Source organism: Rothia sp. P5766, from assembly GCF_048513555.1.
Lineage (GTDB): Bacteria > Actinomycetota > Actinomycetes > Actinomycetales > Micrococcaceae > Rothia.
Genome location: NZ_JBLXXS010000012.1, coordinates 1 through 57,671 on the forward strand (window position 1 = coordinate 1; position 57,671 = coordinate 57,671).

57 protein-coding genes and 1 pseudogene (1 of these 58 running past the window's edge) are annotated in these 57,671 nt (G+C 53.8%); 6 read left to right on the forward strand and 52 right to left on the reverse strand.

Annotated features, from left to right (window positions below):
• Positions 1 to 458: 458 nt before the first annotated feature.
• The 13 genes from tyrS to ACN08V_RS07480 all read right to left on the reverse strand — a co-directional run bounded on the left by tyrS (position 459) and on the right by ACN08V_RS07480 (position 13,440).
• Complete coding sequence (gene tyrS, locus ACN08V_RS07420) at positions 459 to 1,763, reverse strand: tyrosine--tRNA ligase (protein ID WP_419105091.1); 1,305 nt, start codon at positions 1,761 to 1,763, stop codon at positions 459 to 461.
• Between the two features lie 128 nt (positions 1,764 to 1,891).
• Positions 1,892 to 4,213, reverse strand: a complete 2,322-nt coding sequence (locus ACN08V_RS07425) for a HelD family protein (RefSeq protein WP_419105092.1) — start codon at positions 4,211 to 4,213, stop codon at positions 1,892 to 1,894.
• Between the two features lie 150 nt (positions 4,214 to 4,363).
• A complete protein-coding gene (locus tag ACN08V_RS07430) occupies positions 4,364 to 4,915 on the reverse strand; it encodes an adenine phosphoribosyltransferase (RefSeq protein WP_419105093.1) in 552 nt (183 codons plus the stop codon).
• A gap of 219 nt (positions 4,916 to 5,134) precedes the next feature.
• Positions 5,135 to 6,460 carry a DUF2254 domain-containing protein gene (locus ACN08V_RS07435; RefSeq protein WP_419105094.1) on the reverse strand — a complete coding sequence of 442 codons (1,326 nt, stop codon included), beginning with the start codon at positions 6,458 to 6,460 and terminating at the stop codon, positions 5,135 to 5,137.
• A gap of 71 nt (positions 6,461 to 6,531) precedes the next feature.
• The gene (gene argH / locus ACN08V_RS07440; protein ID WP_419105095.1) at positions 6,532 to 7,974 is read right to left on the reverse strand and encodes an argininosuccinate lyase; all 1,443 of its coding nucleotides are present in this window, start codon (positions 7,972 to 7,974) and stop codon (positions 6,532 to 6,534) included.
• A gap of 180 nt (positions 7,975 to 8,154) precedes the next feature.
• A complete protein-coding gene (locus ACN08V_RS07445) occupies positions 8,155 to 9,357 on the reverse strand; it encodes an argininosuccinate synthase (RefSeq protein ID WP_419105096.1) in 1,203 nt (400 codons plus the stop codon).
• A 167-nt stretch (positions 9,358 to 9,524) separates the two neighbouring features.
• Positions 9,525 to 9,944 carry a hypothetical protein gene (locus ACN08V_RS07450; protein ID WP_419105097.1) on the reverse strand — a complete coding sequence of 140 codons (420 nt, stop codon included), beginning with the start codon at positions 9,942 to 9,944 and terminating at the stop codon, positions 9,525 to 9,527.
• Between the two features lie 3 nt (positions 9,945 to 9,947).
• Positions 9,948 to 10,337, reverse strand: coding sequence for a hypothetical protein (locus ACN08V_RS07455; protein WP_419105098.1), 390 nt, complete (start codon positions 10,335 to 10,337; stop codon positions 9,948 to 9,950).
• 157 nt (positions 10,338 to 10,494) lie between these two features.
• Positions 10,495 to 10,869, reverse strand: coding sequence for a hypothetical protein (locus ACN08V_RS07460; protein ID WP_419105099.1), 375 nt, complete (start codon positions 10,867 to 10,869; stop codon positions 10,495 to 10,497).
• Between the two features lie 49 nt (positions 10,870 to 10,918).
• Positions 10,919 to 11,311, reverse strand: a complete 393-nt coding sequence (locus ACN08V_RS07465) for a hypothetical protein (RefSeq protein WP_419105100.1) — start codon at positions 11,309 to 11,311, stop codon at positions 10,919 to 10,921.
• The gene (locus ACN08V_RS07470; protein WP_419105101.1) at positions 11,295 to 11,591 is read right to left on the reverse strand and encodes a hypothetical protein; all 297 of its coding nucleotides are present in this window, start codon (positions 11,589 to 11,591) and stop codon (positions 11,295 to 11,297) included. The genes ACN08V_RS07465 and ACN08V_RS07470 overlap by 17 nt, the downstream gene beginning before the upstream one ends.
• 60 nt (positions 11,592 to 11,651) lie before the next feature.
• Positions 11,652 to 12,077 (reverse strand): hypothetical protein, encoded by a 426-nt coding sequence (locus tag ACN08V_RS07475; RefSeq protein WP_419105102.1) that lies wholly within the window; start codon positions 12,075 to 12,077, stop codon positions 11,652 to 11,654.
• The gene (locus ACN08V_RS07480) at positions 12,070 to 13,440 is read right to left on the reverse strand and encodes an RHS repeat-associated core domain-containing protein (protein ID WP_419105103.1); all 1,371 of its coding nucleotides are present in this window, start codon (positions 13,438 to 13,440) and stop codon (positions 12,070 to 12,072) included. Before ACN08V_RS07480 ends, ACN08V_RS07475 begins: the two co-directional genes overlap by 8 nt.
• Positions 13,441 to 13,752: 312 nt before the next feature.
• On the opposite strand from ACN08V_RS07480, the gene ACN08V_RS07485 reads away from it, so the two are divergent.
• Positions 13,753 to 14,004 carry a hypothetical protein gene (locus ACN08V_RS07485; protein ID WP_419105104.1) on the forward strand — a complete coding sequence of 84 codons (252 nt, stop codon included), beginning with the start codon at positions 13,753 to 13,755 and terminating at the stop codon, positions 14,002 to 14,004.
• 98 nt (positions 14,005 to 14,102) lie between these two features.
• On the opposite strand, the gene ACN08V_RS07490 is transcribed toward ACN08V_RS07485, so the two are convergent.
• From ACN08V_RS07490 to ACN08V_RS07525, 8 genes are all read right to left on the reverse strand, one after another.
• Complete coding sequence (locus ACN08V_RS07490; protein ID WP_419105105.1) at positions 14,103 to 14,477, reverse strand: hypothetical protein; 375 nt, start codon at positions 14,475 to 14,477, stop codon at positions 14,103 to 14,105.
• A gap of 238 nt (positions 14,478 to 14,715) precedes the next feature.
• On the reverse strand, positions 14,716 to 15,144 hold the full coding sequence (locus ACN08V_RS07495; protein ID WP_419105106.1) for a hypothetical protein: 429 nt from the start codon (positions 15,142 to 15,144) through the stop codon (positions 14,716 to 14,718).
• A 1-nt stretch (position 15,145) separates the two neighbouring features.
• A complete protein-coding gene (locus tag ACN08V_RS07500) occupies positions 15,146 to 15,499 on the reverse strand; it encodes a hypothetical protein (protein ID WP_419105107.1) in 354 nt (117 codons plus the stop codon).
• A 1,127-nt stretch (positions 15,500 to 16,626) separates the two neighbouring features.
• Positions 16,627 to 17,013, reverse strand: a complete 387-nt coding sequence (locus tag ACN08V_RS07505; RefSeq protein ID WP_419105108.1) for a hypothetical protein — start codon at positions 17,011 to 17,013, stop codon at positions 16,627 to 16,629.
• Positions 17,014 to 17,087: 74 nt separating this feature from the next.
• The gene (locus ACN08V_RS07510; protein ID WP_419105109.1) at positions 17,088 to 17,510 is read right to left on the reverse strand and encodes a hypothetical protein; all 423 of its coding nucleotides are present in this window, start codon (positions 17,508 to 17,510) and stop codon (positions 17,088 to 17,090) included.
• Between the two features lie 286 nt (positions 17,511 to 17,796).
• Complete coding sequence (locus ACN08V_RS07515) at positions 17,797 to 18,225, reverse strand: hypothetical protein (RefSeq protein ID WP_419105110.1); 429 nt, start codon at positions 18,223 to 18,225, stop codon at positions 17,797 to 17,799.
• A 163-nt stretch (positions 18,226 to 18,388) separates the two neighbouring features.
• Positions 18,389 to 18,817 (reverse strand): hypothetical protein, encoded by a 429-nt coding sequence (locus ACN08V_RS07520; protein WP_419105111.1) that lies wholly within the window; start codon positions 18,815 to 18,817, stop codon positions 18,389 to 18,391.
• Between the two features lie 277 nt (positions 18,818 to 19,094).
• On the reverse strand, positions 19,095 to 20,651 hold the full coding sequence (locus ACN08V_RS07525) for an AMP-binding protein (RefSeq protein WP_419100133.1): 1,557 nt from the start codon (positions 20,649 to 20,651) through the stop codon (positions 19,095 to 19,097).
• A 164-nt stretch (positions 20,652 to 20,815) separates the two neighbouring features.
• On the opposite strand from ACN08V_RS07525, the gene ACN08V_RS07530 reads away from it, so the two are divergent.
• Positions 20,816 to 21,214, forward strand: coding sequence for an ankyrin repeat domain-containing protein (locus ACN08V_RS07530; RefSeq protein WP_419105112.1), 399 nt, complete (start codon positions 20,816 to 20,818; stop codon positions 21,212 to 21,214).
• A gap of 97 nt (positions 21,215 to 21,311) precedes the next feature.
• On the opposite strand, the gene ACN08V_RS07535 is transcribed toward ACN08V_RS07530, so the two are convergent.
• The 6 genes from ACN08V_RS07535 to argC all read right to left on the reverse strand — a co-directional run bounded on the left by ACN08V_RS07535 (position 21,312) and on the right by argC (position 27,491).
• Positions 21,312 to 21,791, reverse strand: coding sequence for an arginine repressor (locus ACN08V_RS07535; protein ID WP_419105113.1), 480 nt, complete (start codon positions 21,789 to 21,791; stop codon positions 21,312 to 21,314).
• Positions 21,792 to 21,793: 2 nt separating this feature from the next.
• Positions 21,794 to 22,780 (reverse strand): ornithine carbamoyltransferase, encoded by a 987-nt coding sequence (gene argF, locus ACN08V_RS07540; RefSeq protein ID WP_419105114.1) that lies wholly within the window; start codon positions 22,778 to 22,780, stop codon positions 21,794 to 21,796.
• A 90-nt stretch (positions 22,781 to 22,870) separates the two neighbouring features.
• Positions 22,871 to 24,088, reverse strand: a complete 1,218-nt coding sequence (locus ACN08V_RS07545) for an acetylornithine transaminase (RefSeq protein WP_419105115.1) — start codon at positions 24,086 to 24,088, stop codon at positions 22,871 to 22,873.
• 52 nt (positions 24,089 to 24,140) lie between these two features.
• A complete protein-coding gene (gene argB, locus ACN08V_RS07550; RefSeq protein WP_419105116.1) occupies positions 24,141 to 25,151 on the reverse strand; it encodes an acetylglutamate kinase in 1,011 nt (336 codons plus the stop codon).
• A gap of 79 nt (positions 25,152 to 25,230) precedes the next feature.
• Entirely contained in the window at positions 25,231 to 26,448 is a 1,218-nt protein-coding gene (argJ, locus tag ACN08V_RS07555) for a bifunctional glutamate N-acetyltransferase/amino-acid acetyltransferase ArgJ (RefSeq protein WP_419105117.1), read from the reverse strand.
• Entirely contained in the window at positions 26,445 to 27,491 is a 1,047-nt protein-coding gene (gene argC / locus ACN08V_RS07560) for an N-acetyl-gamma-glutamyl-phosphate reductase (protein ID WP_419105118.1), read from the reverse strand. The genes argJ and argC overlap by 4 nt, the downstream gene beginning before the upstream one ends.
• A 117-nt stretch (positions 27,492 to 27,608) precedes the next feature.
• On the opposite strand from argC, the gene ACN08V_RS07565 reads away from it, so the two are divergent.
• Positions 27,609 to 28,586 (forward strand): quinone oxidoreductase family protein, encoded by a 978-nt coding sequence (locus tag ACN08V_RS07565; protein ID WP_419105119.1) that lies wholly within the window; start codon positions 27,609 to 27,611, stop codon positions 28,584 to 28,586.
• An 84-nt stretch (positions 28,587 to 28,670) separates the two neighbouring features.
• On the opposite strand, the gene ACN08V_RS07570 is transcribed toward ACN08V_RS07565, so the two are convergent.
• The 11 genes from ACN08V_RS07570 to ACN08V_RS07620 all read right to left on the reverse strand — a co-directional run bounded on the left by ACN08V_RS07570 (position 28,671) and on the right by ACN08V_RS07620 (position 43,771).
• The gene (locus ACN08V_RS07570; protein WP_419105120.1) at positions 28,671 to 29,327 is read right to left on the reverse strand and encodes a hypothetical protein; all 657 of its coding nucleotides are present in this window, start codon (positions 29,325 to 29,327) and stop codon (positions 28,671 to 28,673) included.
• A gap of 194 nt (positions 29,328 to 29,521) precedes the next feature.
• Positions 29,522 to 32,074 (reverse strand): phenylalanine--tRNA ligase subunit beta, encoded by a 2,553-nt coding sequence (gene pheT, locus ACN08V_RS07575; protein ID WP_419105121.1) that lies wholly within the window; start codon positions 32,072 to 32,074, stop codon positions 29,522 to 29,524.
• Positions 32,075 to 32,077: 3 nt separating this feature from the next.
• Positions 32,078 to 33,136 (reverse strand): phenylalanine--tRNA ligase subunit alpha, encoded by a 1,059-nt coding sequence (gene pheS / locus ACN08V_RS07580; protein ID WP_419100242.1) that lies wholly within the window; start codon positions 33,134 to 33,136, stop codon positions 32,078 to 32,080.
• A 302-nt stretch (positions 33,137 to 33,438) separates the two neighbouring features.
• The gene (locus ACN08V_RS07585) at positions 33,439 to 36,093 is read right to left on the reverse strand and encodes a rhamnan synthesis F family protein (protein WP_419105122.1); all 2,655 of its coding nucleotides are present in this window, start codon (positions 36,091 to 36,093) and stop codon (positions 33,439 to 33,441) included.
• Between the two features lie 140 nt (positions 36,094 to 36,233).
• On the reverse strand, positions 36,234 to 38,045 hold the full coding sequence (locus ACN08V_RS07590; RefSeq protein WP_419105123.1) for an ABC transporter ATP-binding protein: 1,812 nt from the start codon (positions 38,043 to 38,045) through the stop codon (positions 36,234 to 36,236).
• A 14-nt stretch (positions 38,046 to 38,059) separates the two neighbouring features.
• A complete protein-coding gene (locus ACN08V_RS07595) occupies positions 38,060 to 39,148 on the reverse strand; it encodes a DegT/DnrJ/EryC1/StrS family aminotransferase (RefSeq protein WP_419105124.1) in 1,089 nt (362 codons plus the stop codon).
• Position 39,149: 1 nt separating this feature from the next.
• A complete protein-coding gene (locus tag ACN08V_RS07600; RefSeq protein ID WP_419100147.1) occupies positions 39,150 to 39,872 on the reverse strand; it encodes a hypothetical protein in 723 nt (240 codons plus the stop codon).
• A 165-nt stretch (positions 39,873 to 40,037) separates the two neighbouring features.
• Complete coding sequence (locus tag ACN08V_RS07605; protein ID WP_419105125.1) at positions 40,038 to 40,508, reverse strand: (deoxy)nucleoside triphosphate pyrophosphohydrolase; 471 nt, start codon at positions 40,506 to 40,508, stop codon at positions 40,038 to 40,040.
• Between the two features lie 15 nt (positions 40,509 to 40,523).
• Positions 40,524 to 41,453, reverse strand: a complete 930-nt coding sequence (locus ACN08V_RS07610) for a TrmH family RNA methyltransferase (protein ID WP_419105126.1) — start codon at positions 41,451 to 41,453, stop codon at positions 40,524 to 40,526.
• Between the two features lie 134 nt (positions 41,454 to 41,587).
• Complete coding sequence (locus ACN08V_RS07615) at positions 41,588 to 42,679, reverse strand: restriction endonuclease, SacI family (RefSeq protein WP_419105127.1); 1,092 nt, start codon at positions 42,677 to 42,679, stop codon at positions 41,588 to 41,590.
• The gene (locus ACN08V_RS07620; RefSeq protein ID WP_419105128.1) at positions 42,680 to 43,771 is read right to left on the reverse strand and encodes a DNA cytosine methyltransferase; all 1,092 of its coding nucleotides are present in this window, start codon (positions 43,769 to 43,771) and stop codon (positions 42,680 to 42,682) included. It lies immediately after the preceding gene.
• Positions 43,772 to 44,131: 360 nt separating this feature from the next.
• Here ACN08V_RS07620 and ACN08V_RS07625 point away from each other — a divergent pair, with 360 nt between their 5' ends.
• Positions 44,132 to 45,160: an N-acetyltransferase family protein gene (locus tag ACN08V_RS07625; protein ID WP_419105129.1), complete on the forward strand. Its 1,029-nt coding sequence runs from the start codon at positions 44,132 to 44,134 to the stop codon at positions 45,158 to 45,160.
• Between the two features lie 83 nt (positions 45,161 to 45,243).
• Here the strand turns inward: ACN08V_RS07625 and efeB are convergent, their stop codons facing one another.
• From efeB to infC, 6 genes are all read right to left on the reverse strand, one after another.
• Complete coding sequence (gene efeB, locus ACN08V_RS07630; RefSeq protein ID WP_419105130.1) at positions 45,244 to 46,527, reverse strand: iron uptake transporter deferrochelatase/peroxidase subunit; 1,284 nt, start codon at positions 46,525 to 46,527, stop codon at positions 45,244 to 45,246.
• Between the two features lie 85 nt (positions 46,528 to 46,612).
• A complete protein-coding gene (efeO, locus tag ACN08V_RS07635) occupies positions 46,613 to 47,785 on the reverse strand; it encodes an iron uptake system protein EfeO (protein ID WP_419105131.1) in 1,173 nt (390 codons plus the stop codon).
• Positions 47,786 to 47,802: 17 nt separating this feature from the next.
• Positions 47,803 to 48,645: an iron uptake transporter permease EfeU gene (gene efeU / locus ACN08V_RS07640; protein ID WP_419105132.1), complete on the reverse strand. Its 843-nt coding sequence runs from the start codon at positions 48,643 to 48,645 to the stop codon at positions 47,803 to 47,805.
• Between the two features lie 337 nt (positions 48,646 to 48,982).
• Positions 48,983 to 49,366, reverse strand: coding sequence for a 50S ribosomal protein L20 (gene rplT / locus ACN08V_RS07645; RefSeq protein ID WP_419105133.1), 384 nt, complete (start codon positions 49,364 to 49,366; stop codon positions 48,983 to 48,985).
• Positions 49,367 to 49,486: 120 nt separating this feature from the next.
• Positions 49,487 to 49,681: a 50S ribosomal protein L35 gene (rpmI, locus tag ACN08V_RS07650; RefSeq protein WP_419100155.1), complete on the reverse strand. Its 195-nt coding sequence runs from the start codon at positions 49,679 to 49,681 to the stop codon at positions 49,487 to 49,489.
• 184 nt (positions 49,682 to 49,865) lie between these two features.
• Complete coding sequence (gene infC / locus ACN08V_RS07655) at positions 49,866 to 50,594, reverse strand: translation initiation factor IF-3 (protein WP_419100156.1); 729 nt, start codon at positions 50,592 to 50,594, stop codon at positions 49,866 to 49,868.
• 276 nt (positions 50,595 to 50,870) lie between these two features.
• On the opposite strand from infC, the gene ACN08V_RS07660 reads away from it, so the two are divergent.
• Complete coding sequence (locus ACN08V_RS07660; protein ID WP_419105134.1) at positions 50,871 to 51,293, forward strand: DUF1844 domain-containing protein; 423 nt, start codon at positions 50,871 to 50,873, stop codon at positions 51,291 to 51,293.
• A 58-nt stretch (positions 51,294 to 51,351) separates the two neighbouring features.
• On the opposite strand, the gene ACN08V_RS07665 is transcribed toward ACN08V_RS07660, so the two are convergent.
• The 7 genes from ACN08V_RS07665 to ACN08V_RS07695 form a co-directional block, all read right to left on the reverse strand.
• Positions 51,352 to 52,263, reverse strand: a complete 912-nt coding sequence (locus ACN08V_RS07665; RefSeq protein ID WP_419105135.1) for an SseB family protein — start codon at positions 52,261 to 52,263, stop codon at positions 51,352 to 51,354.
• Entirely contained in the window at positions 52,263 to 52,994 is a 732-nt protein-coding gene (priA, locus tag ACN08V_RS07670; RefSeq protein WP_419105136.1) for a bifunctional 1-(5-phosphoribosyl)-5-((5-phosphoribosylamino)methylideneamino)imidazole-4-carboxamide isomerase/phosphoribosylanthranilate isomerase PriA, read from the reverse strand. Before priA ends, ACN08V_RS07665 begins: the two co-directional genes overlap by 1 nt.
• 25 nt (positions 52,995 to 53,019) lie before the next feature.
• Complete coding sequence (locus tag ACN08V_RS07675; protein WP_419105137.1) at positions 53,020 to 53,190, reverse strand: hypothetical protein; 171 nt, start codon at positions 53,188 to 53,190, stop codon at positions 53,020 to 53,022.
• Between the two features lie 5 nt (positions 53,191 to 53,195).
• Positions 53,196 to 53,870 carry an imidazole glycerol phosphate synthase subunit HisH gene (gene hisH, locus ACN08V_RS07680; RefSeq protein ID WP_419105138.1) on the reverse strand — a complete coding sequence of 225 codons (675 nt, stop codon included), beginning with the start codon at positions 53,868 to 53,870 and terminating at the stop codon, positions 53,196 to 53,198.
• Positions 53,867 to 54,502, reverse strand: coding sequence for an imidazoleglycerol-phosphate dehydratase HisB (gene hisB / locus ACN08V_RS07685; protein WP_419100162.1), 636 nt, complete (start codon positions 54,500 to 54,502; stop codon positions 53,867 to 53,869). The genes hisH and hisB overlap by 4 nt, the downstream gene beginning before the upstream one ends.
• Positions 54,503 to 54,521: 19 nt before the next feature.
• The gene (locus tag ACN08V_RS07690; RefSeq protein WP_419105139.1) at positions 54,522 to 55,631 is read right to left on the reverse strand and encodes a histidinol-phosphate transaminase; all 1,110 of its coding nucleotides are present in this window, start codon (positions 55,629 to 55,631) and stop codon (positions 54,522 to 54,524) included.
• Between the two features lie 76 nt (positions 55,632 to 55,707).
• On the reverse strand, positions 55,708 to 56,376 hold the full coding sequence (locus ACN08V_RS07695; RefSeq protein WP_419105140.1) for a LysM peptidoglycan-binding domain-containing protein: 669 nt from the start codon (positions 56,374 to 56,376) through the stop codon (positions 55,708 to 55,710).
• 271 nt (positions 56,377 to 56,647) lie between these two features.
• Between ACN08V_RS07695 and lexA the strand changes: the two are divergent.
• A pseudogene (lexA, locus tag ACN08V_RS07700) lies at positions 56,648 to 57,307 on the forward strand (transcriptional repressor LexA); the annotation flags it as partial.
• A 96-nt stretch (positions 57,308 to 57,403) separates the two neighbouring features.
• On the opposite strand, the gene ACN08V_RS07705 reads toward lexA, so the two are convergent.
• Positions 57,404 to 57,671, reverse strand: partial view of an ATP-dependent DNA helicase gene (locus ACN08V_RS07705; protein WP_419105141.1) — the 3' portion only. It continues 1,781 nt past the right edge of the window; only the last 268 of its 2,049 coding nucleotides appear in the window; its start codon lies off the right edge, out of view — the gene reads right to left on this strand; it ends in the stop codon at positions 57,404 to 57,406.

The following is a 57,671-nucleotide window of genomic DNA, read 5'->3' on the forward strand; positions in this document are numbered from 1 at the left end:
CTTAATATCGTTTGCAAATAATCTTTGCGTGACGATAACCACAAGTTGTTTTTGATCTACCGAATTCTCATTCACTATCCCAATTGGCTACATAAGCAACCGAACTTGTGGTGCGCTATTCAATTAGACGGCCTTGAGCAAGGTTCCCCTCGCCGCGGCGACTGGTAATACTTTACGCAGGTTTTTCACACTCTGCAAGTCAAGAAGGCCTCAAAACCGCCCATCGGGCACCGAAACCCACCCAAGCTACCAGTGTTTTACCAAGTAAATACTGATTTATAAATTTTTCCAAAAATTTTTCAGCTAGCAACTTTCAGGCCACTTTTAGGTCACCTGGAACCTCCACCAAACAGGTTTGGCCTTCTACCGCTGCCCTAGAAAGACAAAAACTGCCTGCCCACCAAGACCTCAAGGGCCCCAGTCAAGTGCAGGCAGTTTCTTTCAAGACCCAGAACTTACTAGGCAATTTCAACAACAGCCATGTTCTTCTTGCCTCGGCGGATAACAGCATACTTACCGAGCAAGAGATCCTCCTGGGCCAGCCTAGCATCTTCGCCCTGAACCTTGACGTTATTGATTGCTGCACCTCCCTCTTTGAGAGTACGGCGGGCTTCACTCTTAGAACTAGATAAACCGGTCTCAGTCAGAACGGTCACCATATCGAGCTGGTCCGCGGACACAAGAGCGTGCGGAAGCTCAGCAGTAGCGGCTCTCAAAGTTGCTTCATCAAGAGCTACGAAGTCGCCCTTACCAAAGAGAGCCTCGGAAGCCGCGATAACTTTCTCCGTAGCTTCAAGACCATGAACCAACGACGTAACCTCGTAAGCCAAAGTCTTCTGAGCCAAACGCTTGAAAGGTTCCTCTTCAACAGAGCGCTGAAGTTCAGCAATTTCATCGCGAGTCTTGAAGGTGAAGACCTTGAGGCGGTCAGCCACATCGGCATCGGCAGTATTCAGCCAGAACTGGTAGAAGGCGTAGGGTGAGCACATCTCGGGATCAAGCCAGATAGCGTTGCCCTCAGACTTACCAAACTTAGTGCCGTCAGAGTTAGTAATCAGGGGGGTCCCCAGGGCGTGAACGCTCTTGCCCTCAACCTTACGTACCAGCTCAGTACCGGAGGTCAGGTTGCCCCACTGATCAGAGCCACCGCACTGCAAAGACACATTGTAGCGGCGGTTGAGCTCCAAAAAGTCATTGCCCTGCAAAATCTGGTAGGAGAACTCAGTGTAGGAGATACCCTCATCAGAGTTCAGGCGCTTGGCCACAATCTCCTTCTTAATCATGGTGCCCACACGGAAGTTCTTACCGATTTCACGAAGGAAGTCGATAGCCGAAAGCTGACTAGTCCACTCTAGGTTATTCACCATGCTGGCAGCGTTCTCACCCTCAAACGAAAGGAAACGCTCAATCTGGCTACGCAGACGCTCAACCCAACCCTCCACAACATCGCGTGAATTCAAGACACGCTCAGATGTCTGACGGGGATCACCAATGAGACCGGTAGCACCACCCACCAGGCCAAAAGGTTTGTGACCAGCAAGCTGAAGGCGACGCATCAGCAGAAGCTGAACCAGGTGCCCCAGGTGCAAAGAAGCAGCGGTGGGATCATAACCGATATAGAAGTTGACGGTCTCTTCAGTCAGCGCTTTTTCAAGGGCATCTTCATCGGTACTGACGTGCACAAAGCCACGCCACTTCAATTCCTGCCAAATATTCTCAAAGGAATCGTCATTGTGCTGAGCTGCGAGAGTCTCTTCAGACACGGTTACTCCTGGTTAGTCATCAATAAAACGGTAGAAACTACCACCTCCAACCGTACCAGCTCAGTAGCCCAAGCACAGAAGTAGCGGGCATACTCAGCTGGCACGAAACTAAGAGGTGGCGCAGAAAGCTAATCTGCCAAGGGCTCCAAACCGGCAGGAAGCTCAGCACTAGCAATAAGCTTCAGACGCTGGGTGGGGCGGGTCATCGAAACATAGAGGTCACCAACCGAACCATTAGCGGCCCTAATAATATCCATTGGCTCAACAATAATGACGCTGTCGAACTCCAAGCCCTTGGCCTCCCACGGGGTCAGAATCAGCACCTTATGTTCCAAGGCTGAGGCACTTGTTCCCAACTTGCCCCGGTGCTCCTGCGCCAAAGCCAAGGCAGTCTGCTGATATTTGCCTTCAGCGACAATTACGCCAATCAGACCGCCAGCGGCCTGCTCAAGTTCCTGGCCCACAGCATCAAGTACCGACGGCAGAAGCTGGTCCTCCCCCACAATCTCAGCGGTAGGTGCCCAGCGGCCTTGGCGCACAGCCTTCGGAGCAGAAATACACAAACCAGCTGCCTGCGCTACAGCAACAGCCGCATCGGAAATCTGCGCCGGTGTTCGGTAGTTCACCGTTAGCTCCTCCAAGGTAAACCGCTCCCCCACAAAGGGTTCAAGGGCTCCTGCCCAAGAAGTAGAAGCCGCCGCAGACGAAGCCTGCGCGATATCGCCCACAACCGTGAAGGACTTCATGGGGCAACGGCGCATCAGCAAACGCCACTGCATCGGGGAAAGCTCCTGAGCTTCATCCACCACAACATGTCCATAAGCCCAGGTCCTATCAGCCTGGGCCGCGCGGGCTGCGGTCATACGCTCACCGCGTTCCTCGTTCAGCTCCGCAATCTGCTCAGCAGTTACCACGCCATCAATTCCCATATCAGCAAGCTGCTGGTCAACGTTTTCCAGTGCCTTACGGGCATTCTCAAGGTTAGCCTGGTGGGCAGCCTCGGCTCGGGCCATCTGGGCCGCACCTGCGACCTGGGAAAAATCACCCAGCAACTCGGCGGCCTCATCCAGAAGCGGGACATCCGCCTCGGTAAAAGGCGCGGACGCAGGGCGTGCCAACACATCGCGCTCCTGCTGGCTCAAAATACCGGCAGTTGCACTTTCAAGGTAATGCGGCTTGGAATACAGAGAACGTACCAGAGTCTCTGGTGATAAAGGCATCCAGGCAAGGTTAAGGGCGCGACGGACATCCATAGAACCTCGAACATCATCCTCAAGATAGGGACGGTCCACAGCATGGCCGGCTGCACGGTCCAGAGTCTCGTTCAACTGTGCGGTCAGCTCTTTCAGCAAGACCTTGACAAAAGTTTCGCGCGCCTGGTTATGAGGCTTACCGGTTGAGCGAGCGGTAGCCCTGGCCTGCTTGACCATAGCCGGAGTCAGAACAAGATCAGTAGAATCCACCGCCAGCCTGACCGGCTGATCAGGAACTTTCTGGCGGTCAGAGACAGCTTTTTTGAGCACCTCAGCCATGCGCAAATCGCCCTTGACCCCTGCGACGCCAGGATCTTTTTCGGGGACAGCCTTAATCCCCGGGTAGAGGGTAGCCAACGAAGACATGACCACCCCGGTCTCACCGAGCGACGGAAGGACACGCTCGATATACCACATGAATGAAGCAGAAGGACCAACCACCAAAACACCCGCGTTATTCAGACGCTCCCGGAAGGTGTACAGCAGATAAGCCGCACGGTGCAAAGCCACCGCTGTCTTACCGGTACCCGGCCCGCCCTGAACTACACGCACCCCGGCCAGGTCAGCACGGATAATAGCGTCCTGCTCAGCCTGAATGGTAGCCACAATATCGCCCATACGGCCGGTGCGCTTACGATTCAAGGCCGCCAACAAAGCGCCTTCCCCGTGGAGCGATGCTTCAGCACCCTCATCGAGCATGGACGAATCCAAGACATCGTCCTCAAATCCGGTTACTTGACGGCCTTCCAGCATCAGATGGCGGCGACGACGCACCCCCTGCCGGTTAAAAGCTGTGGCCTGGTAAAACGTACCGGCCTCCGGTGCGCGCCAGTCAATGAGCAGCCGTTCGTGCGCTTCGGTGGCTAACCCAATCCGACCGATATAGCGCTGGCCACCTTCATCAAGGTCAAGACGGCCAAAAGCTAGACGATGATCAACCGCGTTGTACTGGGCCAGCCTGTCCTCGTAATGCTGGGCATAGGCATCTCGCTCAGAACGGTTCTGGTGGCTTCCAACAGCCTGATCCTTACGGGTATTTTTGAGTTTGCGCTCGTTAATCCCCCGTAGCTCGTCCAGCCGCTCATAGAGCCTGGCGACATACATGCGTTCCCCCACGAGCTCCTTCTCATAAGCCTGTTCAGCTAAAGCATCCTGGGAGCGATCAGTGGTGTTTTCAGTCAAGGCGGCACCCTCCATGGCAGGTAATTTCAGGCCCTCAATTCTACCCCCCTCGCCCAGGCCTCACCAAAGCAAGGCCATAAAGGTTGACAGTTTGCCCATGCCCAAGCCCCGCTCCCCCTGCATGATGCTGGGGGAACGGGGCTAAAGCTATGCAACCTTATTCGGTTATTCCGAGACCAGTGAAAGAGACTCAAGACGGTGCGGAGCAAGAATCTCACGCCCGCCCAGGCCATCAAGCTCAAGGAGCACACCGATACCGGCAACCTTAAGGTCGGCCATCTTCATCAGGAGAGTAGCCGCTTCAAGCGTGCCACCGGTTGCCAGCAGGTCATCCACGATGAGAACACGAGAACCGGCAGGGATGTCGTCCTTATGAATTTCGATAGCCGCCTGGCCGTACTCCAAGGAGTATTCCTTCATGTAGGTATCGCGCGGTAGCTTACCTGCCTTACGAACGGTCATCACACCGGTCCCTGCAATGTAGGCAATGGCGGAAGCCATCAAGAAGCCGCGCGCTTCAACGCCGGCGACGATATCAAACTGCCCCTCAAAACGGGCTGCTATTTCTTCCATCGAAGCGCGGAAAACCTGAGGGTTAGCAAAAAGGGTGGTCACATCGTAAAAGAGGATGCCCTCTTTGGGATAGTCCGGAATTTGCGCACAAGCAGCGGGAATCTGCTCCGCAAGGGGCAGTGAAGAATCCACCAGCTCAATCATAAAAAATCTAACACCTTATACATATCAGCAGGGGGTACCTAGGAACCAGTGGCCAAGAAGCCTATTCCACAGGCCAGCACCCGTTTCTTAGGGGTACCCGCCAAGACTACCCCAACCATGAGTTAAGCCAGAAAGGGAGCTCAAGAAGCCGAGCTAGAAAAGCTCACCTGACCAGCTAGCCACTGGCTAGACGATTCACAATAAGTATACGCACTCACATTAAAACTGTTGCTGAACTATGTACCTATCATAGGCGGATAGCACCAAATCCAGGGAATGTGGTAGAGGCTCTGTAGCCCGGAAATACTCCACTATCACCGCAGCATGCCATCGAGCCCGCGCAGTAGCCTGCTGATCAGAGCCCAAGCAAATAATTTTTCCAGCCATCTTGAGCAGGTCGATCAGGCATTGCTCATGATCTAAAGCATAGGACCGGAAACTATCAAAAACGAGGTCGATTAACTCCGCTGCCTCCACCGGCAGGTAACCGACACAAGCTCTGCCATCGCAGATCACCGTGTTATGAGCTGGCGGCTGCTGGGCGGCACGTACCAGCCCAATGGTTAATTCATGGGTAGAGTCCGTCAGCGTGAAAGGGTCGTTGGTGCCCGGTGATAGGGCGCGTACCCCCAGCTCAACAATTTGCCCCTGGACAAATCGAATATCATTGTAATCGGTTCGAGAGTCCCCCAGTGAGCAAATAGCCTGAACGTCAGACTTCATCTTTTCTAGGGTTTCTGGTTCCAGCTCTGTATCAGAAAAAATCCATGCGATCCTTTGGCCCTCCACCAAGTGATCACCGGCCCTGACCAGTAGGCTGACAAAAGCCTGACTATCCTTAGTTTTCTCGGCAAGGACGACAGGCTCGATATCAACTACATAGCCACTATCAGAAGTGCACACCGGGTAGGAATAAGGCCAATTACTTCTCTCATCCTGACGAACACAAGTAGCGCTGCCCTTTTCACCAAACTCATTATTGCGGTCAATCAGCTTCAAATACTTACTCTGAACCGTTGTAGCAATAGTGCTGACCTGGATACCAGAGGCAATGTGGTTAATAAAATAAATGAGCACCCCTACACAGGCAAGTGCCAGAACCATCGAGAAATTCACGGCAATATGAGGAACAAAAGACTGCCCACTCACCGAGTTGTCAGCCCCCTGGACACTTCTCATCACCAAGAGACAGTACAAGAATGTTGAGGTGAAGGTTCCTAGAACCACCTGGTTGCCACGGTCAGACATGAAGTTTCTGACCAGGCGGGGGCCAAAGGAACTGCTAGCTGAACTCATCACAGAAATAGTGATAGAGAAAGCCATGGTTGCAACAGAAAGAACCGTTGATGCGATCGAGGAAAGAATACCGCGAGCACCTTCAGGGCCCACCGTAAAGAAGAGGAGGGTGGCATCTGCCGGCCCGTAGCCCATGGCCTGATCCAAGGCAACCAGGATTAAGGACAGGCCAATACCGCAGACAATAAAGATAGACGGAACCATGATGAAGGAATCACGGAAGGCTCTCAGTCGATCAATTAAATGCAATTTTTCTCCCAAGCTCATGATAAAGGTTGCCGTAACTCCTCATCAGGCAGCTACGACAGTGACTCTTTAGCTTAGCTGATGAGAGTCTGACGCTGAGCAAAGATGCGCTGGGGTTCCAGTTCATGCTTAAGAGCTTCCAACTGTTGCGCCACAGCAGAAGGCGCAGTACCGCCCTGGGCGCTACGCGAATTCAGGGAACCCTCAACAGTCAGGACCTCACGAACACCGGCATGCAGATGGGGGGAAATTGCCCGGTACTCTTCATCGGTCAAATCCCACAGCTCACAGCCCTTAGTCTCGCAGACCTGCACAGCCTCACCAGCCAGCTCATGAGCCACACGGAAAGGCAGGCCCTCACGCACCAGCCACTCAGCAATATCGGTAGCCAGAGCAAACCCCTGGGGTGCAAGCTCAGCCAAACGATCAGTGTTAAAAGTAAGAGTAGCAATCATGCCAGAAACCGCAGGGAGCAGAACTTCAAGCTGGTCAATAGCGTCAAAGACTGGCTCCTTATCCTCCTGTAAATCCCTGTTATAGGCCAGCGGTAGCGCCTTAAGGGTTGCCAGCAAACCGGTCAGATCACCAATCAGGCGGCCAGCCTTACCGCGAGCCAGCTCAGCGATATCGGGGTTCTTCTTCTGCGGCATAATCGATGAGCCAGTAGAAAAAGAATCGTGCAGGGTCACAAAGGAAAATTCCTTGGTCGCCCAGAGGATAATCTCCTCAGAAATACGCGAAATATCCACCGAAATCATGGCCGCAATCCAGGCGAACTCGGCGTAAACATCGCGTGAGGCAGTACCGTCAATAGAGTTATAGACCGCAGAATTGAAACCCAAATCAGTGGCCACGGCCTCAGGGTCAAGACCCAGGGATGAACCAGCCAGCGCACCAGAACCATAAGGCGAAACAGCTGCACGCTTATCCCAGTCCAGCAGACGGTCCAGGTCACGCGAAAGAGCCCAGGCGTGAGCCAGAAGCTGATGAGACAGTAGCACCGGCTGAGCGTGCTGCAGGTGGGTGCGCCCGGGCATGGGCGCGTAGGGGTGAGCCTCAGACTGCCCGATAAGAGCATCAATCGTTGCCAGCACACCAGTGGCAATAATCGATGCGTGATCGCGCAGGTACATACGCCCCAGGGTAGCAATCTGGTCGTTACGGGAACGGCCGGCGCGGAGCTTACCGCCCAGGTCTGTACCGGCACGCTCGATGAGCCCCTTCTCCAGGGAGCCATGAACGTCCTCATCGGTTTCTGCCGGAACATAAGCGCCAGAACGCACATCAGCTTCAAGCTGGTCAAGCGCGGCAATCATGTCGGACAGCTCCTGCTCGGTCAGCAAACCAGCCTTGGCCAGAACACGAGCGTGGGCACGGGAACCCGCAATGTCGTAGGGGGCTAAACGCCAATCAAACTGGGTTGATTTGGAGAGAGCCGCGAGAGCTTCAGAAGGCCCGCCGGCAAAACGGCCGCCCCAGAGGGCTCCATCATTGGTTCCATGCTTTACATCAGTCATGAGGTTTTCCTGTTCTGGTGAAGTCAAAAAGTCTAAGTGCACAAAAGGTGCAGGAGGTCGCGCTGACTGCAAGCTGGCAGGCTCTGGCCTGAACCGGGGTGAGCGCCCCGCGCAAGAACCGCGAGAGTCAGCTTGTAGCAGCGCGTTCACTGCACCCAGAGCTGGGGGGTATTCCTCGTCTTAGAGGCCTAGACGCTGGTCACGGGCTGAAGCGACCTTAGAAGACAGGCCGAAGAGCTCGATAAAGCCGCGAGCCATGGACTGGTCGAAGCTGTCGCCCTCATCGTAGGTTGCCAGGTTGAAGTCGTAGAGGGAGGTCTCGGAGCGGCGACCGGTTACTACCGCGCGGCCTCCGTGCAGGTCCATACGGATTTCTCCGTTAACCATTTTTTGGGTGTCATTTATGAAAGCGTCAAGTGACTTCTTGAGGGGTGAGAACCACTGGCCGTCGTAGACCAGCTCGGTCCAGCGCTGGCCCACGGTCTTCTTGAAGCGGGCCTGCTCGCGCTCAATGGTAACGTTTTCCAGCTCCTTGTGAGCCGCAATCAGGGCCATGGCACCGGGAGCTTCGTAGATTTCTCGGGACTTGATGCCCACCAGACGGTCTTCCACGATGTCAATACGACCGATACCCTGGGCCCCGGCACGCCGGTTCATGATCTCGATAGCCTGCAAAGGGGTAACGGCCTGACCATCAATCGCCACGGGGATACCTTCATTGAAGGTAATGATGACGGTGTCGGGGGTGGGCGCGAAGGTGGGGTCGTCGGTGTAGTCGTAGACGTCCTTGGTAGGGCCATTCCAGATGTCTTCGAGGAAGCCGGTTTCTACCGCTCGGCCCCAGACATTCTGGTCGATGGAGAAAGGGTTCTTCTTAGTAGTGGCAATCGGCAGGTTGTTCTTCTCTGCGTAGTCGATGGCCTTTTCGCGGGTCAGAGCAAGATCACGTACGGGTGCAATGCACTTGAGGTCGGGGCCAAGGGTCTGGATACCCACCTCAAAGCGGACCTGGTCATTGCCTTTTCCGGTGCAACCGTGAGCAACGGTGCTCGCGCCGAACTGCTTTGCTGCGGCGACCAGGTGCTTGGTGATGACCGGCCGGGAGACGGCAGAAACCAGGGGGTAAGCGTCCATGTAGAAGGCGTTTGCCTTCAAGGCGGGCATGCAGTAGTTTTCAGCAAACTCGTCACGCGCATCGGCCACGTAGGCTTCGACTGCACCGCAGTCAAGGGCCCGCTGGCGGATTGTTTGGAGATCCTCGCCCCCCTGACCTACGTCTACCGCAACGGCGATAACTTCGGCACCCGTTGCCTCTCCAATCCAGCCGATGGCAACTGAGGTGTCGAGGCCGCCTGAGTAGGCCAGAACAATCCGCTCTTTCATGGTGCTCCTTGATAGTTGTTTGAGGGTGCGGGGATTCCACACATCTATAAATAATTATGCACTCTTAGACATAATTATTCAAATATGTTTGTGTGCGGAGCATGCACTGTCATTCTTCCCCAGCTACCAGTGCTTCAGAACCTAGAACCAGGAGATACCCCGCATGGCTAGAACCGATACCCATACCCCAAAGCATAATCACCCTCAGCAGGTAACTGAAAAGGAGGAAAAATTAGAGTCACAACTTCGCCTTGATACTGATTAAGCTCATCAGCCATATCCTGATAAGACTTCTTCGGAGCGATAACATAATCCACGTAGACAGTTCCGCACCCATCAGTGTTGATTTTTAGCTCTGTACTGGAGGTAGAGATACCACCGGTACCACTACGACTATTGAACACTTCAGCAGAAACCAGGGTACATTCCTTATCTACCGGATGGGAACGACTATAGACGTTATAAAGAGAAACCCCAATCATATGAACGAAACCCAAAGAAATAATTAGAAAAAATAAAAAACTGACCCATTTACGGGGTTTCTTTTGACCATTTTTGTTCAGTTCTTCTGTACAAAAAATACCCATTTTTTATTTTCCAGACTGCATGCTAACCGGGCGTAGAGTATCCGCGCTGGAAGAGCTTATACTCCCTGAGCCACCCCTAACCATACTCTTGAACCCTTCATTCAATGCATCATTGATATTTAATGTTTTCTCTTGCGGCGTGACAAGGTAATTGGCAACACCTAAAACGTAGTCACCAGCGCGATCAACACCCACACCGGTCAATTGTGCAGGTACAGATCCACCAATATGTTTCTCTCGTAAAGGCCTAATCCTCGGCGAAACACCAAACGGATCCGCACCACGAGCACCCCACACATCCATACCAACACCAGCAGCCAAAGACACCGGCACACCACCGGCACACAGCACAGTAGGAACAGCAGCGGCGGGATCCCGCAGCAGCTTATACACTACAGAACCACCCGCACCCCGAAGCTGAACACGACGGACTCAAACCGTCATAAACAAACTCAGAAATCCCAACCTCAGAATCCACAAGCCACACTAACAGCATCATAAGAATACTCACCGCACCAGCAGGAGGCGCAACTATAACCAGTTCTACCACCTACCTAACAGGCTCAAGCGACCTCACACCATAAGACCCAGCACTACCACCACCGAGCTGAATAAACTTGAACACAAATTCAAACCGCTCACCCTGGTGAGCGTTCAGAACCTCAGCTAACCGTGCCATATTTACCCCACCAGGGCACTTCAGGCGCGTGATGACTATTTTCCCGCAATCAGAAGTTTGAACTTCCACCGAAGCAGTAGGAGCACCAGCATTGAAATCTTGGATATGTCTGGCGCTAGAAACGGTACAGAGCTTTACTTCACCTTGAACGGTGGAATTAACCAAATACATTCCACCCCCCACAATAAAACCTAACACCGTAAGAACCAGAAGAATTCTGCTTATTTTGGAATCTTTTTCTTTCACTAACGTTTATCTCCAAAAAAAATATTAAAACATCCTTTTGCTATTTTAACTATTTCATAGCACCTAAAAATTTACTACCAGATTTTCCTATTCCCGTCAGTGTACCCTTTTCAAGAGAGAAAACACCATCACCATGAGATTGCTCCAAGTCCCAGTCACTTGGAGCTGTCCTTGAAGCATAATTTATTACACCAGAAGCGTAGTATTTACCTCGATCCAATACAAAATTACTCATGGGATTATTAAACTTTTGTATTACTGGACTTAAAGCGCCTGTGGCCGTGCCACCCACAAAAGAACTCACGCCACCCAAAACAGAATGATCCCCCTCAGCACTCAAATACGAATACTCATTCTGAATACCACCAGAAAGACCATCAGAAAGTACCTTACCCGCCTTCTGATTCGCAAAATCAGCAAAGTACCTATACTTTCTCACCATCACAGGTGTACTCCAAGCGATCCCCATCAGGGCTAGCAGTACCCAGCAGGCGGCCTGCCCTATCATACCGAGCAGTAGTAACCCTACCCAGAGCATCACGACTAGAAACAAGCTGACCGGCAACATCATAGGTAAAAGTACTCACCGCACCGGTAGGGTCAGTGACCGAAGCGACCTGACCATCGGGGGTGTAGGTATAACGGGTTTTACCGCCTAGACCGTTGGTAGCGCAGATAAGCTGACCGGTACCACACCCAAAACGACGGCGGGGGCGCCCCATGCGCCCAACCCCAACACACAAGAACACCGCCACCAGATATCACACAATAAGCCAGGGGGCCTACCGGCCCAAATCAAGACCCTCAACACCAACAATCATCATCGGGTTATACGGCAACTGCCAATACCCCACATCCACCGCCACCCGCTGACCAGCAAGAGCATCAATACGCTCAGCAACCTCAGCACGCCTCAACCCATACAACCGCCCATGGAACTCTACGACCCCACAATCAGCAGTCTTTACAGAGATATACGAACTTCCAGAATACGACTTAGTACGGCTATGCCCCACTCCGGCGGCCTCAATCGTGCACTGCTTCTCATAATGAAAGGCACGGTTAAAATGAGCCGAGAACAAAACCCAGGAAACCCCATAAACCATCGGGACAAGAAAAATCGACAAACCAACAAGATTACGCACACGCTCCCAAGGAGACATATACCGCCACCCATTAGGCTTCTTGCCCTCCACAGACTCACTCACCAGAACCCTCCCTCACATTCTCAACCATAACCCCCACAGATGCCTGCACACCCGAAGCACCAGAACCCAACAACCCTAGATCCCGCACAGCACCACCATCATCAAACCCACCACCAGAGCCCACATCAAAAGACACCGACTTCAAAGACCCCACCGGACGACTCGACGAAACACCACCCTTAGCCATCTCCTTCAAACCAGCAGCAATCGCATCGTCCCTATGCCAACCGGGGCCCTTATAATCCTTCCCCTGATACGACTCAAACTGAGCAGAATACGTCATCGGAGCACCCGAATACGAAGCCACACCATTCACAAAATTACCTAAGCCATCGGATGTAAGAGAACGCCACTTAGCCGCAACACCCTCAGCCGCATCCCAACCAGTTTTCCTAAGTACAGCATCCGCCCCCTTAGACACAGGCCTCGGCACCAAAGCATTCGACACAGCAGGAACACCCCACGCCTGCACCAAACCACCAGCAGTCACATGATGACCATCCATAACATACGTCAACGACGTATCCACACCAGCCTCAACATAAGCACCCACCATCTCCTTAGCCCCACCATAACCAAGCTTCTGACCAAAACCCGCAACCTTCTGCGGAACACCAGAAAGACCACGAGCAGCATTACTCCACGCCGCCTGCGCCTGGCCATAACGAGAAGCCAAACTATTACCCAAACGACTACCCCAACTAGCAGCCTCATCAGCGCGAGCACCAATCTGAGCTGCACGCCCAGCCATAGCCCTCACACCAAAACCAAACACCGAAGAACCCAACTTCGTCACAAGAGAAGCAACACCTGCACCAAAGCCACCAGCAACACCACCAATAGAAGCGCTCAAAGCAACCTTCTTCCAGTCAATAGGCTCAACACTTAACCACTGCGAACCCAACTCAACACCACCAGAAATAAGCATCCCCGTCAAAATGCCCCAGCCAACCGGCCCAGAAACAGCCAAAGCAGCCACACCAACAGCAGCCACACCCAAAGCAATCCAACCAGCATTATCCCGGGCAAAATCAGCAAGCCCCTTACCCAAACGCTCCACAGCACGCCCAGAAACATCCTCACGATACTCCTTAAACTGCGCAGCAGTCATCGGCGACAAACCCCAAGGGTCCACCAAAACAGAAGGCGCATTACCCACAAACGAATAAACATTCGCACCCCAACCAGCACCCACCGGCGACGGCACAGGATCAGGGCTCATAAACCCGCGCGAAACCGGGTCATACGCACGGGCGCCTAGAACTTCCAGCCCCGCGACCTGTAAAGAACCCGCAACAGTCACGCCACCGGCCAGGCCAGAACCAAACCCCGACACCACCGGCGAAACACCAAACGGGTCCACACCACCAGCACCCAACAAAAGTAAAATTCACACACACGACCACTGATCCACCAATAATTCAGTAGCCGCTTCTGCTTCATCCCCCTAAACTGTTACATACAAACTTCGGCCTCCGAGTTGTCCTTCGGGAAACAAGGAACCTTCTCAGAAACCCGAACAGAAGAAGTCATCCCACGGGAAAGACAAAGCAACTTAGGGTTATCATGAACTATCTTCTATAGCTAAAAAATTAAGTGAGAATACAGCAACAAGCATGCCCCTTAAATGCCTTATCTAAGCCTTAACCACAAGAAATCCGAAAGGGCCAAACCCATGAAAACAGATGACATTATATTCCTTATTGTAATGGGCTTAGTTACGATATATCTTATATGGAAAATGTTTCAGAATAAGGAAAAATATGGAACTTTCACAAACCCCTACAGGTTTAGAGAGTATTACAATCCCCATGTGGACCCAGCTAAGACTGACTACTTCAAGAGGGTAGAAGAGACTGTCCGACAAAGAGAAATAGAGCGCGAACGAAAAAAGCAAGAAAAATTGAAAAGGAAAAAATCTGAATAAATACTTATGTATTTTATAAATTCAATGAGAAAATAACTAGAAGAACATATCGTAGGCATTGACCGAAAAATCAAATTAATACCGCAGTCAGGCTTATCTTATTCAACAGGAGTAGCGGATGTTATACCAGCTGAACCATACACACCATTCCCCAGTGAAACACCCTTGACAACAAACTCAAATTTCTCACCATAATGCTCCTGAAAAAGCTCATGAAGAGCTTGCTGATTCATGTTTCCTGGAAAGTCTGGATTTATGATACTCAACTTCCCGCACTCTTCTGTATCAACCCTCAAAAATGAGGTGGGAGCACCGCCGCTAGAATCTGAAATAACTTGCGATGATTTTACAGTACACACCTTCTGGGTAGACCACCTGTTTCCAAGGAAGCTGAGTACTCCCATTGTCACTACAAAAGCTGTAAGGACACATGCGGTGAGCTTTGCGGCAAAGGAGTCTTTCTTTCTAGACATAATTTATTCTCCAACAGGAAGTTTAAAAACACATATAGATAAATATAAGCATTTCCTACCGCTTACGCCTCAGCGAATCCCCTAACCCTTTTGCAGCACCCTTTTCTATGGCTCTCACCAGTAGTACCGTCACACTGACCCTCAAAAACCCGAACAGCAGTAGACACCACATCAAAAGAACGCAATACTACACCACAGCCTACTACCCCAGAACCACCCCTCCATTTTCTACAGTTACCTACTGCAGGGCAAAACCAAGACCCTCCACGCGGTCACCCTCAGCGGGCAACTGGATAGGACCAAGCAAAAGAACCATCTTCTGTCCCTGTCGTTCATTCACCACATCTGCCATCTGTTGCCAAGAAGCGCGGTAACAAGGGTCAGAGACGCGAGAAATATAAACAGACCCACAATCCTGAGTATAAATTATTAATTTCGTACTCGAAGTTGCAAGCCCACCGGTACCGCTACGACCATGAGAAACCTCGGCAGATTCAATAATGCACTCACGACTTACCGGGTTCGCCTCATTATATATACTGATGCCTGTAAGCCCGATAGCAGTGACCAGCCCTAGAATTGCAACAAAGAAAAAGACAAAACTAAACCAGCGCCGGGGTTTCCGTCTGCCATCTTCATGCCTTTCATCTGTAAAGAAGATACCCATTTCATTTACCCTGAATCGGACGAATATGGTCAGCCCACACAGTGCTAGTGCTACCTACACTTCCATTAGCCATGTTGTTCAATCCTTCTTTATTTGCGTCCTCCCAGCTAAAGGCATCTTCTTGCGGAGTGACAATATAGTTAGCTATGCCGACTAAGTAGTCCGCAGATTTATCGATTCCGGTTCCAGCAAAAGAAGTGACTGGTGTAGTCCCGCGAACAAAGTTCTCTGGTAAAGGCCTAATCCTCGGCGAAACCACACCAACACCAAAACCCGCACCCGTAGCACGAACATAACCACCCACAGTATGCTCCTTAAAATCACCCCACGCATACGCCAAATTATTACTCGTCACATTAGAAACAACACCCTGAACCGTCTGACCCGCCATCGACCGCACAGCACCACCACCATCATCAAACCCACCAAAACAAAGACGACGGCACCCCCACGCACCCAAACCGAACACACAAGAACACCGCCACCACTACCACACCAAACAAACCAGAAACCTACCGGTACCGACCTAAATCCAGAACCACACCAACAAGCAGATCACTACTCAACAGGACCAGAAAACGAAAAAACCTCCCGCTGACCCCAACTATCCACACCAGTCTCACCAATCATAAACTCATACCTCTTACCCGACTCAAGATAGACTCAACCTCTCCCTCACTCACACCCTAGAGACCCTTACCCTGAGCCCCCCTTCAACTCCCTATACTTAGTCCACCCCACATACAGGTGAATAAACAAACCCAAGGATGCAAAACTCTGAACAGCAGACAAGGGTAGGAACTGCATACAAATAAAAGTACCCGCCGCAACCACCAGAAGCCCCAGCAGAAAATACACCACCAAAAACTTCACCGGACTACCAAGAGACCGCCCCAAAACATTAGACAAAGGAACATTAACACCGGCCATAACAAGACCCGTAAGAGCACCCAGTAACATAAAAACCCCTAAAAAAAAATAAACCCACACACTAAACCAAATGCACAGGCATAAACCAAAACTAATCAGAAGACCTAAAATTCACAGGAGAACCATCAGCCTCCTTAATATCCTGAATATTATGATAATTACCGTATAAAAGATACTTATTCACCACAAAAATATACTTCTTACCCACCACTAAACTATCCGTCGTCTCCTCCATACCCACACCATCCAACACAGGACGATAAAGCATCAAGGTCCCACACTCCTCCGTCACAACAGACGAATCAGGGCTCGGTGAACTTATCTTCCCAGAACCCCGCATACGCCAGACGGTCGAGGCAGACTTCACGGTACAGGTCATCTCCTGGGTATAGTGCGAATCCGCGTACCGTTTAACAGGGGTCATCAGCACAAGCAAAAGAACCACACCCACAAAATAAAAGCTCCATGCTTCCCTCAGATGACTAAAAAACCTTTTTCATCAGCACCCCCTACCTTCTCCGAAAAACAGGACGACGAACATCCAGAAGCCAGCTACTGCTCAGGAATAATCACATACTCCGCAGCAGTATTCCCAGGATTCCACGATAAAGGACCAATCATAAAAACCAGCTTCTGCCCCTGATACTGGTTCACCAAATCAATATTCTTCGACAGGTCATCAGTGCCACCAACCACTTTAGGGGTGATAATTAATCCGCACTCAGTAGTTTCTACAGCTATCGCATTTTTACTAGAAGCTACCTTAGTACCGGTACCCCCTCTAGAAAACCGAGCCGATTCAATAGTACATTCTCTAGGCTCAGCGTAATGAGAATTTACGTATCTAAGAGCTGGGTAAAGCATGAACATCAAAAACAAAAAAATTCCAGTACCAATATACCAAAGCATATCTTTACGTGTTAGCTTCCGCTTTTCCATCTATTTCCCTCTCCAGCCACTGCGCCACCTTACTCTCGGCTAAGTCTACCCAGCTACCCCAACAAGGCAGATGACTACTCAACAGGACCAGAAAACGAATATACCCTCCGCTGACCCCAACTATCCACACCAGTCTCACCCAGCATAAACTCATACTTCTTACCCGGCTCAACCCGGCTCAGCGTAGACTCAATCTCCCCCTCACTCACCGGCATATAAAGCCCCTCACACTCCACAGTCGAAAAAACAATATCGCCTTCAGAGGAGCTATACCTGACACCACTTGAACTCCTGGACTCATGCTCAGCAGACTTAACCGTGCACACCAGAGGCACCTGATGCGAACGATCATAGATAAAAAGCCGCCAGCCGTAATACAACGGCGTTCCAAGGATTAAAGCCCACATAAGAAGAACAAGAGACAAAACCGGGTAATTGATTTTCTGCGGTGTCTCACCGGACTCAGCCGACTCACCTTTATTGTTCTTTTGGCTCATCACTATCAAACCCCTCCTCAACAGCAAAACCAGTCGCACTCACCGCCACACCACTAGCACCAGCAACCATAGACCTCTGACCACCAGAAGCAGACGAACCCATAGCATACAACTGATCCGTTGCAGGCCCCTTCACAGGAGCAGACACCAGAGCAGAACTAGCAAAACCCTTACCAAAACAAAGACGACGGCACACCACCAGCACCCAACACACAAAAACACCGCCACCACTACCACAAGGAACAAACCAGGGGCCTACCAACCCAAAACAAGACCCCAAACACACCTACCCCCGAATCGGAAAACCCTCCAACTCCACAGCACGAGCAGTATAGTGCCCCACATACAAATAACTCACCCGAAACCGCAACCGCTCACCCCGATGACGATTCAACTCATCAGCCAAATCCTGAGCACTATCAAAACCCTCATTCTGCATTTTTGTAAAAAACACCAGCCCACACTCCTCAGTCTCAGTATTCACACCCTGCCATGAAGAAGAAGACCGCAAACCGCCCCCACCACTGACAACCTCAGCACCCACAACAGTACAATCAACCGTCCGATAAAAATGCAGGTTACCAAAGTAATAAGCAAAAACAACAACCCAAAAAGTCCACACACACCGCATAAAAATCTTACGCACCCGCGGACTAGCCACACCTGCCCCACCAGCCCCAGACTTACCACCACGGTCTTGATCAACAACAGCCACACAAACCACCTCTCCAACTACCCACAAGCCTAACCAAACCCCAGCAACACACCAAAAGCCAACAAACCAACCGGCCAGCACCACACCCAAAACGACGACAGCACCCCCATGCACCCAACACACAAGAGCACCGCCACCACTACCACACCAGACAAACCAGGACCTACCGGCCCAAATCAAGACCCTCAAAACCCACAACCGACAACTCACCAGGACCAAACATCTGCCAATACCCCACATCCACCGCCACCCGCTGACCAGCAAGAGCATCAATACGCTCAGCAACCTCAGCACGCCTCAACCCATGACGATCCCCCTTAAACCTCAAACCACCACAATCCGAAGTCTGCACATAAATATACGGATTGCCCGAATACGACTTAGACCGGCTCTCACCAGCGGCAGCCCACTCAATAGTGCACTGCTTCTCATAATGAAACACCCGATTAAAATAAGGCGAGAGCAAGAACCAGGAAACCCCATAAACCATCGGGACAAGAAAAATCGACAAACCAACAAGATTACGCACACGCTCCCAAGGAGACATATACCGCCACCCATTAGGCTTCTTGCCCTCCACAGACTCACTCACCAGAACCCTCCCTCACACTCTCAACCATAACCCCCACAGACGCATGCACACCCGAAGCACCAGAACCCAACAACCCTAGATCCCGCACAGCACCACCATCATCAAACCAACCGGCCGGCACCACACCCCAAAACGACGACAGCACCCCTTCACCCCAACCCGAACACACAAAAACACCGCCGCCGGCCCCTAGCTTCTTGAGCTACCACCAGCTAGAAAGTAAGGTTCTTTTCAATCAGCGCCCCGCGGCCTCAGGGCTACTAGTCCTGAGCAGTCATTAGCCCTCTAAAACTATAGTCCCAGCTAGTTCACGCTTAAGTATTTTTCCGGTCGGACCCAGCGGTAGCGACTGCCGGACTTCATAGCGACGAGGCCGCTTATAGGCTGCCAATTCTGCACGGGCCAGAGCATCAAGGGCCGCCACCAGTTCACCCATCTGCGCTTCATCAAGCTGCTCATGCGGCACAATCACAGCCACGACCTCCTCACCTACCCGGGGGCAGGGAACACCCACGACCGCGGCCTGCCTGACCCCAGAATGGATGTCGAGGACATCCTCGATCTCGCGCGGGTAAATGCTATTTCCATTGCGCAGAATCATGTCTTTAAGACGGTCAACAATAAAGATATTGCCCTGCTCATCAATTTTTGCAACATCCCCGGTCGCAAACCACTCCCCCTGCATCACCTGCTGTGTTGCCTGGGGGTTGTTCCAGTAGCCAGCCATAACATTTGGGCCGGCAACCCAGAGCTCACCGGGCTGGCCCGCGCCAAGTTCTTGCCCCCTGCTATCAACAACTTTGACACGCACCCCGGGAAGAGCACGACCCACCGACCCGATGAGCAAGCCAAACTCCGCACGATTAAAAGCCACCACGGGAGCAGTCTCGCTTAAGCCATAGCCCTCATAAATGGGAAAAGCTAAGATCTGCTCAATCTGCCGGTGAACAGAAGCGGGTAAAGCTGCCCCGCCAGATACGCCAAACCGGATAGTCCCCCGCAACTGGGCGGCCAGGGCAGGGTCAGTAGCCAGATAGGCGGCCCAAGCCCCATACATGGTTGGCACCGCGGCATAAACCGTGACCCCGGCGCTCGCGCACAGTTGTGCTGCTCCCCCCGGTGTGAACTGCGGAAGCAGAGCAACGCTTGCACCGGCCGCAAAGACTGCATTCATGGACACCGTTTGACCAAAAGCGTGAAAGAGCGGGAGCCCGCCAAAAATAGTGTCGTCCCCCCTAAAACCAAAAACCTCTGCGCAGGCACGGGCGTTGGACAGCATATTCGCATGGGTTAAGGTCGCGCCCTTGGGGGCACCCGTCGTCCCCGAAGTGTAGAGCAGAACAGCGGGCGCGTCCAGGTGCACGGCTCTAGGCTCCCAGGGGCCTACCCTAGGAGCCGCAAAATCAAAGCCCAGACCAAGAATCTCAATCTTTAGCTCGCTGCCCAGGTGCCGACCGGTCTGCTCAGCTTGATCAGCAACCCGCGTGCCTTCGCCGGCGATCAAGAGCTTCGCACCAGAATCTTCAAGCTGGTATACAACCTCTCGTGAAGAGAGCAGAGGATGAAGCGGAACCGCAACAGCTCCCAAGGATACAAGAGCGTAGTAAAGAATAACCATCTCGGGAACATTCGGCAGAGCCAAAGCAACCCGATCACCAGCAACTAGTCCCCGGGCTTCAAGCCAAAGCCGAGCCTGCCCAGTTCTTATGACAAGCTCCGCGTAGGTGAGCCCACCGCCTGCCCAGGTTAAAGCCACTGACTGGCTCTCAGCCCGGTCTGTGATCAGCGATGCAAGATTATGCTGTGCGGCTACGGCCTTTGCTGTGTGTGTCATAGATTCTGGTTACTTTCAGGTGAGCAGGAACTGGTAGCACACAATCTATTTTCCCACACCCGGCCATTCATTAAACTCCCTGTGCCCGGCAGGCCGCAAGAGTTGGCTGGTCCTGCACCCACCTGAGCTTGCTAACTGAAGCTCTTTTCTGAGAAAGTGAAGCTATGACAGTCCCAGATTCAAACCTGACCGATCAGGAACTAGAATTCCTCAATTCAGTTTTTGACTTGGCACGCGAGAATAAACCGGTAGCTCTCAAGTCTCTTTTTGACCAGGGGGTGCCGGTAGACCTCACCAACGCCAAAGGCGATACACTGCTCATACTCGCGGCCTACCACGAGCACACCGACATGGTCCAGTTACTCATCAACGAAGGCGCTGACCTTGACCGGCTCAATGAACGAGGTCAAACTGCTTTAGTCTGTGCAGCCTTCCGCAGCAACCTTCCCATTGCCCGTATGCTACTGGATGCAGGGGCCGACGAGACGCTTGGCTCCCAGACACCAGCTCAGGTCGCTGAGTTCTTCGACCTGGAAGAGATGAAAAAACTTTTCTCCTCATAAGATCCCACCACTTTACCAGCACCTCAGTAGACACAGGGGCGGTAGCTAGCGCACTACTAGCTACCGCCCCAACTCTTTGGCAGACACCGTCACCAGGCTAAGCCGCCCAATCCAAGAACAGCGAAGCTGCCGCTTGACCGCCCTGCGGATCCCTGGTAATCACCATGACGGTGTCATCACCAGCGATAGAGCCTAGAAGAGGTTCCAGCCCGGCTTGGTCAATAGCAGATGCCAGGAATTGGGCCGCCCCCGGCGGGGTCCTGAGAATCACAAGGTTGGCTGAAGCTTCGGCTGTAACCAGGAGTTCCTTAAAGAGGGAGACCAAGCGGGCATCGGGGCCGTCCTGAGAGCTACGGCGCACCGGGTGGTTAGGAACCGCATAAATGAGGCCAGATTTATCGTCACGCACTCGTTCAGCGCCGATCTCTACCAGATCGCGGGAAAGAGTAGCCTGGGTAACCTTGAGACCGTCGTCTACCAAAAGCTGGGCCAGCTCAGATTGCGAGCGCACGCGGTGCGTTTGAAGCACCTCGATGATTCGGGCTTGTCGGGCTGTTTTTGTGGATGGGATTGCCATGATTACTTCTCTTCGTTGAGGGTTAAAGCTACTGATGGGAGCGCTGTTCGTCTATCTTCTGCCAGGCCTGATTCGACCAGGAGGAAGGTCATGAGAGCCTTCTGAGCATGCAGGCGGTTTTCCGCTTCATCGAAGACAAGGGATTGGGGGCCATCGATAACGTCTGCGGTGACTTCATAGCCACGGTAGGCCGGGAGGCAATGCAGGAAGATTGCTCCGGGGGCGGCTTGTGCCATGGCCTTGGCATCGACGGTGTAGGGGGCAAAGATGCGGGTTCGTGCTTCTTTTTCGTCTTCTTGACCCATGGACACCCAGGTGTCGGTGATTATGACATCGGCGCCAGAAAGGGCTTGGGCCTTATCGGTAGTCACGAGAACTGACCCACCGGTTTCGGAGGCTCGTTGCTGGGCTTCCTGGGCGATTGCGGGAGCTGGCAGGTAGCCTTCGGGGCCTGCAATGCGCACGTGCATGCCGGCGGTTGCGCACCCCAGGAGGTAGGAGTTAGCCATGTTGTTGGCGGCATCGCCAAGATAGGTCACTGTTTTGCCAGCCAGCTGGCCCAGGTGCTCACGGATAGTGAGCAGGTCAGCCAGAATTTGGCAGGGGTGGTAATCATCGGAAAGAGCGTTGATAACGGGTATGCGGGAGTAGCGGGCCATTTCTTCCAGCCCGCTCTGGGAGTAGGTCCGCCACACGATGGTAGAGACCATACGGGAGATGACCTGAGCGGTGTCACAGATAGATTCCTTGTGCCCGAGCTGGGCTTCACCGGGGTTGACGATGAGCGGGTTTCCGCCCAGCTCTGCCACGCCAGCGTGGAAGGAGAAGCGGGTGCGGGTAGAAGTCTTGTCGAAGATGACGGCAACTGTCTGCGGGCCAGCTAGTGGCTTGTAGCCGTAGCGGTTAGCTTTCATGGTTGCTGCTAGGTCAAGAACGCGGGCTTGTTCTTGCGGGTTGAGGTCGGTGTCTTTGAGGAAGTGGCGGACCATTGGCTCTCCTTGGCTAGCGTGGCGGTCAACGCCACAGAGTATCAATTATATGCATATTTTTTTGATACTTATGCATTTGGGTGAATAGTGTTAGAGCTTACGTGCCTGAGCATGAATTATGGGGAACTCAGCAGTGAATTCTGCCAGTTCTTGATCGGTAATCGTCAGAGCCGGCGCGATACGCACGGTGCGGGCATCTGGGGCGTTTACAATGAAACCCGCTGAACGAGCCGCTATCACAAAGGCAGGAGCCAGAGGGTTGCCCTGCTCTGTTGCTGAGTCTGTAAGAACAATCCCAATCAGTAAGCCATCTCCGCGGCTTGTTGCTACCCCGGGGACCTGCTCAATAGCTGCGCGGAACCGGGTTCCACGCTGGCTGGCAGCCTCAAGTAAACCTTCATTTTCAATGGCCTGCAAGGTCGCAGTTGCCGCTGCGGTGGCCAAGGGATTACCGCCAAAGGTCGTTCCGTGCATACCTGCTTCTAGGGTCTGGCCAGCATCAGGCCCAACAGTGAGCACCGCTCCAATAGGGAAGCCGCCGCCCAGCCCCTTAGCCAGGGTAATAACATCGGGTAGCTCTTGCCCCGTCAGTTCACGCGAGTGGGCAAACCAGCGACCGGTGCGACCCATACCGGTCTGGACTTCATCGACCATGAGCAGGGCACCGGCTGACCGGGTGAGTTCCCTAGCACGCTGGAGATAGCCTTCGGGCAGGGGCAGGACACCGGCTTCCCCCTGAATAGGTTCAACGATCAGGGCCGCGACATGATCGGACAGGTTCTCTTCGAGAGCCTCTATAGTAGCGGGGATATGTTTGATGCCAGCTGGTAGCGGTTCGAAAGGCTCACGGTAGGCAGGCTTGTGAGTCAGCGCCAAAGCGCCCAGGGTACGCCCGTGGAAACCGTGTTCCAGAGCCAGAATGGTGCCCTTACCCCGGACGTTACCGTAGCGCCGAGCCAGCTTGTAGGCGGCCTCATTGGCTTCGGTACCCGAGTTGCAGAAGAATACCCGCCCGTCCTGCGCCCCCAGGTAACCCAAGAGACGCTGAGCCAGTCCCACCTGCTGCGGTGTGGTGAAGAAATTAGAGACGTGCGCTAGCTGAGCAGCCTGCTCGCTCACAGCCCTAACCCAGGCGGGGTGAGCATGGCCCAGAGCATTCACCGCGATACCGCCCAAAAGATCCAGGTAGGTACGGCCCTCGGCATCGGTGACCCGCGACCCGCTCCCCCGCACTAATACAAGAGCGGGCTGGCCAAAGACCCCCAGCATGTCGTGGGCGTACTCAGTGATCAGTCTTTCTTGGGTCATGGTCCTTCTTTCCAACCGTCAGGGTGTATCAGTGTGGTTCCGGAAGCAGAGGCTAGTAGGTCAGTGGCTGTACTTGAAAATCGGGAGCGGGGTGACGCCAGGCGACGTCCTCAACATCATCGGGGATGAGCTGGGTGCCGATGCCGGTGTCCGTAAAGATTTCCAGCAGGGGTGAGTGTGGCAGGCGACCATCCACAATGGTTGCTTTCGGAACCCCCTGCTCCACAGCTTGAAGGCAGGCGGCCATTTTGGGGATCATGCCCGAAACCAAGGAGGGGAGCATCTGACGGAGCTCGCTCACTTTCAAGGAGCTAATCAGGGAGGACCGGTCAGGCCAGTTAGCATAGAGCCCCTCAACATCGGTCAAAATAACCAGTTTCTCTGCCCCCAAGGCGGCGGCCACTGCGGCGGCGGCGGTATCGGCATTAACATTCAAGATTTCTCCCGTCAGTCCAGCCAAGCCGTGGCTGTGATCGGGGTACTTATCGGGGTCAGATATCTCGGGAGCTACCGAAGAAATCACCGGAATCTTACCTGCCTCAATCATGGACATCATCGCGGTGGTGTTCACCCCTACTACCTCACCCACCAAGCCCAGGTCTACTTCCTGGCCGTCCACCTGGGTGGTAATCCTGTGTGCCCGCAGGAGGCCACCGTCTTCACCACTCATGGCTACCGCAAAGGGTCCGTGACTGTTGATAAGTGATACCAGTTCACGGGCGACCTGGCCGGTGAGCACCATCCGCACCACATCCATAGCCTCGGGAGTTGTGTAGCGTAGCCCGCCGCGGAACTGGCTCTCAATCCCGAGCTTATCCAGCATGGCAGTAATCTGAGGCCCACCACCGTGAACCACCACCGGGCAGATGCCGATGGTGCGCAAGAAAACCATGTCTTCGGCAAAGGCAGCCCTGAGGTCATCAGAAATCATGGCATTGCCGCCGTATTTGAAGACCATGACCTTACCCCGGAACTGCTGGATCCAGGGCAAGGCCTCCATAAGAGTCTTCGCTTTTTCCTGGGCTGTTTCAAAACGGGCCTGGGCGTTCTTCTGCTCTGCCATGGCTTTCTTTCTGGGGAGTCGGATGCTGGTAAAAACGGATGTGCTGGTCTTGAGGCTCTCTGGATCAAAATCTCAGACGCTAGCTAGAATAGGCCGAATTTTCGTGCACATAGTCGTGAGTGAGATCGTTAGTCCAGATAGTGGCTTCGTGTTCGCCAGCGGCCAGGTCAATCTCTACGGTGACCTTGCGGTCAGCCGCCAAATCAACCAGCTTGCGGTCCTGACCAATACCACCACCGGTGCAGACCTGAACACCGTTGATCAGGACATTGACGTTCTCGGGGTCAAAGTCTGCTGAGGTTGTACCGACCTCCGATAGAATTCGGCCCCAGTTGGGGTCATTGCCGAAGATAGCGGTCTTGAAGAGGTTGGAGCGGGAAACCGCGCGGGAGACCTCCTCGGCCTCTTCTTCGGTAGCGGCGTTGAAGGTGCGGACGTGGATGTCGTGGCTAGCACCCTCCGCGTCACCAATCAGCTGCAGGGCGAGGTCCTGGCAGACCTTGGTCAGAGCCTGGGTAAAGCCGACTAAATCGGGCACAAGTCCAGAGGCACCAGACCCCATGAGCACTACGGTGTCATTGGTGGACATACACCCATCAGCATCAGCCCGGTTGAAACTCAAACGGACGGCTTGGCGCAGGGCGGTGTCAAGGTCTTCAGGTGATAAGACGGCATCGGTGGTCAGTACTACCAGCATGGTAGCTAACCCGGGGGCAAGCATGCCCGCCCCCTTGGCCATACCGCCGATCAGATAGTCACCACCCTGCTCCAGTTCAACGCAGATGGCCGCCTGCTTGGGGACGGTATCGGTGGTCATAATTGCCTCTGCGGCGGCCAAAGAATCGGATGGGCTTACCCCCAGAGCCCTAGCGGCTTGCTTACTGCCTGCCAAGAGATTATCCAGGGGGAGCCTCTGCCCGATCAGCCCGGTGGAGCATACCAACACGTCACCGGCAGAAATGTTGAGCAAATCGGCCACATGCTCAGCGCTGGTGTGAGTGTCTTGGAAGCCAGGAGCACCGGTGCAGGCGTTAGCCCCACCGGAGTTGAGTAGGACCGCATCAACCCGCCCATCGCCGACCACCTGCTGACTCCACAGCACCGGCGCAGCCGCAAACCGGTTGGTAGTAAAAACGGCAGCAGCGTTCTTCAGCGGCCCGTCATTGACCACCAAGGCAACGTCCTTTTTGCCTTCAAGAGCGCTGATACCAGCGCTCACCCCGGCAGCACGGAACCCGCGTGCCAAGGTCACGCCCTGGGTGATAACCCCTTCGATCTGGTGCTGGGTTGCGCTCACGGTGCAAGTCCTTCCTGCAACAGGCCCGCATCCTCCGGCAGACCCAAAGCAATATTCATGGATTGAATGGCACCTCCTGCAGTGCCCTTGGTCAGGTTGTCAATCACGCTGGTGACGATGACTCGACCGGCGTGGGTGTCAAAGGCTAGCTGCATTTCTGCATGGTTTGAGCCCTGAACGCTTTTGGTGGTGGGCCACTTCCCCTCGGGGAGCAAATGAACAAAACGCTCCACCTCATAGGCTTTAGCCCAGGCCTGCCGAAGCTGTTCCTCGGTAACACCGGGTTTGACCTTTGCGGTGCAGGTAGCAAGGATTCCCCGGGGCATGGGTGCCAGTGTGGGGGTGAATGAAATCTGAACCGGCTGACCGGCCACCGCAGACAGTTTTTCTTCGATCTCAGGGGTATGCCGGTGGGCACCGCCCACACCGTAGGGACTCATGGACCCCATAATCTCGGAAGAGAGCAGATGCGGTTTGAGGCTCTTACCTGCACCTGAGGTGCCCGAAGCCGCAACTATCACAAGGTCCTGCGGTTCAAGTAAGCCAGCGGCAAAACCGGGGGCTAGAGCCAGCAGCGAAGCTGTGGGATAGCAACCTGGGACGGCAATACGGTTGACTCCCACTAGCTGGTCACGCTGTTTCTGCCCGCAGGTAAAGGGTAACTCCGGTAGCCCATAGGGCCAGGTGCCAGAATGCTCAGACCCATAGAATTTGGCCCAGGCCTCGGCGCTATCAAGCCGGTGGTCAGCCCCGGCATCAATAACAAGGGTGCTCTCGGGTAGTTGTGAGGCTATCTCAGCGCTAGCCCCATGAGGGAGGGCCATGAATACAGCGTCGTGTCCGCTCAGTGCCTGGACGGTTGTATCAGCAACTACCAGATCAGCGTAAGCTCGCAGGTGAGGGGCTAGATCCCCCAGAGGCTGACCTGCCGATGAGTGCGCGGCAACAGTTTTTACCTCAACCTGCGGGTGGGTGGCTAGGAGCCGGAGAATCTCGCCACCAGCATACCCGGTGGCTCCGGTGACAGCTACGGTAATAGTCATAACACCATCATTGCATGTTTTTGCATACCAGTAAATATTTATTCATTATCTATGGGTGTATGACTTCCTTGCCCCATCTTCTTCATACCCGCCTTGCCCTGGGAGTAGGCTAAAGATATGACTTCTCAGACCATGACAGCTATCCAGCTTCACAGCACAGGAGGCCCCGAGGTCCTCCAGCTCAACCACCTTGCTACCCTGACCGCCGCACCCGGGCAGGTTCTTGCAGAAACCATCGCAACCGGTGTGAACTTTATTGAAACCTACCAGCGATCAGGCATCTACCCTGTGCCTCTGCCCTTCACCCCAGGCTCCGAGGCCAGCGGCCGCGTGGTAGCGGTAGGCCAAGGCGTTACCGAATTTCAGCCGGGCGACTTGATTGCAACGGCCAGCGCCACCGGCACCTACGCCCAATTCTTCACAGCTGCTGCCGAACTCTGCCTACTAATCCCCGAGGGCATCGACCCGGTTGAAGCCGCGGCTCTCCCCCTCCAAGGTATGACAGCCCACTACCTCATCAACTCCACCTACCCCGTCCAGGCAGGTGAAACCGTGCTCTTCCACGCCGGAGCTGGTGGAGTAGGCGGCATTGCTATCCAGCTCCTCAAAGCCAAGGGGGCAACCGTCATCACTACGGTATCCAACGACGAAAAAGAAGCCATTGCCCTGGCCCACGGCGCTGACCATGCCCTACGCTACGAAGGTTTTGCTCAGAAAGTCCATGAGCTCACCGACGGAAAGGGTGTGGCCGTAGCCTACGACGGGGTAGGGAAAGACACTTTTACTGATTCCCTCAAGTCGCTTGCAATCCGAGGTATGGGCGTGCTCTTTGGTGGGGCTTCTGGCCAAGTGCCGCCCTTTAACCTCCAAGAGCTCAACTCCCTAGGCTCACTCTTTATCACTCGACCTACCCTCGCCCACTACTTACAAAACCGAGAAGAAGTCACCTGGCGTATGGGCGAACTCTTCCAAGCAATCCAGGCTGGCCAGCTCAAGCTCAGCATCGACCAGACTTTCCCCTTAGCTGACGCAGCCCAGGCCCACCGCTACCTTGAAGCCCGCAAAACCAGGGGCAAAGTCTTACTGGTACCCTAAGCACCTCAAGACTGAGGCGGGGCCCCTAGTCACTCGTGGCTAGGGGCCCCACCTTAGTACGCGTATTGGCTAGCGGCTTGGGCTCTAATCGATAAACTCTTCATCTTTACGTTTACGGATGAGCATGAAGGTTGCCACAACCCCAGCACCAAATACTAGGATGGCCCCGCCCAGGCGAAGCATGGCCGAACGCTTCTGTGAGCTCACGGTGTCTTCCGTAACCGGCACCAGGCTACCTTCTGTACCCGTACGCACAACAATTAGCTCCGTATCAGAAGTCTGAGCCAAAAGGGCATCGACTCTCTGGGGGAAGTCAGCACTCACTCTCCCGGTCTGAGAACCGCGGAATTTAACGGAATCCCCCGGGTTCACGCTGGCGGGGTCAGCCACATCTGACACAAAAGTTTTACCGGCCATAGCAGAATCATCGGGGAGCTTGCCAGAGTAGATAGCGACGTTCTTATCGCTCTGCAGATCAGGTGTCACATCATCGATTGCTCCGCTAATAACCCATGAACGATTCTCATAGCCCTCGTTGGCTCGGGCCTCGTTGAAGGTACGTACACCGCCAATGAGCAGGATAAATGCAACTACCGAGACCAGCAGCATAATACCGGCTGCAGCTAGCTTAGATCTAAGAGAGCCCCGGGAATCAGCATCGTCCTCTTCACCGTCCTCAGCGAAAGTAAAAAAATCTGATACCTGTTCCTCGTCCTCAACAATATCCCGGTTCTCTGGCATGCCCTGGTCCCTCTCATCTTTCTGCAAAGCCCCTATGTTAGGGGCATCATAAAGCCTACTTCTGCAAGCCTACAAGTCACAGCTAAGGCCCCGCAAACTGCGGTGGCTTTATCTCACACTGATATGAAAACCCCCGCCCTTACCGCTAGGACGGTTAGGGCGGGGGCATCTACAGCCTTCTCGGCTACACGATTCTAGGCGCGCTGAACCGCCCCAAAACGCTCAAGAGCTAGAGCTACACCGGCTTCTCGTGCTTCACTTGCCTCATCAGCAGTCAGAGTACGATCCGGTGCACGGAAGCGCAACGCAAAGGCAAGCGACTTATAGCCTTCTTCGATGCCGGCGCCTCGGTAGTCGTCAAAGACACGAACGTCTTCAAGCAAATCGCCCGCGCCCTCAGCCAAGGTGGCGGCTAGATCGGCGGCAGGGATATCAGCCTTAACGATGAGGGCTACATCCTGGTTAGCAGCAGGGAAACCGGAAATACCGGTGGCCTGCACAGCCTGGCCTGCCTCAGCCAGCAGAGCGGTGAAGTTCAGCTCGAAAGCGCTGGTGCGCTCAGGCAGGTTACGCTGAGCCAGCAACTTGGGGTGTAGTTCACCCGCGTAGGCTACGACCTGCCCCTGAGAGTTACTCAATACAGCGGTACGTCCGGGGTGGAAGGCCTGATGCTCGCCGTTAGCGACGGTGAGCTTGACACCTGCAGCATCGGCCACCAGCAGCACAGAGTCCAGAGCATCACGCCAGTCAAAGGCTCGGGCAGTGAGCCCGGGGGCATCCTCGTGCTCGGCACCGGCAAACATGCCTGCGATGTGGCGAGGCTGGTCGGGAATACCGGCGTTGAGATCAGCAAGTACTTGATCATCAGGCTTAGCACCCAGGCCGGGGATGGAGGCCGAGCCAAGCTGGGGCCCGGGGATAAAGACATGACCGGTTTCGTAGATCGCAAGGTTCTTGAGACCGCGTGAGAGGTTACGTGAAAGAACCTCGGTCAGACCAGGCAAGAGAGAGCGGCGCATCCAGCCCTGGGCGGAGGAGATGGGGTTAGCCAGGCGGATTGAATCAACCTCTTCACCGGCTACGGGGCTGGCCCACAGGTTGTTGTCTGCATCGGAGACAAAGGGGTAGGCAAAGACCTCGGTCAGGCCCGATGAGGCAAGGGCGTTCAGTGCCCGGCGGCGCAGGGTCTGCTCCACGGTATAGCCGCGCCCGGGAGGGGCAACGGGCAGGGTGGAGGGAATCTGGTCATAGCCAACCAGACGGGCGACTTCCTCGGTCAGGTCTTCCTTATCGCCCAGGTCGGTACGCCATGAGGGTACGGTGACCAGGTAAGCATCATCGGTGGTTTCAACGCTGGCACCGATTTGTTCTAGGGAACTGACAATCTGTTCCTGGGTGTAGTCAATGCCAATACGGCCTGCGGTGTAGTCCTTGGGCAGGGTGATAAGGGTAGGTTTATAGGCTGAGCCAGTATCGGTCACCCCTTCTGCCACCTGGGCACCAGCCAGCTCAACCAGCAGATCTACCGCGCGCTGGGCGGCGGCGGCCTGAATCAGCGGGTCAACGCCGCGTTCGAAGCGTTTGGAGGCCTCAGAAGGTAGCTTGTGGCGGCGGGCGGTGCGAGCAATAGAAACCTCATCGAAGCGGGCAGCTTCGATCACGATGGTACTGGTTGAGTCGGTGACCTCGGTGGAGGCACCGCCCATGACACCAGCCAGACCGATGGGGCCGGAGTCATCGGCGATGAGCAGGTCCTCGGCGTGCAGGTCGCGGTCTTTGCCATCCAGAGTGGTGAGCTTCTCCCCCGTCTGGGCACGGCGCACGGTGATACCGCCTTCCAGCTTGTCCGCATCGTAGAAGTGCAGGGGCTGGCCCGTTTCAAGCATGACGTAGTTGGAGATATCCACCGGCAGTGAGAGTGAGCGGATACCGGCTAGGCGCAGTCGAGAGGACATCCAAGGGGGTGTCGGCGCGGCCGGGTTAACCCCGGTGACGGTGCGGGTGACAAAGCGGGTGCAGCCCTCCTTGCCATGAATGGGGGCTGAATCGGTCAGCCTGACAGTCAGACCAGAATCGTTTGCCGCCGGTGCCTTGGCGGCCAGTTCCAGCACGAAGTCCTTGAAGTCGCTACCGGTCGCATGGCAGTACTCGCGGGCAATGCCGCGAATAGAGAAACCGTAACCACGGTCCGGGGTCACATTGACCTCGGCGGCCTGGTCGTAAAGCCCCAGCAGTTCCAGGGCATCTGAGCCAACCTCGGGGTCAAGCCCCAGGGTGGAGAGTACCAGAATACCGTCATGGTCTTCGCCAATGCCCAGCTCACGCACGGAGGCAATCATGCCAGCAGACTTGTGGCCGTAGGTCTTACGGGCGGTGATAGCAAAGCCCCCGGGCAGAACAGCACCGGGCAGGGTCACAACAACCTTGTCACCGGGCTTGAAATTGTGGGCACCGCAGATAATGCCCTGCACGCCAGATTCCTCGATACCCTTACCGGTCAGGGTCTGTTTCTGCCCCTCGGGGACTACACGCACCTGGCACCAGTTAACGGTCTTGCCGTTGGAGTGAGTCTCGGGCTCCATGGACAGCACCTGACCAACCACAATCGGGCCAGTCAGATCATCGGTGGGGCGGTGAACGTCTTCTTCTTCAAGGCCAACCTTAACCAGGGTAGCCATAAGATCTTCGGCGCTTGCGTCGGCCGGGACGGGCGCGTATTCACGCAGCCAGGAAAGGGGTACTCGCATGGGTTAAATCTCCATCTTGAACTGCTGTGAGAAACGGACGTCGCCTTCAATCATGTCGCGCATATCGCTTACGCCGTTACGGAACATGAGGGTGCGCTCAATACCCATGCCAAAGGCAAAGCCGGAGTAGACCTCAGGGTCAATACCAGCGGCGCGCAGGACGTTGGGGTTGACCATGCCACAGCCACCCCACTCAATCCAGGCTGGGCCGCCCTTGGCATCGGGGTGCCAAACATCCAGCTCAGCTGAGGGCTCAGTGAAGGGAAAGTAGTTAGGGCGCAACCGGATTTTAGCCTCTGCACCGAACATAGCTCGAGCCATATGCTCTAAGGTGCCCTTGAGGTCAGCCATGGTTAGGCCCTTATCTACGGCAAGGCCTTCAATCTGGTGAAAAACCGGGGTATGGGTGGCATCGAGCTCGTCGGTGCGGTAAACCTGGCCGGGGCAGACCACGTAGAGAGGCAGGTCACGTTCCAGCAGGGAACGCATCTGCACCGGTGACGTGTGGGTACGCAGCATGAGGTGGGCCTTGGTTGGTTCCACGAAGAAGGTGTCCTGCAGTTCGCGGGCCGGGTGATCCGGTTTGAAGTTGAGGGCATCGAAGTTATACCATTCGGATTCCAGCTCGGGGCCGTCGGCGATTTCCCAGCCCATGCCAATAAAGATGTCGCACATCTGCTCTTGCAGGACGCTGATGGGGTGGCGGCCACCGATACGGCGGCGGGGGGTGTGGGCGGTGACGTCTACGGCTTCTTCTACCAGAATCCTGGCATCGCGCTCTTCTTCAAGCTGGGTATTACGGGCTTCGAGTGCCTTAGCCAGTCGGCCACGGGCCTGGCCCATGAGCTTACCAACGTCAGCCTTGTGTTCTTTACCCAGATCACGCATCTGCTTATTAGCTAGGGTAAAGCCGCTCTTATCGCCGGTAAACTCTAGACGAACCCGCTTGAGGTCTTCAAAGGTGGGGGTCTTCTCAGCAATATCGGTCAGGGCTCGGTCAAGTTCAGCCCGGAAGGCTTCCTCAACGGTAGCTAGGCCCCGCTGCGGGTCTGTCTCTAGAATTGCGCGGATATTGGCCAGGACCTGAGAGGGTGTGGGGTTTTCAGGTATCTGGTGCAAAGGATCAGTCATAGAAGCTATCTCTTCACGTCGGTTGGGTAGGGGCACTAGGCCCAAATCATCAAGGTATAAGTCTAGTGCAAATACTGTGTTGGTGCTGGCTCCCCTATCGGGAGGCCGGCTCTCTGCTCACCACGGTTCTGCAGAGGGTGTCTGCAAAATCTGGGGCTAGGTGGTGGTCTAGCTGCCGGTAGTTGGCATCAGAGATCAAAGGGTTATCCCAGCAATTCAGGCTTGACAGGTTCTTATGATTGCTGAGGCCAGCTGTGCTGGTTAACCATGGTGAACTTATGACCGGCCTTACTGCAGGAAATCGCCAAAAGGCGCTCAAGCGCGTGGGCCACCGTCGAATCCTTTTGGCCCTCTTCAACCGGGAAATGCTCTGCCGTAAGCCCTAGAGAGAAAATAGGTTGCAAAGCATCCACCCTTGCCCAGAACATACTACCTGCCGGGAACATAAAATCCTTGTTCTTGGGAAGCTGACCCCAGTTGTTCTTCCAGGTCAGTGCCTGGGCAATCGGGTAGTTAGTAGACCAGTTCCAGGAGTTTACAACCGATGGGTGAGGAAAAGGAGCCACCATACCCACCCGATCCGAGGCCAAAGCACCGATGATCTGCTCTACTGCCTGGCGACTGGGCAAAAGAGAATCAAGAATAAAGACCAGCCAGTCGTCAAGATCCGCGCTGTGGGGGGATTTTTTACTGTGGAGGTGAAGGACCAGGTCATAATCTTGATGTTCCTGGGCAAAGACTACAAACTTAGGCATGATGTCCCGGCCCCGGTTTTCAGCGATTTTTACTCTGGCATCGGGGAACCAGCCTTCGATGGCCTGGAGCTTAGCAAGCGTGTTCGTGGAGATATAGAGGTCATAGGGCTGGGGCACATGTTCGAGATACTTTTTGATCACCGGGCAAGATTCCAAGTAAAACATGTGGATGAAGACCGCTATACGGGGGAGCCGGCTCAGCGGCTTCTCCGATGCCAGAGCGTTGGGGTCAACATATTGCACGGAAGCTTTCTGTCTGCTCCTGCAGGGAGCCAAGGGGGGACTTTTGCGCTTTGCTACCCAGCCGGGCAACTTTTTGGAATCATACTGCCGAATTTCGGCCAAAGGTGAAGAAAGAGCTAGATCCTCGATAGCCCTGAGAACTTTGATTTCGTCACCGGGGTGGCGGACCAGGTGGGCGATGAAAGGGGTCGTCATAAATCTCAAGGAATCAAGAGACTGAACCCAGCTCCTTTGACAAGGCTTGATAGCCATGACCTCGGCAGCCGAATCTGTCGTTCTTGGTTCTGAGCCTTGGGCCGGGTCTAGGGGATTCACAGCTACCTGAGCAAAACCCCAATGGTAGATGGGGCCCAGAGCTGAGTAAGCCTTACTGTATACCGGGGTGCTTTGGATAGCCTGTTTACAGGTCCCAAGGATCTGAACCTGCAGAAGATGCTTGAGGGGTCTTAGCCAGGCTAGGCGCTCCCCCAGCTGAGAACGGAGAACAGAGGGCTTATGGGCACCAGCAGGCAGCAGATCCAGCAACTCATGAGCGTATCTCTTGGAGCTGCCGATAGTAGCTACAAACTCCTTCCGTCGCCCTTGCTTCTCCGGGGTGTCACTCATCACTAGATCCAGAGCCTGCTCAGCCATTGAGTCGCTATCGTAGGGTTCCACCAACTGACCCACCCAGGCAGTCTCAGCACTGAAGATATCTAAAATACCTAAGTCGGAGCGGTAGGCAACCATAGCCAGGCCCTGGCCCAGAGCATCAATAGCAGTTGTTGGCCCCGGGTCTTGGCGGGAGGTCAAGAGATAGGCGCTCGAAATCGCATACCAGGTGTGGGAGTTAGCCACATAGCCAGGGGTGATCAAAGGCAAACCTTGCTGTCGGGCCTCCTGGGCTATCTCAAGCGCCCAGGCAGATAGCTCACCTAACCAGATGAAAACTGATTTAGGTTCTCTGGCCAGAATCTTCCAGGCCACTTCAATAAATAGGTCAAATCCCTTTCGCCGGTCCCCGTACCCAGCCGATATATATATGTCCCCTAGGGTCCGGTGCCTTGCCAGTTCAAGCCGTAACCGGTTGGCTTCTTTATTGCTGACAGAGTGTTCTTTGATGCTTGGAACCACAACGGAACTCTTGCTCGTGGGTTCCAGCTCGTGCTGATAACTTAAGCGGACAGCCTCGGTGGCAAAGACCAGGTGAGGCATCTGTTGGAGAGCTGGCATTAAAGAGTTCTGCCTGACATAGTCCGGCATTTCATGGATCAGTGCCAGTGAGAACTCTCTGGCGGATTCTGGACCTTCAGATAAGAGTTGCACGCCCCAGCAGGTGTTGGCTATCACCGGAGTTTTCGGGGGCAGTGCTTCTAAAATTTCTTGAACGTCCCAGCCCTCTTCACAGATGTAGGTCGGGTACTTTGCGCGGTACTGTTCGTAAAGCTCTCCCCCGTTCCTCAGCACCACCAGGGGCTGATAACCTAACAATTTCAGGGCACTGAGTAATTCAAGCAGAAGTAAGGGGGCACCTGCCTTGTGGGCATCATTGCCCAAGACAAGTAGGGGGCAGGGGCGGGTGTGAAAATCTTTGAGAACTTTTTCTCCCGTCAGCCCGGCAGGTATCTGGCGGGGACGGGTGTGATAGCCAAGGGGTCTACCTCTGAGGATATAGTGGTGGCCCGCGTAAGTACTTTCCAGAGGCATATAGCAACGCTTATAAAAGTTAATGTCCAGCTCCGCGTTGGGGGAACGGCCCTCCCTGTCTCCGCAGAAGATAAAATGTTCCCAGGGGCTACCCTCATAATTGAGAACATCGGGGTAGGTCCTGAGGTAGTAGTCCTCATCAAAAATGCCGTCTGGGACTTCTGGGTTCAGGGCCCCCCAGGGGGAGCTTGATAGATTTTCCATATTTATCTTGCCTTTCTGCCTGCACCTTATGATCTTCAAAGCCCCTGATAAAGGCATGGTTTCTCACATGGTACGGTCCCGAAAACTTTGTTTGTCGGTGCCACTACCAACTCCTTGGACCCGATAGCGGCTCCCAAGAACTAATCTTTTTTATTCAACAAAACCTGGTTACGATCAACCCAGCGTTTAAAGGTGACATTGTTTGCGTAAACCTCTGAGTAGGACCCAAAAGAAGCCACCTGACCGGCTTCAAAAAGCGCCACCTGACGCATACTTGCGATAGTGCTCATCCGGTGGGCAATACACAAAACGGTCATAGTTTCAGGTAATGACCTAATAGCCTGATCCACCAAAAACTCTGTGTCATCGTCAAGGGCAGATGTTGCCTCATCCAAGATCAGTATCTGTGCTTTGCGGTAGAGTGCTCGAGCTATGGCGATTCTCTGGCACTGACCGCCGGAGAGTCCTCTGCCCTGTTCGGGCAAGATCGTGTCCAAGCCCTGGGGCAGGCCCTCCACTACATCGGTCAGGGCTGAAAGTTTAACCGCCTCTTCGATTTTTCTCTGGTCAATTTCCTCCTGACCAAAGGCAAAGGCGATGTTCTCCCGCAGACTGGCTTCAGCGATATAGGGCTTTTGCGGGACCAAAGCGATGAGCTTCCTAAAGCCTGCCCAATCCTTCCTGACATCTATGCCATCGATGCATAAGCTACCGCTGTAACCGGGTAAAAGCCCACAAAGAATATTAATGAAAGTCGTTTTCCCTGCTCCGCTGGGCCCTACAATGGCTATCCTAGCCCCTCTGGGAATATCACCGGTGATGTCTCTGATAACGTACTGGTCATCCTTGCTGTCACTAAACCGGTAACTCAGGCCCGTAAAGGAAATCGCCTCCTTAAACTCTTCAATTGCTTGTCCGGCGGGGTGCTTGGGCAAGAGGGTAACTGGGGCGGGGCTAGATGTTGCCTCTAGCTCTTCAAGAACCTCATACACCGCAGGGGTTGATATACGCATCACGGTGTAAGAACTAATGATCCGGTGCATACTAGGCAGGACTCTAAAAGAGATGATGACCACTGTTCCCAGATAGGCCAGGTCGTGGCTGGAGGGCTCACCCGATGCCAGAACAACTAAAAGCAAGCACGAGAGAAAAACTATCTCAAGAATATAGCGTGGTAGCTCAGCAAGAATACCCATGTCGCGATTAACCAAGGCCAGGTTTCTGGAGACCTGGCGGTAATCCTCAATCACCTTGTGTTCTGTGCCCCGTATCTTAAACTCGCTAAAGCCTCCCATGGCTCTGAGTATCATCTTGTAGTGGTCTTGTGAGATGCTCAGATTCTTGGCGCCCACACTTTGTGACACCTTACCGATAATCTTAATAAAGACGACAGAAATCAGTGTAGTAATAGCAATCAGGGCCAGGTAGCTCAGCGGCAGAATAAGAAAAATTGCCACAATCATCGATAGGGTCGTCAGTACATCGCTGACCAGTAAAACCAGGTTGGAGAGATAGCCTGAATAGGACTGACGTACCGAATGTTCAAGCCGGCGCAGGGCAACTGAAAAACTACGCTGGTTGTGCTCCTCTTGACCTGAACTAAGGTAGGTGGACAAAAGCCGAGTTGAGGTTTCCGCTTCGTTCAGCAGGATAAAACTCAAATACCAGCGCCTAAAGAGCAAAGCACTGATGTCTTTGAGCACAAAAACGACCACAATAGTCAGGGTGGTCTTGATGATGAGCTCACCCTGAGAAGTAGTGCCCAGAAAGTCACCGAATCGTTGAACACCGGGGCTCTGATAGTTACCGCTCAGGGTCAACACCAGAACCGGCACCAAGAAGGTAGCTCCCAATTCTACTAGGGCAATCAGCAGGGAGAAGGCCAGCAGGATGAGAAGTTTCCCCCGGGTTTTTTGATCAAGCAGGCGGCGGAAAACAAAAATGCTATTCAAACTTTTAATAGACTTCACGGGTTGAGTACCTCATAGATACTTTCTAGGTGCTTCTGAGCCACCTGAGAGTGGAAAGGCAGGGCCACAAAACTTTGGGCCAGTTCATCAGATTCTTGCCTGAGGGGGAGGTCATCTAGCGCATACCGGGACCAGTAACTGCCCTCTTGAGTCAGAGCGGGGAAGGTACGGGCCATAATCTTTTTCTCCTGCAACTGCTGAACCAGCTGCTTCTGCTCACCAGGTTCACAGCGAAAGGCGTAGAAGATATTGGAGTGTCTACCCCGCGGATGTACCCAGGCCCGGGGTGAGGCCTGCATTATGGCATCGAGTTCTTGGGCAAGAGCGCGGCGGGCTACCAGTTCTTTGCCTATTTCTGGGATAACAGCCAGCCCTAGGGCGGCAGAGAGTTCGCTAGCTTTTCCGTTGATTCCGAATGCCTGCGGGATTCCGGCGTTGAGGCCAAAGTTTCTGATCTGCTGTAGGTAAGGCAGGTCTTGGGGGTCCTGGCAAAAGACTGCCCCGCCCTCACCAGAGTGAAGCAGCTTAGTGGCATGCAGTGAAATGCAGCTGAAACGGCCCCGCCCTAGCAGCTCTTTTGCGCCTTCAGGTTCCTGCGGGAAGATGTGGGCGGCGTCGTAAATAAGGGGTAGCTGGTGTTGCTGAGCCAAGGCATCAAGTTGGCTGTCACATTCTACCCCCAGCAGGTGAACCGCCAGAATTGCCCCCACCCTTGAAGTGATATAGGGTTCCAGCCGCCCAGGGTCAAGGGTGAGACTAACCGGGTGGCAGGGAACAAATCGAGGCTTCAGACCGGCTGCCTCGATAGCGCTAGAAGTAGCCACAAATGTCAGGGCAGGAGTCAGAACTTCCGTGCCATGAGGTAATTTTAGGGACTGCAAGGCTAAAGTAAGAGCGCTCGTCCCAGAGCTAGTGAAGAGAGCCAGCTCTTGACCGTACAGCTGCCCTAATTTCATTTCAAAGAGAGCCGCAAGAGGTCCGTTATTGGCGTACTGACCCGAGGCGAACACCTGCTCGCTGAGCTGGTGGAAAAGGGCCCGATCGGGTGCTGTGGGCACGCCCAGAGTGAGAGCTTTACCGGTCATTTTAGTCCTGCTCCTGGGCTAGGTCTTTGAGCCTGAGAATATTCTCCTTGGGCATAGCCCTCAGCCCCATGACGGTGGCCCCAGCGGGGACATCACGATCAACCACTGCACCAACCCCAATGAGGGCGCCGTCCCCAATGGTTAAGGGCCTGTCGGGCCTGCCATTGTGGATTACAGCTCCGGGAGCGATCATGACTCCCCGGCCTATCTGAACATGACCCAGGACACTGCTGGAAATACCCAGGACACTAAAATCACCTAAAGACGAGTCGTGGGCAACGATATCCCCTAGAACCAGCGACCCCCTCCCCAGCACAGTATTCCAGCCTGTTCGGCTATGCAGGGCCACAAAAGTACCCTGACCGATCTGGGCGCTGGCTGGAACCAGGGGGCTCAGGCCGGTGCCAGTCAGAATCTTATGCCCATCGTGCCGGCAGCGATTATAAACTTTCTGGCGGACGGCTGGTTTGGTCATACCAATCATGACCCAAGATTCTGGAGGTAGCTCGGCATAGGGAATAACCGGTTTGCCGTCCATAGGGTGTGGCCCTGGCTGAGCCAAATCGTCCACGTAGCCTAAAAGAGGTTGCTGGAAATAGACTTGAGCATCCACCGATATCTGCAGGGTGTTGGGGCTGGAACCGTAAACCCAGAAGCCCCGATTCTCAGACCCCTCAAGCTCTTCAAGTCCTGGCCAGGGATTAGGCTTGAAAATTTCGTACATCTTTCAACACCCTATGTGCAATAAGTAATTTTCTTTTATTGTCTCCCTCTTGAAGCTCCAACACAAATTGGGGATGGCTAGAGCAGATACAAAGACTTAATGTTAAGAATAAAAATTTTCACACCTGTAAGAAATATCCCCTATATGTAATTCCCGGTATAAATATCAGCGAGGGTTTTTACCTGCCGAAAGGAGCATAGAATTGACTATCGCTCTGTTAGCGGGAATCCAGTTGAGCTCTAAGATACTCAAGTCCCAAGGGGCCCAGCGGAGCTGATGATGATCTTGCAGTGGCAGCGGGTTACCTTGAGCTATCTGAGCCCACCAGAGCCGCATGGCCGCTTTCTGGTTTAAGACCCAACCCTGGGGGTGGGGGCCAGCTAATTCGCCGCCTAAGGTAACCCTAACCCCCAGTTCCTCCTGTAATTCCCGGACGAGCGCCTCTCTGCAGCTCTCCCCCGGTTCGACCTTGCCCCCGGGGAACTCCCAGAACCCCGCTAAAGCCGGAGGGGCCGAACGCTGACCTACCAGCAGGCGGGTGGGAGCCTGTAAGGAATCAACGATAGCGGCAGCTACTACTTGCACTGGATAGGTTTCCACACGGTTTGCTTGGGCCTGCTCCCCCATTTGAGGCATCCTTATCACCCTTTATTATTTACGGTTCTGGGCCAGCGAAGAGGCAAAGAGGCAAACAGCGGCTGCCATACCCACGTTCAGAGACTCGGCAGCACCGCGAAGAGGCACGGCTACGCGCAGGCTGGCAGCGGCTTTTTCCTGGGCGCTAAGCCCAGCGGCCTCGTTACCAAAGAGCCACATGGTGGGGTGAGCCAGATCGTACTTGACCTTCTTACGGGGCTCTACCCCCTTGCGCAGGGCAAAAGCGGCATCCTGGAGGTCGTCCAGGGACACCCGGCCGTAACCGTCCGCTGCCAGCACCCCCAGGCCCTGGGCTTTAGCGTCCTCGGCAAAATCTTCTAGGTCAATACCCTGAATGACAGGCAGGTGGAAGAGGGAGCCGGCAGTGGAACGCACAGCCTTGGGGTTATAGAGATCCACTGATCCTTTGGTGGTCACGATTAAATCTGCACCAGCCGCATCTGCGGCACGCAGCACAGTGCCTGCGTTACCGGGGTCTTGGATCTGGGCCAGTACAGCAATCAGTGTGGGGTTGATAGCGCCCTCACCCCAGATATCGCCGGGGGCGATATCGAGCTGGTGGGCCACAGCCAGCACGCCCTGGGGGCTAACAGCCTCAGCCATTGCGGCCAGTACGGGGTCGGTGACCATGCGCATGAAGACCTTACGGCCCGGCTGGGGGGTGGGGGTGCCGTGGACTTCTTCCATGAGCTGGGCGATGTCCTGGTGGCGGTCAAAGGCTCGCTCGGTGATGTAGACGGCATCTAGCAGTGGCTTGGTCTGGTGGGCCCAGAGGGCTTCGCGAACAGCTTGGGGGCCTTCAACCAGGAAGAGCCCGGTCTTAGTGCGGGCGGCGCGCGTAGCGAGTTTGGCGATATCCTTCACGCGATCAGCCTGAGGGTTTTCCATGACGACGGGGGTAGCGAGGCGTTCTCTAAAATCCATTTCCCCATTCTCTCACGAGCAGACCGGGTGTGCCCCTGCCTGTGAGCAGGAACGCGCTACTGGCGCATTATGCTGGCTCTATGCAAAAAGATTACAAATACTAAAACCCACCTAAAAAAACAGATCAAAAAAAATTAAATCAAACGATTAATCAAATCTCTTGTATCCTTCGATGCTCTCGAGATATCTGTCACTTCTTCCAATATTTCTAAATAATGGCCGAACTCAAAATCCTCTACCAACTCAATCATTGAAAAAACTAAAGAATCGACAGAAACAAAATTCAAGAAAAATCCTTCTGAAATCCACTCTTCCCGTAAATTTTCAATTTCCTCGAAATCCCATGAGGCAGACCTCCCGACCACAAAGTTCAAGGAGTAAAACCCTGCATTCAAAGCTTTATTAATTGCATGATTAACATCCGTAGCAGAGAAGTTCTTATCTTTTAATTCATACAACGATAGGATTTTTCCATTTTTATAAATATCCAAGTCAGAAATCTCTCTAGACGATGCACCGCTCTGATTAATCTTATGAACCTCAACAAAAACGGAGGTATCCTTCTCGAAGAAGTACTTGAAAACACTCGATACTATTAAATTTAAAACCTCCCCTCTGGAGTTGTTAGACAGGGCTTGATCAATAAATTTCACCCCTCTCAGATATTCAGAGGAATTACTATAACCAGAGGTGCTACCATGCAAAGACTGAGAAAAATTCTTTTGCTCCAATAAATCTAAAAGAACTGCAATAGCATAGACCAATGTGTTATATGCCTGCTCCTGATCAATTATCTTAGGCAATTCCTCGCAAAGCAATATCAGCTTCTTTTTATCCGCTCCAGCCCTAACCGGATTATCAAGGCTAATAGAAGGATAGCGGGCAGGCTTATTTAAAAACGGCTCATTTGAACCGCCCATTGCACCTTTTAAATATTTTTGGTCAAAAGGAACAACAACTGAATGACAAAGCGACCTGGCATCATAGGCACCAATTAATTTTGCACCTGCTTGCAGAGATAAAACATTTATTGCATTATCCGAAGCCTTTGCCAAAAGAGCTGTGAAAAGGATATACCTAAACGTTAAGTGATTTCCAAGCATGATTTCATCAACCAGGCTTGAAAAATTACAGCTAACTTTCCCCCCAGTTGAAGCTTCCTCATAAGCCGTTCGCAGAACTATTTCAGCCTTGTTCTCGAGTAACCGAGAAAAAATTTTATTCATTTAAATCAACCTTCCAAAAGAAAATGCAGGGTTTTGATACTTTTCACCACGCAAAGCAACCTCTACTGCCGCTCTCGCAACCTTCTCAGCAAGCTTACACGGCACAGCATTACCTATCTGAGTGTAAACAGAACTTTTCTGCCCGCAAAATACATATGACTCTGGGAAAGTCTGAATCGCTGCTGCTTCACGCAGCGAAATACGGCGTAGCGTGTCTGGCACAGAACCACCAGCAGATCCACCCTGTAACAAATTATTATGATACTCGTGCAACCAGTTTGGAGCATCTTCATCCCAAATCATTCTTTCATCAACGATTGGGGTTTTATTCCCACCCATTGAAGCAGGCAATGTATAAGAATACCCCAATAAATTCAAGGGCCTACCCATGCCATTAAAAATCATCCCGGCATAAGGCGACTTCCTCAATACTGGATTGGATGCTAAAGATATTTTTGCCGTGCAAGTAATAGGATTCTCTCCTGTGCCTATCTTTGGAATACTTCTAAAAAGTTCACGCAAGCTTTGCGGCTTTTCTTTATTTTTTTGTAAATAAATCTCAAAATCATCACGATTAAATTTATTCTTTGAGCCAACAAAAAATACTCTTTCTCTGTTTTGCGGAACCCCATAGTCTGAAGCCTTTAGAACAAAATATTCACAGTGATAACCCATATCATTTGCCAGGTCAATAAATTTTTTCCGAACTAATTCCCATTTACTAAGCGTGCCCAACGCTTTTACATTTTCCATAACAAAGATGGAAGGATTAACACGCTTAACGACCTCTAAATATGTCCAAATCAATTGACTTCTCGGGTCGTCAGGATTCATCTTTCCCGCAACAGAAAAACCTTGACAGGGAGGCCCTCCGAAAACAACATCGACACCTCGACTCGCTTCAATAATTTCCAGGATATTACCATTAATATCCCCCCTAAACATTTTCACATCAGGGTTATTTCTTTCATAAGTATCCGCTGCATTTTTGTTAATCTCACTTGCAACAAGAGTTCTAATACCCGCATTCTTGAAACCGATATCCATCCCTCCGGCACCAGCAAACAATGAAAGTCCAGTTAGTTTTCTCATTTCACTCCAAAAAAATACTGCCTACAAAAATAATTCTACCACAAAACTGTAATTAGATTAAAATAATTAATACATCTTCATGCATCACTCAATGGTGCAGATAAACAGTCAAAAGGGATTGAAAAAATTATATATTGTATATAATTTTGTTGCCTCTGATATACAGATGATTTTCTCCACCAAGGGTACGTATTGCTTGCTAAATCACCCCATTTCCATTACATGGAATAGGTGTTCCCGCAAAAAAATTTCAATATTCTTTTCTGGCACTAGCTATTCTGTGAGGGTTTTCCATGACGACGGGGGTAGCGAGGCGTTCTCTAAAATCCATTCCCCCATTCTCTCACGAGCAGACCGGGCGTGCCCCTGCCTGTGAGCAGGAACGCGCTACTGGAGCGTTATGCTGGCTCTATGAAGGACTTCACCTATCGAGAACTCACCGCCACAGATACTCCCCTGCTGGAGACAGCCACGCTGGGGACTATGAACTGGTGTGGGCCTCGTTTCACCCTCGACGATATTCGAGGTAAACCTGAGTTTGCCCACTACACGCGGTTGATTCCTGAGCGAGGTGATTTGGGCCTGGTCGCCTACTCCGGTGAACATCTGGCAGGGGCGGCCTGGGCGCTCTACCTGCCAGCCAGTGATTCCGGCTACGGGTACTTTGACAGCAAGACCCCGGAACTCAGCCTCTGGGTGGCCCCAGAACACCGGGGTCAAGGGCTGGGAAGGCGACTCCTACGGGCTCTTCTTTCTGATGCTGGCCGGCTCGGTGCCACCCAGGTCAGTCTCTCGGTCGAAGACGGAAACCAGGCCCGCCAGCTCTACCTGGCTGAAGGCTTCGTCCCTGTCGCAGGCAGAGAAAAGGACGGGGTCATGGTGTGCCCAGTAGGTGAGCAGCTACTACCAGCAACAGAGCCACGTTCACTCTTTTGCGTTCTGAGCGATGTGAGTTCGCCATCGCCTCTGGCCGCAGTTTACGCAAGCTACGGTGAAGCGCTCGCCTATACCCGGGAACACCAGCACCTTTTCCCCGGTAGTAAGCCCTGCTCAGTACTCTATCTAGCAGATAACCAGCGGCTCTTACACCTCTACCCCCAACCCCAAAAGCAGATCGAAAAGCTCCTGGACCTGCCGGGGGCCTGGCGACCAGGCCAAATACATCCACAGGCTGGCCGGAAACGCACCTATGACCCCTACGATGAGGGTCTAAGCGATGTCCCCGATGGCTACATCCTCATCTGCGAAGAAGAACCAAATGTACCTGCCCCGCTGGGTATTTTTGTGGAGTCCGGCCCGGAATCTGAAGCAGAGAGATTCAGCCATGAATACCTGACTCTCTACCCCGGCCAGACCATCGAGTTCTGGCCCTACAGGTTGCCCGAGTAGCCCTAGCCTACAGCTCAATAGTGATGACCAAATCAGCAAATCACCCCTATATTAGCTTGCTAGAACTCAAACAGGGCTTCCCTTTATCTGGTAGCCTCAAAAAGCCCTGATGCCAGGTAGTCATCCTGGTCTTTGACCCCCGGGGGAACAGCAAAGAGTGCGCTGCCCACATGGCGTAGGTATTCACTCAAGGCATCAGAACTCATCATTGTTCTGAGCATAGGGACAAAGTGAGTGCGAGGGTCGCACACATAGGCGATAAAGAAGAGACCAGCATCCAAGTGGCCCAGGCCATCACTACCATCTGTATAGTTATAGCCTCGCCTCAGCATCTTAGCTCCCCCATGGTTATCAGGGTGCATCAGTCGCATATGGGCATCGTCGGGGATAATGGGGCCAGACTTGCCCTGCATGGAAAAATCTGGCTTATCGAATTCTCCACCGCCAGAAAGAGGAGCCCCATCTTTCTTAGTTCGCCCAATAATTTCTTCTTGTTCCTTCAAGGAAGTCCGATCCCAGGGCTCAATATGCATGCGGATCTTACGCACAGCACAGTAGGTGCCGCCCTCCATCCAGGCAGGATTACCTTCAGAATTAGCGCCAGAAGCCCACACATGATCTATCAGGGAATCCTTACTTTCAGCCTTAATGTTGGCGGTGCCATCCTTAAAACCGAAGAGGTTACGGGGGGTGATCTGCGCGGTGGAGGTAGAAGACGTCCTGCCAAAGCCTAGCTGGCTCCACATGACCGCAGCCCGGCCCGCCGCCAGTCGCACCAGGTTACGAATAGCGTGCACAGCTACCTGCGGATCATCTGCACAGGCTTGAATACACACATCTCCACCTTGCCAGTTACTCTCCAGCATATCGCCACTCATCTTGGGAATATCTTCGAGAGCCGGGGGAAGCTGATCAGCAAGACCGAAACGATCTTTACCGTCCGCGTCAAGGAAGAGTGACCGGCCTAGCCCAAAAGTAAGGGTCAGATGGGCCGCGGGAAGATCCATAGCTTCGCCAGTATCATCCGGTGGAGATTCTAGAGGCTTTTCCTCCCCCACATCCTGGCCAGCCATTAAGCTACGGCTCATCAGAGTCCAGTCCATGAAGAGCTCTTGTAGCTCTTTTCTGGTTTCTGCTGTAATTTTTAGAGCTACAAAATGCAGGCGATCTTGGGCGGGTGTTACTACCCCACTTTGGTGTTCGCCAAAAAAGGGGTAGCTATTCTGGTCTTCTGCCGCTGATTCTGATGCTTTCAGAGAGCTACAGGCTGTGCCCCCGGCTACCAGGGCTACGCCCAGACTACTTAACATAGCAGCGCGCCGGTTCATGCTGGGAAGTACTAGTGCTGGATTCTTCTTTTCAGGCATATAAGCCTTCTTTCTATGGGGAAGGCTCCTGCTCTTATACTGAGCAGGAGCCTAGGTCTTTTACCGTGCAAAGCTGCTGGAGCTACTAAATGATTGCTCCGGTCAGTTGCGATAAAGGCTCGCTCAGAGCATCAATGGCATCTGAGAGCTGACGAATCTGTTCCTGAGAAAGATCAGTGTAAGGAGTGAACTCGTCACCTTGCTGATATTGATCCAAGAGCTTCTGGACGTCATCGAACTTTGCTTCTAGGGTGGTACCCAGCTCAGAGTTCTTGGCTTCGAGCAGCGGGCGTACGTCCTCGAAGGCCACTCTAGCGCCGTCAATATTGCCCTGGAAATCGGAGAGGTCAGTATGAGACCAGATCTCTTCTTCCCCGGTGATCTTAGAGAAAACAACCTCATCCAGTAGGCTCTTAGCACCGTTAGCAATCTGGTCGACGGTTAGATCTAAATCACGAGTCTGGTCATAGAGCTTCTGAGTGTTTTCTTGAAGTTCAAGAGCTGCTTTCTTGAGCTCATCATCGGTCAAGGGGGTGTAGGGCTTACCACCATTTTCTTCGGGGGTAGGTTGCCAGAGATCTTTCTCCAGCAAGTGCCAGCCTGTCCACTCCTGCCCGTCTTCCAGGTCAGCTTCTCGTGCATCCAGCAGGGGGTCAAGATCACCAAAGGATTCCGCTACAGGCTCGATACGTTCATAGTGGATACGGGCCTGGGGGTAGAGGGAGCGAGCACTGTCTTTATCACCGGACTGCAGGGCCTCTACAAACTGGTCTGTCTTAGTCTTGAGCTGCTCGGTCTGATCTTTAACATAGGCCGTGTACTGATTGACAGCGGTGTCACGCAGGGCCTGCTCATCCGCTGCCACCGGAGAAGCATCAGGATTAGCTGTTACTTTCAAGTCCCCCATAATACCGTCACCGACCATACCTGGCTTGCAGGAGGTCTTGTACTGGCCTTCGGCCAGTTCAACTGTCAAGTCTCGGGTAATTCCGGGGCCGATATTTTCAATCTCCGAGATAATCCTTAAACCGTCATCGGCCAGGATATAGAACTCGGTGACTTCCTTACCATCATTGGTCACAGAGAAGGTATTCTTACCCGCTTTAACCTCAGTGCTTGAGAGCTTACATTCGGTCTCGGTAGATGAGACCTTAACAGCCTCAGTGCTGTCATCAGATTTAGCGTTTTCGGTACAACCGGTTAAGGCAAACAGCCCTACCGAAAGAGCCAGAGTGCTCAGCTTAAGATTTTTATTCATAGTTTTTCCTTTGGTTTCTAGGATGAGGTTCTTGGTTGGGGGCTAGTTCTTGGGGAGACAACTTTACTGCGGTTCTTAGCCATAAAGAGGGGAAGCACAATACCCACATAGGTACACCAGGCGATAGCCTCCAGCCAGGTTGTAGCCGGGGAGAAGTTGAAGATAGCTTTCAGGAGCGTGCCCAGCAGGGAGGTGGGGGCAATAAGATGAGAAATATCGAAAGCTAGAGAGTTCAAGCCTGGCAAAATCCCAGCCTCCTGCAGGTCGTGAACGCCATAGGCCAGCACCCCTGCAGCAATAAAAATTAGAAAGAGCCCGGTGTAGCGGAAGAAAATCCCCAGGTTGAGTTTAAGGGCGCCGCGCATGATCAGCCAGGCTAAGAGAACCGCCAGGGCGATGCCCAGTAGAGCTCCTATAAGTGCCGTGGCTCCGTTACCTACGGATTGGGAGGCGGCCCAAATAAAGAGAGCTGTTTCAAGCCCTTCGCGGCCCACCGATAAAGCAGCCAGTAAGACAACGGCTCCAGTACTTGCCTGAACCAGGTCAATTTTTTGGCCAAGCTCACGGGAAAGATGCTTTGAATTTTCTGCCATCCAGAAAATCATCCAGGTTACAAATCCCACAGCAATAATGGACAGGCTCCCACCGATTGCCTCCTGCGCCTCGAAGGTCAGGCCTCTGGGTCCAAACGTGAGCAGAGCCCCGAAGCCCAGAGAAACCAATACCGCCAGGCTTACACCCATCCAGATTTTAGGGATGAGATGGGATTTACCTGTTTTGCGCACGTAAGCTAGCAAAAGGCCAACGATCAGAGCCGCTTCCAGCCCCTCTCGCAGTCCAATCAGGAAGTTTTGGAACATGTAAACCTGTTTCTTCAGAAAAAATAATATTAGGTATACCTATTATAAACATTAAGTCATCTTTAACAGCATTTTTATGTGACTTATTTCAGTTACCTGCCTGCCTTTTGGCTCAACAATGAGCAAAGACCGCTAAGATCTACCCCCTTCGGCTACCCCCGTTCTTTCTCTCTTGACCCCATTGTTCACCCCGGGTTCAAGAGAGAAAGACGGGTCTGTAGAAGACAGGGGGTAGGGCGCATAAAGAAACCGCCTCCCACTCCCCCTACCTAGGGGTAGAAGAGTGGAAGGCGGTCCGTTGTCCCAGGCAGGGCCGGGGACAGAGAAAGCTCAAAGACTAGGAAGCCTTGGGAGCTGAAGTGTCCTCAGGCAGGTTGTTCTTAGCGATTTTAACCAGAGCTGAGAAAGCAGCGGGCTCGTTGACAGCCAGCTCAGCCAGCATACGACGATCAACCTCAACCTCAGCAGCCTTCAGACCCTGAATGAAACGGTTGTAGGTCAGACCTTCAGCGCGGGCTGCAGCGTTAATACGCTGAATCCACAGGCGACGGAAGTCACCCTTCTTCTTACGACGGTGGTCATAGCTGTATACCAGTGAGTGAGTGACCTGTTCCTTAGCCTTGCGGTAAAGGCGTGAACGCTGGCCACGATAGCCCGATGCACGGTCCAGGATTACTCTGCGCTTCTTATGCGCGTTTACCGCGCGCTTCACACGTGCCACGTGTGTCTCCTTACATCTTGTGTCCTACCCAGCTTTGAATCACTAGCGCTGGTGCAGGAGAGAAAATATCTACTTTTGGTGTGCCCTCAAAGGGGCGAAGCTTCAGGAAGCAGGCTAGGCTTACTTGCCCAGCATCTTCTTGATGACCTTTGACTGACCGCCGGTTACAATCTGGTCAGAGGCCAGACGACGGGTCAGACGGGAGGACTTGTGCTCCAGGTAGTGGCGGCGGTTGGCCTGCTGGCGCTTTACCTTGCCAGTACCGGTGAGCTTGAAGCGCTTCTTAGCACCAGAGTGGGTCTTCTGCTTCGGCATGAGCCGATTCTCCTTACCTTCTACCCTCACGCCCTCTCAGGCGGTGAGGAACTGAAAAACTCAACAACGTTTCGCTGTCTAAGGGTGTTGTGCTCGCTGAGCGACCGCACGTGCGGTTCCCAGGCGAACCAGGACCAAACACTGAACACTATAGGAGCCGTGCTTGGATGTCTATTTTCAGTTCTTATTCGGCGGAAGCCTGAGCCTTAAGTTCCTCCGGCATTGAATCTGCCAGAGAATTGGTCACAGGAGTAGCCTCGGTGGTGTTGACGCGTTCGCGACCCTTGCGTCCGCTTGCCTTAGGGCTCTCACGGCGGACTTCTTGCTTACCGCGGAGCGGAGCAAGAACCATCACCATGTTACGACCGTCTACACGGGGGTTTGACTCTACAGTGCAAACCTCCGCCAGGTCGCCGGCCATCCGTTCAAGCAGGCGCACACCCATCTCGGGGCGCTGCTGTTCACGACCACGGAACTGAATCATAGCCTTGACCTTGTCACCGCTGGCCAGGAAACGACGTGCGTGCCCTACCTTGGTTTCGTAGTCATGGGTGTCAATTTTCAGGCGGAAACGGATTTCCTTCAAAGAAGCATTGACCTGCTTCTTTCGAGATTCACGTGCCTTCACTGCGGCTTCGTACTTGTACTTACCGAAGTCCATAAGCTTACACACAGGCGGCTTAGCGTTGGGGGCAACCTCAACCAGGTCGAGGTCTGACTCCTGAGCAAGACGCAGTGCATCTTCTACGCGGACAATACCGACCTGCTCACCGCCGGGGCCGACGAGTCGAACTTCCGGTACGCGAATTCGGTCGTTGATGCGTGGATCGCTAATGACAAAGCTCCTGTTGCTTGTGCGGGTTTCCCCGTGAATTTCTGTGGGAGCAGAAAAGCCCCCGGTTGCGGTCAGCAAGCGGAGGCTAAAGATACCCACCCGATGGAGTGTAAGGCAGACAAGTGCCCTACATTCCTGTCACAGCTTCATCTGTGTGGGATAACCCGGCAACCTGTTGAGCGGTCACGGGGTGGGAACCTTGAAAGTTCCGCTTGCAAACAGATAGTCACTCTACCGGTATTTCGGGGATTTATCAAGAGTAAACCGGCAAGCCCCTATCTGTCAGCCCGCTTTTAGCCTTTACAGGTGTTCACGATTGACAGTCTTTTAGGCCGGTATGAGATTCTAGTAACCATGAGCAACGAATCTACCTACCGTTTTGATGAAAACCAGCCCACCGGCGCGGAGCAACTCCCCGAAGGCCTCACCGCTGAGCAGGTCAACGAAGTTAATGCCCAAATGCGTGACATTGCCGAAGTACCTGCTGTTGAGGTCATCACCACCGCCGCCGTACACCTGATGAGCGCCGCCGCCGTCAAGTGCGGTTTAGCCGCCGATGAAAACGCCGATGAGCTCAGGGACCTAGACGAGGCCCGCAAGCTCATTACTACCCTGGCCGGCTTCGTCACTGCCGCCGCACCCGAAATCGGCTCCCAGCATGCGGCCCCCCTCCGCGATGGTCTGCGCTCTCTTCAGCTGGCTTTCCGCGAGGCTTCCCCCTACCCCGATGCGCCGGGCCAGGGCCCGGGTGAAAAGTTCACCGGCCCTGTCTTCTAGAACAGGGGCCTGTAATTCTAAGCGTAATGGCGGGGCCTACACCCCGCCATTTTTAGGTTTAGGCTGAGGCCAGAGCAATCTGAACTGAGTCCACCTGCTCGGAAAGCAGGCGATGTCCCGCTAAGCCTTCCCGAAGTTTGCCCACCGTCCGGTCTACCTGCTCCCGATTCAAGCCAGGAATCAGCTTGAGCGTAATGTTGAGCTCAGGGCCGGGGCCACCACCTGCCAAGACCTTACCCGCGGCAGAGCGTGAATAGACACCGGCACCGGGGCTAGCTTCTACACTCACAACTCCCGACAGTGGGGTTACAAGGTCAGAAAGCGCCTGGGCGACCTGCGAGTTACGGTAGGACGGTACCCACTTCTGACCCCGCGCTATAGCCCATACCGCCGGGCGACGAACCACAAAGGTTACGTCCTGCCCGGGATTAACCACGATCAGTTGGTTATCGTCCTCTATCGCAGAAAGAGCCGTCTTGCGCATATCTGCGGCAACAGGTCGAGCTAAATCATGCCAGGCAGTTAGCGCGTCAACACTGGTAAACACCGGCAGAGCCTTACGACCATCGGGAGCTTGAATACTGACCAGGGCCATGTCTGACTCTTTATCGGAGACCAGCCCGTCAGCGGTAATTTCGGCCTGCGAAAGCTGGGCAACGATAGGTGCAAAAACCCTTACCTGCCGGAGGGCATCGACCACCGCAACTTCGTCAACAGTATCGGCTATGAAGTCAGCCAGCACTTTTTCAAGGTTGGGGTCAGTTCTACCGTCATCGCCGGGATAAAGGTGGGTGTGGCTGGTTCCCTCACCCAGGTTGCGCCCCTCCCACGGCTGACCACCTGTGTCGGTGCTCCTGCCGGCAGAAGCCAACTGGGCGGCAATGTGGGCAGGTAACTCCCGTTTGGGACCACCAGGGTTCCCGCGCCCGTGGGTGTGAGCGCGACGAAGGCGATCAGAAAAATCAGTCACTAGGGGCGACCCGCTAGATCAAGTGCCTGCTCCAGGGTGAACTTACCCGCGTACAGAGCTTTACCGGTAATGGCGCCTTCTACACCGTAAGGCACCATGGTACGCAGGGCGGCAATATCGTCCAAAGTGGCAATACCACCGGAAGCAACAACAGGCTTATCGGTGCGCTCAGCGACCTTGCGCAGTAGTTCAAGGTTGGGCCCCTGCAGAGTGCCGTCCTTAGTGACGTCAGTAACCACGTAGCGGGCACAGCCGTCCTCGTTCAGGCGGTCAAGCACCTCCCAGAGGTTGCCCCCTTCTTTGGTCCAGCCACGGGCGGCCAGCACGTCACCGCGCACATCCAGGCCCACAGCGATCATGTCCCCGTGCTGGGCAATAACCTTGCGAGTCCATTCTGGATTTTCCAAAGCTGCGGTGCCCAGGTTAATGCGTGCGGGGTTCAGGCTCAGAGCGCGTTCCAGGGAAGCATCGTCGCGGATACCGCCAGACATTTCAATCTTGATGGAGAGTTCCTGGGCGACCTCGGTCAGGATATCGATGTTATCGCCACGCCCAAAGGCTGCGTCCAAATCGACCAGGTGCAACCACTCTGCACCCGCCTTCTGCCACTCCAGGGCCGCTTCGACCGGTGAGCCGTAGTTGGTCTCGGAACCGGCTTCACCCTGAATCAGGCGCACAGCCTGGCCATTTGCCACATCAACTGCCGGGAGCAGTTCAAGTCGTTGAGTCATTCATTTCTCCTAGAAATCTGTACGTTTAGCTGTAGTTAAGGACAAGGTAAAAGCCATAGCTGGCGAAAGCTAAGCCCACCAGTAAGAGCACTAGCTGGGCCACCCAAGTAATTTTCTGCTTGTAGAAGGAGTAGGCCCCACCCAGAAAAATCATGCCCACCGTCATCAGCAAGAGGCCAGAAGTACTTGCAGACATCCCTATTACTCCTTACCAGCTAGACGGCCAGTTACCGGCAAGGCACTGATCCAGTTCCGCAGGAGCTGGATTCCAGCCTCCCCAGATTTTTCGGGGTGGAACTGGGTTGCGCTGAGAGGGCCGTTTTCTACCGCCGCAATAAAATCAACGCCGTGCTTGGCCCATGTTACCTGCGGAGGAAGCATAGCCTCGTTGTTCTGATCGAAGTTCCACTCCTGAACACCGTAAGAATGCACAAAGTAGAAGCGTTCATGTTCGATACCCGCAAAAAGGGTGCTGCCTGCCGGAGCCTTGACGGTATTCCAGCCCATGTGCGGCACTACGGGTGCTTTGAGGAGTTCCACGGTGCCAGGCCACTCCCCCAGACCCTGGGCTTCAATCCCGTGCTCAACACCTTTTTCAAACATGACCTGAAGGCCAACGCAGATACCGAGTACGGGGCGACCACCGGCAACACGCCTCCCAATCATGCGGATAGCGTCTGCATGGCGCAGCCCGTCCATCACAGCCTTGAAAGCACCTACGCCCGGTACTACCAGGCCGTCGGCCCCAAGTACGTCTTCCTCAGCCCGCGAGAGAATTACCTGCGCACCGGCTTCTTCAAGAGCGCGAACGGCTGAGCGGACATTGCCCGCGCCGTAATCAAGGACGGTTACTGTAGGCTTCTGCTCAGCACTCATGAGAGCGCCCCCTTGGTGGAAGGAATACCAGAGTGGCGGGGATCGGGCTCAACTGCCTGGCGCAGGGCACGGGCCAGAGCCTTGAACTGGGCTTCGGCAATATGGTGCGGATCCCGACCGCCGAGCAGGGTGATATGCAGGCAAATACCGGCGTGGTAGGCAATTGCCTCAAAGACGTGCCGCACCATAGAACCGGTAAAGTGCCCGCCAATCAGGTGGTACTCGTAGCCTTCGGGTTCACCGGTGTGCACCAGGTAGGGGCGCCCCGAAATATCGACGACAGCTGAGGCAAGAGCCTCGTCCAGGGGTACGGTAGCGCTGCCAAAGCGGCGGATACCGGCCTTATTGCCCAGCGCCTTGCCTAGTAGCTCGCCTAGCACAATCCCGGTGTCTTCAACGGTGTGGTGAACATCGATATGGGTGTCACCGGTGCACTTTATCGTCATGTCAATCAGTGAGTGCTTGGACAGAGCGGTAAGCATGTGGTCATAGAAGGGCACGCCGGTATCAATGTCGGAGACCCCGGTGCCGTCAAGGTTAATTTCAAGGCTGACCGAGGACTCGCTGGTCACACGCTCCATAGATGCGATTCGGGGGCCGATTCCGGTTGATGTAGTGGTGGGTACTGCCATAATTGCCTCTTTGCTGTGGTTAAGGTTCAAAAGTTTCGATATAGGTGCTCAGATGCTCCAGGAAGGCGCTGGTTTCCGCCTCAGTACCGGCGGTGACTCGTAGGAAGCCGGGAATACCGTTATCGCGCACCAGAACTCCGCGTTCGAGCAGATAGTTCCAGGCAGCTTTTTCGTCCTTAAGTCCACCGAAGAATACAAAGTTGGAATCCGAGACAGCCGGGGTCAGTCCGAGTTCTCGCAACCGGTTGACAATGCGATCGCGCTGGCTACGGATGTCATCGACATTGCCTAGAAGTTCAGTCCGGTGTCGCAGGGCTGCAATAGCGGTTGCCTGGGTGACTGCTGATAGGTGGTAGGGCAAGCGCACCAGGCGAACAGCATCTGCTATCAGAGGATCGGCGGCAAAATAACCCAGCCGAGCACCGGCTAAGGCGAATGCTTTGCTCATGGTACGAGTGACAATCAGGTTACGACGGCCCGGCAGTAAGGTGAGCGCGGTCTGAGTACGGTCCTGGGCAAACTCTGCGTAGGCTTCATCGACCACGACGATACCGTTATAGGTTGAAACCGCATCGTAGACGGCCTCAATAACATCTAACCCCAAGCCCGTTCCGGTGGGGTTATTGGGTGAGCAAAGAATGACGATGGTGGGGCTGTGTTGTTGAATCTGTTCAACAGCCGACTCTGCACTCAGAGAGTAGTCAGCGGCTCTGCGCCCAGCAATAAAAGCTGTGTTGGTTCCATCGGCCAGAAGCGGGTACATGGAGTAGGTCGGGACGAAGCTCATGACGCTCCGGCCGGGCCCGCCAAAGACCTGCATAATCTGCTGAAGGATCTCGTTGGAACCGTTAGCTGCCCAAACCTGGTCAGGGGTCAGGCCGTGGCCCAGGTAAGCAGATAGTTCAGCACGCAGGGTATCAAATTCACGGTCCGGGTAACGGTTGAGGGTGACTGCCACTTGGGCAACCTCACGCGTAATAGCCTCCACAACTTCTTGAGGCATGGGGTGCGTATTCTCATTAACGTTGAGCGTTACCGGCACATCGATCATGGGCGCGCCGTAGGGTGAGCGGCCACGCAGGTCATCACGCAAGGGCAGGGCATCAAGGCTTTGAGTAGTATCAGTCACCCCCCTAGTGTATCTACTGGGCTCCGGTTCCCGCATTTTTATCCCGAACTCTGAGGGGAATTACTTAGTCTTGGCTCTATTTACTGTAAACGGGCACTTCAAGCACCTGTCCGGGCTCTACCTGGGCGCTCCTTAAATCGTTGATTTGCATAATGCGATTGACGACGTCACGGCTGTCCTGCCCCGGGGCGACCTGCTGGGCGATAGTCCAGAGGGAGTCACCGTGGTAGACCCTAACCATCTGACTTACGGGCGCTTCAGAATGGCTTGTGCTGCTCTTGGCCTGGGTCGGGAAAGCAAAGGTGAAGGCACCCAAGACCATGAGGGCTGCCAGCGTGAGTAGCGGTAGTCCGCGAAAAATTAGCCGCCCCCTCCGGGTAAGGCGGAAACCCCCGCGCTGAGACACACGGGAACTATGTTTGGTTGCCGAAGTAACCTGGTAGCCATTCTGCCCAGCTTCTAGAGACTCCAGCCCCCGCTTGGTAGCGGGCAAGGTGGGACGGTCAGCGTGGGCAACTTGCCGCTGAGCGGCTCCTTTGATTCTCCCAGAGGAGCTGGCGTTCGCCCCCAGGTGCCCGGCACAAGGGCTAAGGGGAGCATATCGAATACGGTAACGAGGTTGTCGAATAGAACCCGCCGAGACAGCTTCGGAGGCAGTTGATCGGGGAACGAAAGTAGCTGCCTGATCAAGGGGCTTCTTCAAAGAAGTACGAGCCATAAACTCGGGCAGTGCGATAGTGCTCATAAGTCTTTCTCCTGATTCATGCTCAGACACCCACATCGAATGTCTGTTCTAAAATTGATTCGTATATATGTTCTATCAGAAAAATCGAACAGAGTCGAGAAAAATTAGAACAAATGTTTGAATAAGCTGCTGGCTTGGCATAGTCTTAGAAGACCACTTCATAAGTACACAAGGGGTGGCTGACACTTTAAGAACCGATAAGAGACGAGACACCGTGAGCGAACGAACCCCGCAGACTCCGGCACCCCTTTCCCTTAAGGGCGCTCGCCCCCTGACAGCGCGCCAAAAGAAAATTCTTGACGCAATATCTACTGCAATTGACGAGTACGGTTATCCACCCTCTATGCGTGAGATTGGCGATATTGTGGGGTTGGCTTCGCTCTCTTCTGTCACCCATCAGCTCTCCCGGCTTGAAGAGATGGGATACATTCGCAGGGACCCCAAACGGCCACGCGCTATTGAAGTACTCACAGGTGAAGAGCCGCTCGAAGAGCCAAGGCCTGAGACCAGCGTCATTACCCTGCCGGTGCTTCCCACCTTTGCTCAGAATGATGAGAACGTAGCTACCGTCCCCTTGGTTGGACGCATTGCCGCCGGCGCACCAATTGCCGCAGAACAGGCGGTCGAAGACGTCATGACTCTCCCGCGTCAGCTGGTGGGCCAGGGCGACCTCTTCATGCTTCGAGTCAAAGGTGACTCCATGATTGATGCCGCTATCTGCGACGGTGACTGGGTGGTGGTTCGTGCTCAGAACACTGCCCAAAACGGTGAAATTGTGGCGGCCCTCCTCGATGACGAGGCAACGGTTAAGACCTTCCGCCAGCGTGATGGGCACACCTGGCTGCTACCTCAGAACACTCAGTACGAACCCATCCTGGGTGACTCAGCAACCATCATGGGCAAGGTCGTCTCCGTGCTGCGTAGCCTCTAGAGCGAATCTGACAAAGCGAGCATTTTATTAGCGCAAGAGTCTGGGGCCAGAATCACCATGATTCTGGCCCCAGACTGTTTACTCTGCCATCCCTGATTAGGCTTCTTGGCTTTCAAGGGCTTCATGCAAGCGCTGTAAGGCGCCTACCACTACGTCCTGGCGGGTAGTAGTCCAAAAAGGTGGTAGCGATTTGACCAAGAATGACCCGTAACGCTGGGTTGCAAGTCGAGAATCCAGCACAGCAACCACACCGCGATCATGCACAGAGCGAATTAGGCGACCGGCTCCCTGGGCCATACGCACCGCCGCATGAGTAGCTGAAACAGCCATAAAACCGTTGCCGCCGTGACTTGCAACTGCCCTG

Bases quoted from the DNA above. Each gene is read 5' to 3' on its own strand.
- ACN08V_RS07425 (WP_419105092.1), bottom strand. From the start codon at position 4,213: ATGGAGGGTGCCGCCTTGACTGAAAACACCACTGATCGCTCCCAGGAT.
- ACN08V_RS07430 (WP_419105093.1), bottom strand. From the start codon at position 4,915: ATGATTGAGCTGGTGGATTCTTCACTGCCCCTTGCGGAGCAGATTCCC.
- argH (WP_419105095.1), bottom strand. From the start codon at position 7,974: ATGACTGATGTAAAGCATGGAACCAATGATGGAGCCCTCTGGGGCGGC.
- ACN08V_RS07445 (WP_419105096.1), bottom strand. From the start codon at position 9,357: ATGAAAGAGCGGATTGTTCTGGCCTACTCAGGCGGCCTCGACACCTCA.
- ACN08V_RS07450 (WP_419105097.1), bottom strand. From the start codon at position 9,944: ATGGGTATTTTTTGTACAGAAGAACTGAACAAAAATGGTCAAAAGAAA.
- ACN08V_RS07465 (WP_419105100.1), bottom strand. From the start codon at position 11,311: ATGGTGAGAAAGTATAGGTACTTTGCTGATTTTGCGAATCAGAAGGCG.
- ACN08V_RS07470 (WP_419105101.1), bottom strand. From the start codon at position 11,591: ATGGGGCGCCCCCGCCGTCGTTTTGGGTGTGGTACCGGTCAGCTTATC.
- ACN08V_RS07485 (WP_419105104.1), top strand. From the start codon at position 13,753: ATGAAAACAGATGACATTATATTCCTTATTGTAATGGGCTTAGTTACG.
- ACN08V_RS07490 (WP_419105105.1), bottom strand. From the start codon at position 14,477: ATGTCTAGAAAGAAAGACTCCTTTGCCGCAAAGCTCACCGCATGTGTC.
- ACN08V_RS07495 (WP_419105106.1), bottom strand. From the start codon at position 15,144: ATGGGTATCTTCTTTACAGATGAAAGGCATGAAGATGGCAGACGGAAA.
- ACN08V_RS07505 (WP_419105108.1), bottom strand. From the start codon at position 17,013: ATGGAAAAGCGGAAGCTAACACGTAAAGATATGCTTTGGTATATTGGT.
- ACN08V_RS07510 (WP_419105109.1), bottom strand. From the start codon at position 17,510: ATGAGCCAAAAGAACAATAAAGGTGAGTCGGCTGAGTCCGGTGAGACA.
- ACN08V_RS07525 (WP_419100133.1), bottom strand. From the start codon at position 20,651: ATGACACACACAGCAAAGGCCGTAGCCGCACAGCATAATCTTGCATCG.
- ACN08V_RS07530 (WP_419105112.1), top strand. From the start codon at position 20,816: ATGACAGTCCCAGATTCAAACCTGACCGATCAGGAACTAGAATTCCTC.
- ACN08V_RS07535 (WP_419105113.1), bottom strand. From the start codon at position 21,791: ATGGCAATCCCATCCACAAAAACAGCCCGACAAGCCCGAATCATCGAG.
- argF (WP_419105114.1), bottom strand. From the start codon at position 22,780: ATGGTCCGCCACTTCCTCAAAGACACCGACCTCAACCCGCAAGAACAA.
- ACN08V_RS07545 (WP_419105115.1), bottom strand. From the start codon at position 24,088: ATGACCCAAGAAAGACTGATCACTGAGTACGCCCACGACATGCTGGGG.
- argB (WP_419105116.1), bottom strand. From the start codon at position 25,151: ATGGCAGAGCAGAAGAACGCCCAGGCCCGTTTTGAAACAGCCCAGGAA.
- argC (WP_419105118.1), bottom strand. From the start codon at position 27,491: ATGACTATTACCGTAGCTGTCACCGGAGCCACCGGGTATGCTGGTGGC.
- ACN08V_RS07565 (WP_419105119.1), top strand. From the start codon at position 27,609: ATGACTTCTCAGACCATGACAGCTATCCAGCTTCACAGCACAGGAGGC.
- ACN08V_RS07570 (WP_419105120.1), bottom strand. From the start codon at position 29,327: ATGCCAGAGAACCGGGATATTGTTGAGGACGAGGAACAGGTATCAGAT.
- pheT (WP_419105121.1), bottom strand. From the start codon at position 32,074: ATGCGAGTACCCCTTTCCTGGCTGCGTGAATACGCGCCCGTCCCGGCC.
- ACN08V_RS07585 (WP_419105122.1), bottom strand. From the start codon at position 36,093: ATGGAAAATCTATCAAGCTCCCCCTGGGGGGCCCTGAACCCAGAAGTC.
- ACN08V_RS07595 (WP_419105124.1), bottom strand. From the start codon at position 39,148: ATGACCGGTAAAGCTCTCACTCTGGGCGTGCCCACAGCACCCGATCGG.
- ACN08V_RS07600 (WP_419100147.1), bottom strand. From the start codon at position 39,872: ATGTACGAAATTTTCAAGCCTAATCCCTGGCCAGGACTTGAAGAGCTT.
- ACN08V_RS07605 (WP_419105125.1), bottom strand. From the start codon at position 40,508: ATGCCTCAAATGGGGGAGCAGGCCCAAGCAAACCGTGTGGAAACCTAT.
- ACN08V_RS07610 (WP_419105126.1), bottom strand. From the start codon at position 41,453: ATGGATTTTAGAGAACGCCTCGCTACCCCCGTCGTCATGGAAAACCCT.
- ACN08V_RS07615 (WP_419105127.1), bottom strand. From the start codon at position 42,679: ATGAATAAAATTTTTTCTCGGTTACTCGAGAACAAGGCTGAAATAGTT.
- ACN08V_RS07620 (WP_419105128.1), bottom strand. From the start codon at position 43,771: ATGAGAAAACTAACTGGACTTTCATTGTTTGCTGGTGCCGGAGGGATG.
- efeB (WP_419105130.1), bottom strand. From the start codon at position 46,527: ATGCCTGAAAAGAAGAATCCAGCACTAGTACTTCCCAGCATGAACCGG.
- efeO (WP_419105131.1), bottom strand. From the start codon at position 47,785: ATGAATAAAAATCTTAAGCTGAGCACTCTGGCTCTTTCGGTAGGGCTG.
- efeU (WP_419105132.1), bottom strand. From the start codon at position 48,645: ATGTTCCAAAACTTCCTGATTGGACTGCGAGAGGGGCTGGAAGCGGCT.
- rpmI (WP_419100155.1), bottom strand. From the start codon at position 49,681: ATGCCGAAGCAGAAGACCCACTCTGGTGCTAAGAAGCGCTTCAAGCTC.
- ACN08V_RS07660 (WP_419105134.1), top strand. From the start codon at position 50,871: ATGAGCAACGAATCTACCTACCGTTTTGATGAAAACCAGCCCACCGGC.
- priA (WP_419105136.1), bottom strand. From the start codon at position 52,994: ATGACTCAACGACTTGAACTGCTCCCGGCAGTTGATGTGGCAAATGGC.
- ACN08V_RS07675 (WP_419105137.1), bottom strand. From the start codon at position 53,190: ATGTCTGCAAGTACTTCTGGCCTCTTGCTGATGACGGTGGGCATGATT.
- hisH (WP_419105138.1), bottom strand. From the start codon at position 53,870: ATGAGTGCTGAGCAGAAGCCTACAGTAACCGTCCTTGATTACGGCGCG.
- hisB (WP_419100162.1), bottom strand. From the start codon at position 54,502: ATGGCAGTACCCACCACTACATCAACCGGAATCGGCCCCCGAATCGCA.
- ACN08V_RS07695 (WP_419105140.1), bottom strand. From the start codon at position 56,376: ATGAGCACTATCGCACTGCCCGAGTTTATGGCTCGTACTTCTTTGAAG.